Below are 57,671 nucleotides of genomic sequence, written 5' to 3' on the forward strand. Positions count from 1 at the left end.
TCGCAATCGTATCGAGCGGATGTTCAACAGGCTGAAGCAGTTCCGACGTATCGCCACACGCTATGACAAGACAAGAAAATCGTTTCTCGCCTTTCTTAACCTCGCAGCCGTAAAATTGTGGCTACCGTCTTTTGTCAACAAAACCTAACACACAAACTCTGGTTTATTTATTGTATATCAATGGGATATGTAACTTTTTACCGATTGGGTCACACAGGTATATAAATCCCAAATTTTTTATTAAAGAATACGCGGATTCGTAAGCAGTCTTCCGACGAAACCAGTGAAGTCATCGGCGGTGGACTGCTACTCCTCGGTGCCATTGCAGCAGCCCACACCGTAGGTGCCCTCATCGGCAGCATCATTGCCAGCATGCCCTTCCGCTCTGTCTGACTGAAGCCGGCCAGTTCAGGCCGGATTATGTCTGTAAGAACCGCCTCCGGTTTTCCGGGGGCGGTTTTTATATATCTGCCTCTGTTCCCGTTTGCCCTTGACGCCTCACTTCCCCGGAGGTCATGTCTTGGCCACTGTTGCCGAGATATGACGGAGTTCGGTTCCCTATGTCGCTTTCCCGCCGCGTCCTGCTGTCTGCTGTTCTTCCTGCCGCTGCCCTGCCCTTTCTGCCTGCAAGAAGCATGGCTGCCGGTACCGGACAGGGTGTTCCGCTGCGCGCCCTGGGCAATCCCGGCGCAAAAGTGACAGTCGAGGAATGGTTTTCCCTGACCTGCACGCACTGCGCGCGCTTCGCGAATGAGACATTCGGAGAGATCAAGGAAAAGCTGATCGATACAGGCCGTATCCGCTATGTTTTCTGTGATTTCCCGCTTGACCAGATCGCTCTGATGGCCGCCCAGGTCGCACGCAGCCTGCCGGAAGACCGGTACGAGCCGTTCATCTCCTCCCTGCTCGCAACTCAGGATCGCTGGGCTTTCGCGGAAAACGTCAATCATCAGGAGCAGATCCGCCAGCTTGCCGCCCTCGCCGGTATGTCCGCCGATCAGTTCGACCGTGCCGTGAACAACATTGCCCTTCGTGACGCCATCACCAGCACAATGGAAAAGGCGGAGAAGGACTACAACATCACGGGAACCCCGACTTTCCGCTTTAACAACACAGTCTATCGCGACGGAGAACTGACCTTTGCGAGCTTCGAGAAAAAGGTGAACGAAGCCGCCGCAGGCTGACCGGCCGTATTCTTTTTTCCGGTATGACCGCACATTTCGTCAGTCTCCGCATCGCGGGCTTCAAGAGCTTTGCCGATCCGGTCAACGTCGATATTCTTCCGGGCCTGACGGGCATCGTCGGGCCGAACGGCTGTGGCAAGTCGAATGTCGTGGAAGCTCTGCGCTGGGCCATGGGCGAGAGCAACGCCCGCTCCCTGCGCGGCGGAGAAATGGACGACCTGATTTTCGCAGGAACGGTCAGCCGCCCTGCCCGTAATCTGGCAGAGGTCACACTCTCCCTCAGGGAAGCGCGCGGTCTCGGCCCGGGCGCATTTGCCGAAGCCGATGAACTGGAAATCACCCGCCGTGCCGAACGCGGTTCCGGAAGCGATTATCGTCTGAACGGCAGGGCCGTTCGCGGACGTGACGTGCAGACCCTGTTTGCCGATCTGTCCTCCGGCGCACGGTCCTCCGGCATGGTCAGCCAGGGCCGTGTCGCAGCCCTGGTGGGCGCACGCCCCGAAGAGCGCCGTTCGATTCTGGAGGAAGCTGCGGGCATCACCGGTCTGCACGCCAGACGTCATGAGGCCGAACTGCGCCTGCGCGCGACGGAAACCAATCTCACCCGTGCCGAAGACCTGCGGACCCAGCTGGAAGCACGGCTTGAGGAGCTGACGGAACAGTCCGGTCAGGCCGCACAGTATCGGGAACTTTCATCCGGTCTGCGCGAATCGGAAAATCTGCTTCTGGCCCTGCTCCACGCCCGCGCCCGGGCTGCCGTCGCAAAAACCATCGAAATCGCGACACAGGCCCGCTCTCATCTGACTGATGCGGAAGAAAAAGCCGAAACAGCCGTCATCAGCGAATTCGAGGCCACGAAATCCCTCCCGGCCCTGCGTGCCCGTGCGGACGAAGCCCGGACCATGCTCGAACGCCGCCGTATCGCGGCGGAAACCGTTGCTCAGGAAGAAGCGCGCGCGGCTAAAGCAGCAGAGGCTGTCTCCCTGCGCCTCGAACAGAATCGCAGGGATCGTGATGATGCGGCTGCCCGTCTGGAAGACGCCCGCACCGCTCTCACGCGTATAGAGGCCGAGCAGAAGGACGTTGCGGAAAAGCTCACAACACTGCCAGAGCGACAGGCGGAAAATGAGCGGAAACTGGCTGACGCTACCGGGGAACTGAAGACGCTCAATGAAAGTCTGGAGCGGCTTACGACCGAAGCCCGGACTGCCAGACTTCGTCAGGAGCAGGCAGAGGCAGAACTTCAGACCGCACAGAGCCGCCACGCACGGCTGTCCGCCTCCCTGGCGGAGCTGGACGCAGATCTCACTCAGCGACGTGAGGCACTGCCTTCCGAAGAAACATTGCACCAGGCGCGTCAGGACGTCGCACGGCTGCAGCAGACGCTTGAACAGGCCCGCAGCGCCGCCGCGGAAGCAGACCGCCAGCATTCAGAAGCCCGTCTTGCCCTGTCCGTCGCCCGCAGCGATCTGGAAGCTGTATCGGCACGTCATCGTGAATTGCAGACGGCCCTGCAGACCGCCCGCCAGCGCCACGGCACTCTCTCCCGTGACAGAGAAGCCGTGCAGCAGAGATGCGTTCAGGCCGAGCGCGATCTGGTTCCCGAAGATCATCTCAGCAGACTGGAGGAGGCACTGCAGCAGGCCGCTTCCGGCCGCGCCGGTGCAACAGAGGCTGCAGAAGCCGCAGAAGCTGAAAAAGTTGCGGCAACAGCCGAACTCGTCGATCTGCGGGGGCGGCTTCAGGAAGCCGACAGTCTTCGCGCCGCGAAAGAAGACGCCGTAAAGGCGGCCGGATCAGCGCTGGTGCGAGCCGGTCAGGAATCCGCCACACTCGAACGGGATCTCGCCGCCGCACGGAAGGAGGCCGTCCCTGACGAAGACCTCTCTGCGGCCGTAACCGCCCGTAAGGAGCAGGAAGCAGCGACAGAAGCGGCTGTTGCCGCGCTTGAGGCCGCCGAGACTGCACTCGCTGCCCGAATGGCCGAAAGTGAAGCCGCCTCCGCCGCCCGCACGGCGCTGCAGGCGGAAATCGCCCGCGTCACAGCCAGAATCGAAGGGCTTGCTCAGGCCGGAGACGATGAGGACAGCACAGCCCCCGTCTCCGATACGCTGACGATTCCGGACGGCCTGGAAATTCCTCTTGCTGCAGCCCTGGGAGAAGGACTCTCCGGCAGCGACAGCACGACTGATCCTCGGTCCCCACGATCATGGAGAGAAGGCTGCCCTGCCGGATCGCTTCCCGAAGGTGCGATCGCGCTTGCATCACTGATCACACACCCGCCCGTCCTCAACGCCGCCCTGAATGCAGCCGGGCTGGTGGAGGATGATGCAGCCGGTGAGGCTCTCCGGGTGCGCCTGCTGCCCGGGCAGTGTCTTGTCTCACGCGACGGCGCGCTCTGGCGCTGGGATGGCTGGCATATTCTTGCCGGACAGCCAGATCCCACCGCCCTGCGTCTCGCAAGAAAACGTGCACTGCGCGAGGCGGAGGAGCAGCTTGCGGCCTTCCGCACCGAACTGGACACAGCTGCAGAAACCGCAAAAAATTCAGGGCAGAAGGCGGAGCAGGCCGCAGAATCCGTCCGCAGCACACGCACTGCACGAACCGAGGCTGAAAGCACGCTCTCCCGGCTTCGCGTCCGGGAGGCCGATATCTCCCGGCGTCATGCAGCCGCACAGGCACGCCTCGATACCGTTCAGCCGCAATACGCGCGTGCAGCCCTCAGCCTGACAGCCGCACGGGAAGCGCTGAAAGCCGCCGAAACCGCAGCCAAGGCCATCCCTGAGCCTGGTGAGCTGAAAACACGTTTCGAAGCTGCCCAGGCCCGTGAGCACACGGCTGCGACTGCTGCCATCGCTGCGCGTGAGCAGCGTAAGATCGCTGAACAGACGCTCGATAAGGCCCGCCAGGTGCTGCAGGAGGCTCGCTCCCGTCACGACGCGGCACAGACGCGGCTGGCTACGCTTCTCCCCGACCGGGCACGCCTTGATGAGGAAGCCACGCAGACACAGGCCGCCATCGCAGATGCCGAGGCTGCCCTTGTCGCGACGGCGGATCAGGCCTCGGCTGCCCGCACCCTCGAACAGGCAGAACAGCAGGTCAGAACGGCTGCGGAAGCTGTCACCCGGTCTGCACGTGAAGCGGAAAAAACCGGCTCCGACCTCCGGTCTGCAGAAGAGCAGGCCACCCGTCTGCACAACCGGATCATGGAGCTGACAACACAGATCAGCGCGCTGGAATCCCGCCGCGAGTCTGCCGTCACCGATCTCAATGAAGCCCAGACCGCGCTCGAAACCGCACAGGCACGGGCCGCTGCCGCCGTCCTGCCGGATGAGGTGCTGCAGCAGACCGCGCAGATGAGAGCCGACAGCGAGGAACTGGCCCTCACGGTCGATCTCCTGCGTGAGGAACGCGCGGCCCTCAGCGCGGAAAAAACCGCGCTTGAGCAGAGAACCGATGCCCTTCTGGCCTCTCAGGCCGAGTGGCATCCGCGCATGCAGGCCGCTGAACAGGGCTTTACGGATGCAAGCACCCGGCTTGATGCTGTCACCACAGAATACAGCGCCGTTTCCTCCGAGCCCGAAGCCGCCCGCAGGCGCAGGGAAACCGGAATGACCGAGCTGGCTGAGGCAGAGGCGCTGTTCAGCACGGCCGATCAGGAGCGGGACGCAGCCGAAAAAGCCGTCACAGACGCGCAGAACGCCCGGCGCAGCACGGAAGCCGCTCTTGCCGAAGCCCGGGAGGCTCTGGTCCGCGCGGAAGGCCGAAGTGAGCAGGCCCGCGCCATTCTTGATCAGCTTCTTGCCGAAACCCCCGAACCTCCCCGTGTCGCCGTAACGGACCTGTCGGACTCAGCCGAAAGCAGTTTGCGGCGCAAGATCGCCCGGCTGGTCCGGGAGCGCGACGAACTGGGTCCGGTCAATCTCCGTGCCGATTTGGAAGTCACGGAAGCGGAAACCCGGATCGATATGATCCGCCGCGAGCATGCGGAGCTTGAGGAGGCCATTACACGCCTGCGCGGCTCCATCACCTCCCTGAACAAGGAGGGGCGTGAGAGACTCATGGCGGTCTTTACGCAGGTTGATCACCATTTCCAGACACTTTTCTCAAGAATGTTCGGCGGCGGACGGGCACATCTGGGAATGGTCGGCAGCGATGATCCGCTCCAGGCGGGTCTGGAAATCTATGCCCAGCCGCCCGGAAAAAAGCTTGCAACCCTGTCACTTCTGTCGGGCGGAGAGCAGGCGCTGACTGCTTTATCGCTTATTTTCGCTGTTTTTCGTTGCAATCCGGCCCCGGTCTGCGTACTGGACGAGGTGGATGCACCGCTGGACGACGCGAATGTTGGGCGTTTCTGTGCACTCCTCGGGGATATGGCGGCAGAAGCCGGTACCCGTTTTCTTGTGGTGACCCACCATCAGCTCACTATGGCTCATATGAATCGTCTTTACGGAGTAACAATGCAGGAACGTGGCGTAAGCCGGGTCCTGTCGGTTGATCTTGAACGCGCTTCCGAGATGGCCGGACAGATCCGGGGCGCAGGGGAGACTATCTGAGAATGTCCGGTAACGATGAAAAGTCTTCCACGGGCGGCAAACCTCCGCTTCAGCCCGGTTTCTTCCGTCGGCAGGCCGGAAAATGCGCGGTTATCCTCACCATCCTCGGCGTGACCACCGGAGCCGTAATCTGGAAGGATATCCATTCAGATACGGTGCTCAGGCGTATTCATCACGGGCTGCTCCTGTGTATGTCCGGTGATACCCCGCAGAATCCGCATCCCGATATGGTCCGGCTTGAGCTCTCGGCAGCAAAGGACGGCTCTGTCATTGCCGGTCCCGACAACATGCCCCTGCGGGACGCACTGAAGAACGCACGTATGGCACGCTCGCTTGTCATGCTGTCGCTCAACGACGTGCCCCCTGCCTCTGTCACGGATATCATCCGTAAAGAAGGCATGCGTCACCGTGTCATCCTGATGGCAGATGACAGACAGGACGCACGGGATGCAATGAAAGCTGATCAGCGTATCCTGGTCGGAATTCCCGTCAGCTCCAGCAAGGAAGAGGAAGACGCCCGCACTCTGGCCGGGAAACACCCCTACGCCGTGACGCTGCCGGCCAGCGCGCCCGCAAGCCTGTTCGCCAAAGCCCATCGCGATGCCGATGCCGTAATCGCAGATGCCTCCGACCTTCCCCCAGCCTCGCTGGAAACATCAGCGCTGCTGAATCGTCCGGTGGATATCATCGTTACGGATCAGTCGGGGCAGATCAACTCGATGATGACAGAAGAGGCGGCGGACTGAAACGCCGCCTTCCCCTGATCAGTCCTTGTCGGCATAGGGGTTTTTCGTACCCCTCATCTGCAGCCTGATCGGTGTTCCCGGCAGGCTGAATGTTTCCCGCAATCCGTTGACCAGATACCGCCGGTAATCATCCGGCAGGAGCTCGGCGCGCGTTCCGAACAGCACGAAAGTCGGCGGACGGCTCTTGACCTGCGTGACATAACGCAGCTTCAGGCGACGTCCGTTCACCAGCGGCGGCGCATGACGCTCCAGAGCCTCACTGAACCAGCGGTTCAGCTCGCCTGTCGGCACACGCGCGTTCCAGACTTCTGAGGCAAACCGTACCGCAGGCAGCAGCTTGTGCACTCCGGCCCCGGTCCGGGCCGAAAACGCCACTACCGGAATGCCACGCATCTGGGCCAGAGAAATTTCGATACGATCCGCAATTTCCTGCCGCGTCTTCGTCCGGTCCTCAACAGCGTCCCATTTATTGAGCGCCAGGATACAGGCCCGCCCCTCTCTCTCGATCAGCCGCGCAATCTGCAGATCCTGCTCATGCACACCCAGAGTCGCGTCGATAACGAGAATGGCCACCTCAGCCATTTTCAGCGCCTCAATCGACGCGGAAACGGACATTTTCTCCAGATGCTCGGCAATGCGCGCCTTTTTCCTCAGACCCGCCGTATCGACAACCTCAATCTCACCGTGCTCGTCATGCAGACGCACCGCAATGGAATCTCTGGTCAGACCGGGTTCCGGGCCGGTGATCATACGCTCTTCGCCCAGAAGGCAGTTCATCAGCGTCGATTTCCCGGCATTCGGACGACCGACGATCGCAATCCGCAGAGGCCCCGGAGGACGCGGAGGCAGAACAACCTCCTGCCCCTCTTCCATAGCCTCCTCGGATACAAAAAATTCCTCCTCATCCTCCGCAGCCGGGCTCTCCGGCTCGGGCGGCAGACGATCAAGGATCTCGCTCATCAGATCCGACAGACCCTCGCCATGCTCGGCGGAAATCGCAACCGGCGTACCAAGCCCGAGCGAGAAGGCCTCCATGGCCGCAGCAGCACCCTCGCGGCCCTCAGTCTTGTTAGCCACAAGCATGACAGGACGATTCTGACGCCGCAGCCAAGCCGCGAAATGCGCGTCAACCGGTGTGATCCCCGCGCGCGCATCAATGCAGAACAGCACAAGATCCGCAGCCGTCACGGCATGTTCCGAAGATACGCGCATCCTGCCGTACAGCGTGTCAGGCGCGGCCTCTTCCAGACCCGCCGTATCGATCACACGCACCGCACGGCCAAACAGAACCGCCTGCCCTTCCTTGCGATCACGCGTCACGCCAGGCGTGTCAGCAACAATCGCCTGCCTGCGCCCGACAAGGCGGTTGAACAGCGTGGATTTTCCGACATTCGGACGACCGGCAATCACCACGGTCGGCAGATCAGAGGCAGGCAACGGCGCAACCGGACGCATCGGCGTCCGCTTGCGGCTTCCGGACGAACGGCCGGAGCGGGAGGAATGATCAGCCATATGCAGACAGATTCCCGGCATCATCAAGCAGGAGCAGCCGGCCATCCACAACGATCGGCTGCACCGGAACGGGGCTGCTCAGCGGCCCGATGGAAAGAATTTTTCCGGTCGAGGGATCAAGCGTGGCAATCCCGTTCTCAGGAAGGGAACTCACGACAACCAGCTTGCCCCCGGCAAGAACCGGCCCTGTCCACGTCACCGTCCCTTTCTGTGAATCCACATTTTCCCAGGCACGGAGCTGGGTCAGCCAGCGTATCTGCCCGCTGAGCCGGTCAATACAGGCAACCTGCTGGCCAAGCGTGATGATAAAAAGCCACTCATCCACGGCAAGAATGGCGTTCTGCCCGGCAATGGCCCGCTCCCACAGACGACGGCCGGACCGCATATCCACCGCCACCATCACGGAGGACACGCTCATCGCATAGGCCGTGCGGTCCACGATAACCGGCATACTGCGGATACAGGCGAAATCCAGCGCAGAAGCCTGCCCGTTGATGCTGCCCAGCGTATCGCTCCAGACAACCTCTCCGGAATCCGCACGCAGAGCCACCAGATCACCCGAACCGAAGCCCGCCAGAACCACACCGTCCACGACAGCCGCAGCAGGCTGGCCAAACGTCACCGTGTCCGTCGGCATGGACGCAAAGGTCCAGACCTGCTTTCCGGTCGCGGCATCCAGAGCAAAGAAACGCTCGTCGATCGTTCCCAGATAGACACGCCCCTCCGCGATCGTCGGAGCGGAACGCCCGGGAGAGCCGATATCGACCCGCCACTTTTCCTTACCCGTCGCCACATCCGCCGCGATGGCCTGGCCCACACCGTCCACGATGTAGAGCGTATCCCCGTCCACACCCAGACCACCGCCCAGATTGGAGGAGCGCAGCTTGCTCGGCTTCAGCCGCATCTGCCACAGCCGCTGCATCCCGGGCCAGGTCCATGCACGGACCAGGCCCGCTGCATCCATCGTAAAAATCCGGCCGTTACTCACAACCGGAGCCGCCTGAATCACGCCGCGCCCGCTGGACCCCAGAGCCGCCCAAGCCAGAAGATCCGGCTCGGACACACCCGCGCCGACCGAACGGGACCAGAGCTGTTTCTGCTGTCCCGGCCAGGCATAGTTCGCACCGATATGAGACGGCAGACGCCCCGACTGCGGCCAGTTGCTAACTGTCTGCGCCACTGGCACCGTAACCGGAGGCGGGGACTTTCCGGCCTCAACCGTCAGACCCTCACGCGTCGCAAGCACCGGCGTCCGGTGTCCCGCAAGAATGGGTTTCTTCTCGTCATCATCGCACGCATCAAGAAGCGGCAGAACCGCAGCGGTGCTCATCAGACGCAGCACACTGCGCCGTGAGGATGAAATCCGATCCGGTCCGGAAGAGATATATCCGTTATCTGGCATGATCTGTGACATGTCCTGAATTATCCCGCCTTCCCGTCGTTCAGGGTATTGAGCAGTGAACCGGCCCGTCCCCGCACACTCTGAGGCGCATTCATATCGTTCGTAAGACGCGTCAGACGTTTGCGTGCATCCGCGATGTGATTCTCGCGCAGATCAAGGATCGCGAGGCTCTCCGTGGCCAGGGCATCCCAAGGCTTGTCCTTGCCCGTCAGAATCATCAGACGCGACCGCAGCCGGGGAATATCACTCGAATCGATCTGCCACTGACACCAGAACAGCGCAGCTGCATCGCGCAGTCCCTGCTCCGCACTGCTGTCAGACGACACCTTATCCCACAGATCCAGCGCACCCTTCACGTCCCCGTGCCGCGCGGACAGAGACGCCGCCTGCATCCTCGCCATCACTGCAATGCCATGAGGTGCGGACCCGGCCAGGGATTTCAGCGAATTCAGCCCGGCCTGCTCGTCCTGCGTCAGCGGCACGTCCTCAGCTTTTGATCCGACCGCTGTCTCCGTGATCCGGACATCCTTCATATAAACAGCCGAGGCCGCAGCAACCGTCTTATTCTCGCGGGACACATGGTATTCCCACGCCCCTGCACAGCCGAGGACCACAACAAGACCGGCTCCGGCCACCCAGGCCCAGCGCCGTGCGGCACTACGGATCCGCTCAGCCCGGATATCCTCATTCACCTCGTCGAAAAGATCTGTCGCCACTGCGCGCGCCTCTGTTGTCTCCGCCCGCTTGTCTCACCGCTCAGGCAACGGCACAAGCCCGGATATACCCCTTAAAGGACAGGGATTTCCTCGTGAGGGGACCATACAGAGCACACACCCTGCGGGCAAACAGGATCATACCGGAAAACAGCCGGAAAATCCGCCTCAGATCGGCTGATATCCCTGCCAGCACGCCCGGAATGCCTCTCCGGTCCCGCCCCCGGGCACCAGATGGACATAGGAGGGCCCCACCTGATCAAGCAGCAGGCAGCCATCCGCATCCGCCGTGATCTCCCGCAGATTGTCCCGGTGCCGTTTGTAAAGCCCCTGAAGAAACTCCGCCTTGGCCCTGGCCTTTGCCTCCTCAGCCGTCCGGGCAACGAGGAAAACATTCGCATGTTCCTCCCCCAGATTTCCGTCGGCATAGGCTCCGAGATTGACGAACCACAGCTTCATTTCCCCGGCCGGAGGCTGGTCCGAAAGCGTTATTCCGTATCCGTCCGCCTGCTCCAGCACGCCCCAGCCATCGATATGCAGGGACTCACGCGTCCCGAACCAGCGTTCCGCCAGCCGGGGCCAGGCATCTTCCGGACGTTCCGCCACGGCAAACTGAATGTCATGCACCTCAACATTCGCCCCCGGTGCAGACCCGCCAAGACAGAAGACGAACAGCTTCTTCACGAAAGACCATTCTCCTCCCGGATACCGGCCACAATCTCCAGACTCCGCCGCCGCGCCTGATGATCATGAACCGGGGCGGTCAGTATCAGTTCATCAGGACGATAATGCCCGATAAAACTGCGGATAATCTTCGAAACCTCAGCCGGCTCCCCGACTGCCCGGCAGGACAGCGCGGCGTCGATCTGCGCGCACTCGAATTCCGTCCATTTCAGCTCAGCCGGATCGACAGGCGCCGGATAGGGGCGCGGATGACCGCTTCTCAGCGCCGTGAAATACATCTGATGAGAGGTAAACAGCCGCTCGGCCTCCGCCTGCGTGTCCGCTGCAACGACATTCATCGCCAGCATGAGATGCGGCTCCGTGCGATAGCGTGAAGGCCTGAACTCCCGCCGATAAAGCGACACCGCCTCATCCATCATCCGTGGTGCGAAATGAGAGGCAAAGGCAAAAGGCAGGCCCAGAGCCGCCGCAAGCCGCGCCGAATAAAGAGAAGATCCCAGCAGCCACACCGGGACATCACATCCCACACCGGGAATGGCCACCACGGGCTGCCCTGGGCGCACAGGCTCGAAATAGTCCAGAAGCTCCAGAACATCCTGTGGAAAGCGATCCTCATGGACACCCATATGCGTGTCCGCCTGACGCCGCAGCGCCCGCGCCACGGTCTGATCACTGCCAGGCGCCCGCCCCAGACCAAGATCAATCCGCCCCGGATACAGCGTGGCCAGCGTGCCGAACTGCTCGGCAATCACCAGCGGCGCATGGTTGGGGAGCATCACACCGCCCGCACCGACCCTGATGCTCTGCGTCTTCCCGGCAAGATATCCCATCAGAACGCTGGTCGCAGCAGACGCGATTCCCGGCATCGCGTGATGCTCGGCAACCCAGTAGCGCGCAAACCCGAGATGCTCCGCATGCCGGACGAGATCAGCCGAATGATGGAACGCCGCCGCCGCATCGCCATCATCCGTGATGAGCGACAGATCAAGAACAGAAAATGGAATCATGTCCGGAATTTCACAGGATTACAGCCGGATCGTCCACCCCCCTTTTCAACCCGGCCGTAACAGCTCCTGAAAAAGAAAAACCCGCCTTCCGAAGAAGAGCGGGTTTCCCGTAACACGTGCCTGACCGGACGGATCAGCGCTTCTTGCGACCGAATGTCCGGTTCCACAGAGCCTGACCGATTGGCCCGGCAATCAGCGTGGTCAGCGTGCCGAACGTCAGAGCCTGACGCAGCTCGGCACGGCTGCGGTCCAGCCGGATGATCGCATCCAGCTCGCCCGGGCGGATAAAGGAGCGACGACCGAGGAAGGCAAAAAACAGGACCATCAGAATATCAAGACCGAACACGGCCAGCGGAGCCGCAACCGGTCCGAGGCCAAATTCGTAGCGGAACAGAGCCCACACAAGGAAGTGCCCCGTAATCACGGAAAAAAATCCGAACACAGCAGCCACGACAAGGAACGCCACCTGGCGACCGATTCTCGCAGCCCTGAATTTCAGAAGTTCACCCTGAGCCCCGAGCGTGCTCTGCCCTGCTTCAATAATACGCATATGACCCGTTCTTCGTTCTGCTCTGCGACCCTTCGCCCCACCGACTCAGCGCGTCAGACGCCCGGCCACAAAGCCGATAACAGCGGAAAGGGCAATCGACAGAAGCGGTTTCTTCACAACTTTCGTCGAGACATTCTTCGCCTGAGTGTCAGCCACTTCGCGCGCATTGGCAACAGCTTCCGTCGCTTTTGCAGCCGCGTCATCCAGACCGGTGGCAACATGCGTGGAGAGGAATTTCTCGAACTGAGAACGCAGGGCCTCGAAATCATCCTTCGCAGAGGACACTGCGCCTTCAGCCTTGTTCTTCACGTCTTTTTTGATTTTATCTGCCGACATCGAAAGAAATTCCCTTTTCTGCGATATGGAACCGGGACACCCCGGTCCCGGTTCCATTACAAAGCTTAACCTGGAACCCGGCCTGTGGTTCCATGCATCCTATGCATCACTCCCCCGGCTCTTCTGCAATTCCCGCACAGCTCTTCAGCAGCAGCCTGTTCCCCGAGGCAACCGGCCTGACACGGCTGCGTCTGCAGCCCGGACACTGCCTCGCCCTGATCGGGCCGGGAGGACCTGACACCCTGATGCAGGACATTCTCTCCGGCTTCCTCAGCAGCCCCCCGATGCAGGAACAGGCACGGAAAACCATCCTGGTCAGCGCCGCGCTCCCGCTCCTTCCCTCCCTGACGATACGTGAAAACATCGCCCTGCCCCTGCGCGGCACGGCAACGGAACGGCGCAGCCGCGTGAGTCACTCTCTCGCCCTGACCGGACTGGACTCTGCAGCAGACCTGAAACCGGCAGACCTGCCGCCCTCATCCCGGCTTCTGGCCACCTGCGCCCGCGCCCTTGCCTGTTCTCCGGCCATGATCGTGCTCAATACACCCTTTGCCGGAATGGATTTCACGACCCGGCATGATCTCTGCGCACGGCTGGACCGCCTGCGTCAGGCCTGCGGAGTCAGCCTGCTCCTCCTGACGGGAGAACGCGACGAAGCCCTGCTTCTGGGACAGAGAATCGGGATTCTCTCGCATGACACACTGCTGCAGGAAGGCACCGCCGAAGAGCTGTTCAACCGCCCGGACTCCGCCGCTGTCGCAACAGGCTTCGGAGAAGCCAATCTGCTGAGGGGGATCGTCCTCGACACAGAGGACGACATCGCCCGCATCCGCCTTGCCGCCGGTCCTGAAGTCGAAGCCATCGCTACGCCCGGACTGCAGCCCGGACAGCTGGCTGATCTCTGTATCCGCCCGGGCCGCATAACGCCGGTCTTCGTCTCCGGCACAGATGACGACCCGGATGAGGGCAGTCTGCCCGCCGTGCTGACCGGGGCACGGATGCTCCCGGACGTGCTGCGCCTGCGTTTCCGCCTGCCCGACGGCACGGAGGTGATCGCCGATCGCCCCGCCCTTCTCAGCACCCGCGGATTTGATCCCGGACGGCGGGCACGGCTCGCCTGGCAGACCGGAGCAGCCTCGGCCTTCCCGTCAGGGACCGATCAGGGCTAAACTCCTGCCCGCAACCGTAACAGACCGGAGTTCCGCCCGCCGATGATATCCGCTTCCAGATCATATCTTTCCCGCCTTTACGGCAGGAGAGCGCGGATTTTCACAGGCCGGATTCCCACAGGCTCAGCCCTGTCTGCCCTGCTGTTCGGTATCGGACTGGCCTGCTCGTCCTCAGCCGCCGCCACACGCACCGCTCCGCACTCAAAACATCCCTCATCCGTTGTGGTCGCCACGACGGGCGGCGTGATCGGCGCAGCCCAGCAGACCGCCCTGTGGAACGCCTGGCGGAAACAGTCGCACAACCGTCTGCGCGTGGTCACATGGGACAGCAGCCTGCCGGAGCTGGAAAAAAATCTGCATGGCGGGGAAAAATCAGCCTGGTCCCTCGTAATGGCCGAAGGAAGTCTGCTGCAGTTCGGATGTGATCAGGGATGGTTTGCCCCGGAAAGCCCCGATGCAAAGTGCGGCGTCCCCGCCCTGTCATCAGATACGGCGCTGACCTGGGACCGGACGCGCCTTGAAACGGAACCGGACTGGCGCAAATTCTGGGACGTCGCCCAGCACCCCGGCAAACGCGGGCTGAGACGCGATCCTCGCACCACGCTTGAAATCGCCCTTCTGTCCGATGGCGTGGCCCCCGCCGATATCTACCGCGTGCTGGGTACGGAAAGAGGTCTGGACCGCGCTTTCCGCAGACTGTCCCAGATCCGGCCCTATATCGTCTGGTGGAAAACACCCGATGAGGCCACGCGCATTCTCCGCTCAGGTGCCGTCTTCATGGCCGCCGTCCCCGTTACAGACGCGCGTGCCCTGATCGCCTCACGCGGCGGAAAGAAATTCTCTCTCTCATCCGCTCCGACGCTCAGGGAAAAATTCGGCTGGGCCATCCCGGTCAGAACCGACCAGACCGACGATACCACACCACCCGCCCAGGCACTTCTGACCTGGCTTTCAGCGTCGGAACAGACCTCCCGGCTCAGCAGCACACTGCCAGACAGCCCGAACGAAGACTCCCCGACACCCGCCTCCCGGCAGCAGATCATTCCGCTGGACGAGACCTTCTGGGCCACACATCTGAAAACCATCGCCCCCCGCTTCGAGCAGTGGCTCAGCCCCTAATCCCGTGGCATTCCTGCTGACCCCAGCCCTACTGCACACGGTCCTGACAGCGCTGACAACGCTCGCTCTGTCGGCCGCCCTCTCCTGCCGGCCCGGCGCACTGCGCTTTCATACGCTGCTTGCCGCACTGGCCGCGCCCTGCCTGCTTGTCGCAGCAGCTCTGCCCGCCCTGTGCCATGCGCCCTTCCCCATGCTGCATGGAACGTGGCTGCCATGGTTCCTCTCAGCCATCAGAGGACTACTGCTCACACCGCTGATCAGCATGTTCATGCTCAGCGGCGTGACACGCCTCACTCCGGGGCTTCTGACAACAATCCGCTATTTTTCACTCAGCCCGATAACAGCCCTGCGCACGGTCTGGCTGCCGCTTCCGGGGCCGTTCTTCCTGGCAGCAATCCTGGCCGCCTTCCTTCTGTCAGCTGGTATGGCGGTAATGCCCGTCCTCTGAGAAACATTGTTTCTCAGAAGAAAATCATCGCTCCAGCAGACACCGTATTATCCGTCGCACGCCCCGGACGATGCGCCGCAGACTCACTGTGCGCGAATTCCGTCGCAAGCGTCAGCCAGTCATTTACGGAGTAATACAGCGCGCCGACTTCGGATTCATTCCGGCGTACCAGACTCGGTGTATTCTCACCCGGCGCCTGATAAAGATTGCTCTGACCATAGCTTCCCGCCAGACGCAGCTTCTTCATGATCGTATAGGACAGCTGCAGGTAATATCCCTCGGAATTACGCTTGCGTCCGTTATCGGCAATGCCGTCAAACAGAAGACCCGTCGTCCCCAGACCGCTGCCATAATAATAATAGGCAACCGCCTGAAAATCTCTCCAGTCCAGCTTCGCCCCGACCTCTCCGGCCTCGGCCATCCGGCTCGTCTTGCTGTTCTCTCCCAGCCGTGCGGAAGACAAAGGCCCGCTGTTCTGAATGAACAGCCCCGTCCAGATATGGCCCTTGAAGTCACCAGCCTTGAAGTCATAGGTCGCCTTGGCCTGCACCATCGGGCTGTTATGATTGGTGCTCGTCGCAGACAGGCCGCCACCGGCATAATTATACTGATCCAGCGGTTGAAAAATTCCGACAGAACCCTGCAGACCGGCAAATTTCGGAGACGTATAGGAAATCTGCGGAATCCAGTCCGCATAGACATAACCGAAACCAATACGCCCGAATGAGGTATTGCCCGGATCGGTCACCGTTCCCGGACTGCCGACACCCAGCAGGGTCATATCGTTGAGAATCGCATCCGAACCGAACAGCGCAATATCGCGACCGATCTTGAACGTCCCGTATTTCTCATTCCCGGCAGTAAAGTAAACCTGACGGAAATCGATCCCCGGCGTTCCCAGACCGACGGAACTTCCGCCGGTATTGGCATTGAATGCTCCGGGCTTGTTGTTGTTCAGACCCGGATACATGCCAAACACCACCTGCATGTCCACACCCTCCTGGGTCGTGGATATCTTGGTGATCAGCGCCGCAGGAAGCAGGCCGTTACGGACGCCGGAATTATCAAACCCCGAAGAGCCGGAGGAAATACCACCGGCTACCGCAGCACCGCGTCCGGGGCTGTTATAGGAATAAAATCCGTTCACGAACCCGGACAGGTTGATATCGATCGCACCGGCATGGAACGTCAGCCCCTTGCCCGGAACATATTTCGCCACGCGGACAATACTCGCGCTGCGCATCTCCGCCTCGGCAGACCGCATGGAGGCCTCGGCAGACCGTGCCGCAACCTCAGCCCGCACCGCAGAGGCCTCAGCCTCCATATCCACGGTATCCGGTGCCCGGGGAACATACTGATAACGAACGGAATGCCCCCGGCGCGCCGCATCGTCCGCCCGCTCGGCCTCGCGCACATGCTTCACATGCCGGGAATGCAGCATGCTGTATTCACTCTGCGTCAGACTGCCCTTGGCACGCAGAAGATCCAGAAGATCATTGTAATCATCCGCCCGTGCTGCAGGAACTGCAGTCACGCTCATCCCGGCCATAATCAGAAGGGGGGCCGTGCAACGCCCGCGACGCTTCCCGAAAGTCCGGCCTCCGAATTCAGTCACTTGTGTGTTCATCCCTTTACGCACGCAGCGAACCTGATTCGGGCCTCGCATCTGTAACTCTGACATAATCCAATAAAAGTTTGATAAACAATCCGCTCTGAAAACAATTCCGTCATGACGTAAAGTAAGGTCGGACGGGGCTTTTCCGCGGCCGGACAGACGGAGCCGAAAAGACATGAAATTTTTTTCCCCGAGCCTGTTGCCAGATCGGAAAATCCCGCTATAAGTCGCGCCACACGGACGGTTCACGAAACAGTCCGATGCGGGTGTAGCTCAGTTGGTTAGAGCGCCGGCCTGTCACGCCGGAGGTCGCGGGTTCGAGCCCCGTCACTCGCGCCACTCTGATATTATTCAGAAAATCCTGAAAACTGAATCAGAACGCAGACAGCGCCAGAGCAAAGCCCGGCGCATGCGCGGTCCTCCAGACCATAATCACAGATATATCGTCAGACAGACCGGAAATACATGCGGGCACGACCCCGCATCCGTTCAGTCGTAGCGACGCAGAATCCCGGCGAGAAGTCCCTGTATTCTCAGCCGTTCCGCCGGAACGATTCGCGGCTCATACGCCGGATTGGCCGCCTCCAGAGCAATCGTATTACCTCGGCGACGAAGCCTCTTGAGCGTCACCTCGCTCTCATCAATCAGGGCAACAACGATCTGTCCGTTCTCAGCCTGCTCAGCCTTACGGATGACGGCCGTATCCCCGTCCAGTATGCCCGCGCCGATCATGGAATCCCCCGACACCTCAAGCGCGTAGTGCTCTCCCCGCCCGATCAGGGAGAGAGGCACCTCAACCCGGGCCTGAGTGTCGCGCATCGCCTCAATCGGAACACCGGCAGCAATCCGCCCCCACAGAGGCAGACTGACGGACGCAGCCTCGGCAATATAAGCCGGCACGGCGGCCACAGGATCAGAGTGCCAGTCATCCGCCTGCACGCCCGGGCTCTGCCCGTCCGGCAGACGCAGCACCTCAAGCGCACGCGCCCGGTTATGCCGCCGTGAAAGAAATCCCCGCTCCTCAAGGCCGGAAATAAGCCGGTGAATACCGGATTTCGATTTCAGGCCCAGGGCATCCTTCATCTCATCAAAGGACGGAGAAAAACCGGTCCCGCGCAGATGCGTATCGATAAACAGCAGGAGTTCATGCTGTTTTTTTGTAAGCATCGATATATCCCGTCGCGGAAAATGAAACTGAAATCCCCTTTTGTTCTATTTTAGTTCACCCAGTCAAGTCAGACACACCGCCCGTCCGGCCGCAATATCGGACACGGCATACCCTCCGGCAGCAGTTCCGCATGAGGCGGCCGCAGGATCAGGGCGTCACAGTCTGAAAGAGTCGCCATCATCGCCGAATCCTGACGCCCGAACGGAATCGCGGACAGAAGACCATCCTCCCCCCGCACCAGTCGCGCACGCAGATGATCGGCCCGCTCATCATTCGGCTGCAGATCAGCCCCCGCCCGCACCATCTCAGGCTCCGGCATGATCTGCGTGCACCCCGTCATCTTCCGCACGGCCGGGACCAGAAACTGCAGCCCGCACACGAACGCCGCCACAGGATTACCCGGCACCCCCACAACCGGCATCCGTCCCAGCCTGCCGGACATCAGGGGCTTGCCCGGACGCATCGCAACCTTCCAGAAGTCCATGACCATTCCCGCCTCTTTCAGAGCGGTTTTCACAAGATCATAATCCCCCACGCTGGCCCCGCCGATCGTCACAAGAAGGTCCATCCCCTCCAGACCGGCCACCAGACCGCGGATATCCTCCCGGTCATCCCGCGCCACGGGCAGCAGAACAGGATCGGCCCCGGCATCTTTCAGAAGCGCAGCCAGCATCACCCCGGCAGAGCCGATGATCCCTCCTAGCTTTAACGCCTCGCCGGGCATCGATATCTCATCCCCCGTCGCGAGAATCGCCACACGAGGACGCCGCGCCACACGGACCCACGGCACGTTGCCCGCTGCCGCCAGCCCCACGGACCGCGCCTCAAGCCTGACGCCTGCCGGAACGAGAACGTCACCGGCAGAAAAATCCTGCCCTGCGCGCCGGATGAACTGACCTGGCTTCACATCCTTAAGAATGCGGATCCTGTCTCCGGCCCGCTCCGTATTCTCCTGGATAACAACGGCATCGGCCCCCTCGGGCATCAGACTTCCCGTGAAAATCCGGATACATCCGCCGGACTCCACAGGACACGACACGGGATGACCGGCGGGAGACTCCGCACTCAGCCTCAGTTCCGCACCGGCATGCGCCTCCGCAGCGCGCACCGCATAGCCGTCCATGGATGAGACATCTCCCGGCGGATTGCTCAGTCGCGCACAGACGGGCGCAGCCGTAACACGGCCGGACGCCTCCGGAAGACTGACAAGCTCCTCTCCCGTGCCGGTCATGGTGTCGAGAATGCGCGCACGGGCCGCTGAAAGCTCCATCATACCGGTCTGAACTCCTGAATCTGTTCTTTCAGGCCTTTTTTCGTGAGGAAAAACTTGACCTGACACGTCTCTGTACGCAATTTGCGCCCACCAGTCAGTACAGCCGCGCCCTGAAACGTCGCGGCCACGCAGAGATTCCGAGGGTTTCATGGCCAAGACCAACGTTATTCAGATCCGGCTCGTCTCCACCGCCGACACCGGCTATTTCTATGTCACGCGCAAGAACGCCCGTTCACAGACCGGCAAGCTTGAGCTGAAGAAATACGATCCGGTTGCCCGCAAGCACGTCGTGTTCCGCGAAGCCAAGATCAAATAAGTCTGGCTCCGGCCAGACAGGAGCGTCCCGGACGCTCCTCCGGATGCTTCAGATCATCCGATCAGGCAGGGCTCAGACCCTGCCTTTTTTATGTCGCCCCGTCTGCACCGGACCGGTCCGAAAATCCGGAACCACGGCGGCAGCCCGGCGTATCCCTCGCAGCACTGTCACTATCTCCGGCCGCGATAACGCAGCCGGACACGACAGCTCACTTCTCCGGCCCGAACTGCCGCGCCACTTCCTCCCGATATGCCTTCTGCCGTTCGGACAGATCCTCCCGCCCGGCTGCAATATCAATCACGCGATGGACCCGCGCGATCTCGGAAAGATGCGCTTCCGAAGCCAGACTGCCCGTCGCGGAGGTCGCATGACGCCGGTGCACGTTCAGAGGCCGGGCCACATAGGCAATCTGTGAATCCGGCATACTGAGAAGCTCGACATAAAGCCGCCAGTCCCCCGCCACCCGGAATGTTTCCAGATCCTCACAGCGCGCCAGAGCCGCCTGCAGAGCATCACGACGGAACAGAACCGCACTCGCGTTCATGATCAGATTGCGCTCACCCAGACAGGCCGACACAAACTCCGGACCTTCATGCACGCCATCCTTCTCCAGAAGAGCCCCCGCCGTCGTCGCATAGTACGGCTTGTAGCTCTCGAACATCGGCGCGCCGTTACCATCGATCGCACTGCTGTCACAGAACGCCATCACCCCGCGCGGTGCCTCATCCAGCGCCTCGCACAGTCGGGACAGCATGTCCGGCGCGGCAATGTCATCCGCCTCCGCAACCCACAGCCAGTCCCCCCGGGCCTCGCTGACAGCCTTCCGCCACTGCGCGAACACGTTCCCGGACTGCTTCTTCCCGGCCACAATACGGATATCCCGGCCCCATTCCGCAGCCGTGCTGCGGGCCACCTCAAGACTGTCATCAGACGAGGCATCATCCAGCACGATAATCTCAAGAACGGGATAATCCTGCGAAAAAACAGAAGCAAGCCGTGCCACCAGGAACCGCGCATAGTTATAGGACAGCACGACGACGGAAATCCGCCGCCACTGCGGACGCACTGCAGAAAGCAGCTTCTCCGTATAGTCGGCAAACGGAAACTGGGCCGCCAGACGCCTGGCCCGCCGCGCCCGCACACGACTGCCGGCCTCCTGACATTTCCGCGCCGCCGCCTGCGCCTGGCGCGCCATCTGCCCGGCATCCCCCAGCGGAACCAGAGCCTCCTGACGCGAAAGCCCGGTCTGGACCGTCAGCTGCGCCACGAGATCCGCCGCACCACCGCTGCCCGAAAACGCCACACAGGGCAGACCGGACGCCATCGCCTCCATCACGACGGACGGATAGGGATCCTCCCGCGACGTCAGAACGAAGGCATCCGCCGCGGACAGATAATCCGACATATTCCCGATACGGCCCGGCATATGAAACCGCCCGCTCTCCAGAGCCTGCGCGATCTCACTCTCCATCCAGCCGCGCATCTCCGGATCAAGATCACCGGTCCAGACCAGATGCGTGCAGCCGCCATCCTTCCGGGCACCCGCCGTCTGCCGCCAGAGCTGCAGAAAAAGATCAAACCCCTTCCGCATGTCTCCGTATCCAGATCCGATCAGAAGACTGTCATTCTCCCAGACGCCAAGAGCAGCCCGGACCGCCTCACGACCGCGCCCGTTATAACGGATATCGGCATAAAGCCCCTGCGGCAGAATCACCGCATTTTCCGGAACACCGCCCGTCAGCGCACCCGTCCGGACAGCAACCGATTCCGCCGGAAAAATAACCTTCGTGGCCAGAGCGGCAGATTTTATCAGAGCCGGAACAAGCCCGCGACTGGTCAGAATCGCAGGCATTTCATGAACAAGCTGCACAAACTCAATCCCTGCGTCATGCAGCGCCAGGGCCGTATGTGCAGATGCCGCAGAGTTCACAAACGCATATCTGTAATTCTCACCCGCCAGCATCCGCAGCCGCCCGGGCAGATCCGACGCCTCTCCCGGGAAAAGCTCAACCTCACCCTCAGCGCGGAAGGCATCCAGAAGCGCGCCTCCGCCCATTAGCAGGAAGCGCACCTCCATCCCGTGTACCCGCCTGAGAACCCGCCCCAGATGACACAGCAGCATCTGCGCCCCGGCCGGGAACGCATCATGCCCGATCAGCAGAATCCGCGGCCGCGAAACCGTCTCATCAAACCGGCTGACCGCACGGGCGCAGGCATTGAGAAACGCAGACCCGAAATGCTGATCCGGTTCGAGATAGGCCCCTTCCGCCCACTCATTCCAGGCGTTGATGCACACGATCGTCTCGCCGAAGAACGGGTTCGCCTGCGCCTGGCTGATCAGACCCGACAGCCAGCGCTCAAACCCCGCCGGTGTCCCCCCGTGCAGCACCAGACCGCCCCCTGCCGGCGCGCATCATTGTCCCAGGACGGAGCCGCCGTGCGGATCAGCGGAAAATCCGGCGCGGGCATCGCCAGCGCATTATCGACAACCTGATCATAATCGTAGATCTGGCCTGAAAAATCCTCATCCAGGAACGTCACGGAGTTATTGATCGTCTCCACACCGGAGACGACCTTGTGCGGCGGAAACTCAATAGCCCCGTCCATCCCGAATTTCGCCGGATCGCTGTCCCGGAACGCCTGTCCCATCACGAAAACCGGATCCTCGCCGCAGATATCACGGAATTTCCCGCGCCACCGCTCCACCGTCTCCGCACAGTCTGGAACCAGCGCCGGACGATAAAGCATCAGCAGAGGCCGCCCCGAGACACGGATATAACGCGGATCACGGAAATGCCTGGCAAAACAGGCAATCAGCGCATCCTCATCCTCAGACCGGAAATCCTGAGCAATCAGAACGTCATCCTCAGACCCGTCCCAGCGCCGGCTCCAGTTCTCATTGGCCCACATCAGACAGAACGGCATCGCAATGTCCGGCGCGGACAGCAGCATTTCCAGCGGACTCTCCAGCAGACGCCGGCCATTGAACCAGTAAAAATAAAAAACGAAGCCCTCGATCCCCGCCCCTTTCGCCATCTCGGCCTGGCGGCGAAGCAGATCCGCATTATTCAGCGTGTAATGCCCGAGATCCCGGGGAATACGCGGCTGATAATGCCCGACAAACCGCGGAAGCCCGCGCGCGACATTGGTCCACTCCGTAAAACCGGTTCCCCACCAGTCATCATTCTCAGCAATGCTGTGAAACTGCGGCAGGTAATAGGCCAGAACCCGGGCACGCCGCACGGCAGACACAGGCAGAGGACGCCGCTCCTCAAACAGCGGACCCGGAGACGCATTACGCCGCACCTCGCGCGGAATCGTCGGCTGATCAGGCGGGAGAGACGGCTGGACACCGGCCATATCCCGATGCGCGATGTAATGAAGGAGCGGATTGATATCCTGGCGCCCCTCCATATACCGCGTGCGATAGAACGCCGGATCAAACCCCTCGAACGGGCGGCGCCCCTCGCGAAATCCCTGCATCATGTAATGCTCGACCGGATCGACACCGGCCTCCGCCACATCAGGATTGGTGCGTAAATACCAGGCAGAATCGAACTCCGCCATCGGGCGGAATTCCGGATTATGCCGGTTCAGGAGATAGTGCCGCAGCGCGGGCATACCGTCCGGAACGGGATAGGTCCGCCGGTACCACAGAGGATCGAACCACTCCACGGGACGGAGTCCCTCGGCTTCCCCGCGCAATATATAATGCAGCAGGGGATCACCGCAGGGACCGGGAAGCTGGGACATATACCAGACAGGATCGAAGCAGGGATTCGGACGACGTCCCTCCTGCCAGCCATACTGGTGATAATGAGCCAGAACACCCGGACCAAGCGTCGCGAGGTCAGGATTCGACGACACGTAATAGTGAGCGTCAAACAGGCCGGAATGCCCGATAAGGTGCAGAGGGGTCACTTCATGATTCCCTGCAGAAAATAAGGGGTTTTCCGAAAAAAAACCGGGACTCGTTCATGACATTGCATTCGGTGAAATATTTTGCCGGACAACTGAAACGTTAAATAAACGTTAATTCGATTGCCCGTCAATCCGCTCTCTGCAACCACAGGACGAACTTCTTGCCCGGACACAGGAAAATGCCTATGTCCGATCTCCCCCCCGGAGCCGATCCGCAACCGCCCCGAAGCGGCGGACCGACGCCCCGGAAAGGACCGGTCCCGCACAGCCTGTCAGGAATCCCCGCCTGCCATGAACACGTTTACAACCGCACGAACACACAGCTCACAGATCTTCCCCGAAGGTGTGGTGCTCGAGTGCGGGCGACGTCTGGCCCCGGTCGAGATCGCCTACAGAACCTACGGAACCCTGTCCCCCGCACGCGACAACGCCATACTGATCTGCCACGCCCTGACAGGTGATCAGTACGTGGCCGAACCCCACCCCCTCACGGGAAAACCGGGCTGGTGGGACCGCATGGTCGGGCCGGGAAAACCGATCGATACAGATCACTTTTTCGTAATATGCTCGAACGTGCTCGGCGGCTGTATGGGCTCGACGGGCCCGCGCTCCCCGAAATCCGCAGACGCATATCCTGACGGAAAAACCGAGCTCTGGGGCACGGATTTTCCCCCGCTGACCATCCGCGACATGGTGCGCGGACAGGAGCTTCTCATCCGCCATTTCGGCATAGACCGCCTGTTCGCCGTCATCGGCGGATCAATGGGCGGTATGCAGGTGCTGGAATGGGCCGTCACCTTCCCCGACAAGGTGTTCGCGGCCATGCCCATCGCAACCGCACCGCTCCACTCCGCACAGAATATCGCCTTTAACGAGGTCAGCCGCCAGGCCATCGCGGCAGACCCGGATTTCGCGGGCGGACGATACTGGGAACACGATGCCATCCCGGCCCGCGGCTTGGGCGTCGCGCGCATGATGGCCCACATCACCTACCTCTCCGAAGAGGCCCTCACCCGCAAGTTCGGTCGGCGCACGCGCCCGGGACAGGGATGTACCCCGCCCGACGCCGGACAGCCCGCCTCCCTGTTCAGCGAGATCTTCGAGGTCGAATCCTATCTCCGCCATCAGGGATCCAGCTTCGTCCGCCGGTTCGATGCCAACTCCTACCTGACCATCACCCGCGCCATGGACTGGATGGACCTGTCAGCCGAACATGACGGCGATTTCTCCGCCGCCTTCGCCGGAACGAAAATCCGCTTCTGTGTCGTCTGCTTCTCCTCGGACTGGCTGTTCCCCACATCCCAGTCCCGCCTGCTGGTCCGCGCCCTGAACAAGGCCGCCGCAAACGTCTCCTTTGTCGAGATCGACAGCGACAAAGGCCACGACGCCTTCCTGCTGGACGAACCGGATTTCGACCGCACCGTCCGAGGCTTCCTCGCCGGAGCCGCCGAACAGGCGGGCCTGTCCTCCCGTCCGGCATCACCCGATCCGGCACCAGGAGTCTGACCCATGCGCCTTGACCAGCGTCTGATCGCCGGAATGATCGAACCGGGCACCCGCGTCCTCGATATCGGCAGCGGCGACGGCTCCCTGATCGGCCATCTCTACCGCACGCGGAACTGCGATGCCCGCGGGATTGAGATCGACATGAAGGAAGTCACCCGCTCCGTCTCCCACGGCCTGCCGGTCATACACGGAGATGCGGACAACGATCTTACGCATTTCCCGGACGACGCCTTCGACTATGTCGTGCTCCAGCGCACGCTCCAGGCCGTTGAACGCCCGCGCGAGGTGCTCCGGCAGATGCTCCGTATCGGGCGCTACGCCATCGTCTCCTTCCCGAATTTCGGACACTGGCAGATGCGCCTGCGCCTGCTGCTGACCGGCAGGATGCCCGACAACGCGGTATGGAACCGGCCCTGGTACGCCACACCCAACATCCACCCCTGTACGATCCGCGACTTCCTCGCCCTGTGCGAACAGGACGGCTACATCGTGAAAGACTGGATGGCGATCGATGAGGAAGGCGACCGCGCGCCCTGGCGCCGCTCCGTCCGCCTGGCCAATCTCTTCGGAGAGCAGGCCCTGTTCCTCCTCGCCCGCGCCCGGTGACAGGCCTGCTCCGCGTCGCCATAGATGGCGGCGGGACAAAAACCCTGCTCCGCCTGGCCACGCAGGACGGCACCATTCTGGCAGAAACGACCGGAGGCCCGTCCAACATCGCCACTGATGCACAACGCGCCCTGCATTCCATCCGCAGCGCCTTGGACGAAGCCCTGCATAACAGCGGCCTCAGCAGCACCAGACACCCGCCCCTGCTCGCCGGAGCCGGACTGGCCGGAGCCGAAATCCCCGAAGCCCGCGCCCGCTTCCTCGCACTGCCCCATGGCTTCGATCATCTCGTGCTGACCAGCGATGCCCGCACCTCCTGCCTCGGCGCGCATGACGGACAGGACGGCGCGATTCTCGCCGTCGGAACCGGCTCCGTCGGCTTCGCCTGCCTTGGTGACGAAACCCGCCGGACAGGCGGCTGGGGCTTCCCGCACGATGATGCCGGAAGCGGTGCATGGATCGGAAGAAAAGCCACAGCCATCATGCTCAGAGCCGAAGACGGCCGCAGCCCGCCCTCAGCCCTCAGCCGCGCACTGCGCACATGGATTTCACAAAACAGCACCGCTTCCGTCACGGCCTGGCCCGCAGGCCTCACCGCAGAACGCGCGGCAGGCCTGGTCCCGCTGGTCTTCAGAGAAGCGGATCAGGGCTGCCCCGTCGCGGAAAACCTGCTCCGCCACGCCGCCTCCGAAACCGAACTTCTTGGCCGCACCCTGCTGCAGGACAGCTTCGCATCCCTGCCGGTCAGCCTGTGCGGAAGCCTCGGAGAACGGCTGAAATCCCGCTCCTCATGGCTGACGGAATTCTGCGTCCCGGCCAGAGGAAACGCCCTTGACGGTGCCATGTCCCTGACCGCCGGGATCGCCTTTCCAGAAAATTAAATATTTCTGTTTATTTCCTCCATGGCATTGCCATAGACGGAAAGCTGGTGATAACGCCTTATACCGCAATCCGGTTTCAGTCCGGGACATTGAAAAATATCGGTATTTTTGTGTTAATCTGCACCTCCGGATCGTGGCTGCCTTGAAGTCCGTCCCTAACAGGACAATTTTGGTGCTGATCAGCCCTGAACTTACCGGACGCCAGATTCCCCCTCCCGGCGTCACATCAGACTCAACGTGCCAGGAGGCGCATCTTTCGTTATGACGACGTTCTCAGACCTTCATCTCGCAGCCCCGCTTCTGAAGGCCCTCGGAGAAGAAGGCTACACAACACCGACTCCGATCCAGCAGCAGTCGATCCCCCATCTTCTCGAAGGGCGTGACCTGCTGGGCCTGGCACAGACAGGAACAGGCAAGACGGCCGCCTTCGCCCTGCCGATCCTGCACCACCTGGTCTCCCGGCCTGCGGCTCCCTCACCCAAAGGCCCCCGCGCCCTGGTGCTCGCCCCCACCCGCGAACTGGTCTCCCAGATCGCCGCCAGCTTCACGGCCTATGCCCGGCATATGAAATTCAGCCACGCCGTCGTCTTCGGCGGGGTCGGTCAGCACCGCCAGGTGGAAGCCATGCGCCGCGGCGTTGACGTCCTCGTCGCAGCCCCGGGACGACTGCTGGATCTGGTCAGCCAGGGACATATCGATCTCTCGCACGTGGAAATCCTCGTCCTGGACGAGGCAGACCGTATGCTGGACATGGGTTTCGTAAAGGACATCCGCCGCATCGTCTCGATGCTGCCCGAACAGCGCCAGACGCTCCTGTTCTCCGCAACCATGCCTCCGGCCATTGCCGGGCTGGCAGACGCACTGCTGAAAAACCCCGCCCGCGTCGAGATATCCCCCCCGTCCAGCACGGTGGACCGTATCCGCCAGGCCGTCATGTTCGTTTCCGCAACGGACAAGAAAGAAGCCCTGAAAACGCTGGTGAATTCCCCCAAGGTGGTGCGCGCCGTGGTCTTCACGCTCATGAAGCACGAAGCCAACAAGGTCGCGCAGTTCCTGTCCGGACACGGAATCCCGGCCGAAGCCATCCACGGCAACAAGTCACAGAGCGCGCGTGAACGCGCGATGGACGGCTTCCGCTCCGGCAATCTCAAGGTGCTGGTCGCAACCGATATCGCCGCACGCGGCATCGATGTGGACGACGTCACGCACGTCTTCAACTACGACCTGCCGAACGTCCCGGAAAGCTACGTCCACCGGATCGGCCGGACAGCCCGCGCAGGCCGGGAAGGCTATGCCGTCTCCCTGTGCGATCCGGAACAGCGCGCTTGGCTGCGGGATATCGAGAAAACAATCGGCAAGCCCGTGCCTGTCATACGGGAACACCCCTTCCATTCGGATGAGGCCGAAAACTCCCGCCAGCGCCCGCCAGTTCTCGGCGGCGGCGGACGCGGACGTGGCGGCGGCGGTGGTGGCGGACGCCCTCAGGGCGGACGCGGCAACGGACCGCAGGGACGCGGCGGTCGCCAGGGTGGCCAGCAGGGACGCCCGGCAGCACGTCGTCCGGCCTGAAACATCCGGACAGACCGGATCACCCCACCCGGAAGACCGTGACGCGCCTCGTGTCCCGGTCTTCCAGCTCCCGTATGGTGGGAACATCCCGGACAAACAGTGGCGTCATGTTCTCTGCCGGGCAGTAGTTCCGGCCGGGATCCGCCAGCAGAACCGGAATCTCACGGGCGCGGCGCAGAAGCCACGGCATGATATGCGCCGTCATCGGCGCCTCATAACAGACATCCCCGCACAGGATGATGTCCCAGCGTCCCTGGCACTCCGGGTCCGGTAAAGCCGCCATATCCTCACACAAAGCCCGAACCGTCACACCCGACCGCTCCGCATTCACACGGACAGCCTCGACCGCCAGCGGATCGATCTCCGCCGCCTCAACGGACGCTGCTCCGGCCAGAGCACAGGCAATCCCCGCCAGCCCGCAGCCAGCCGCAAAATCAAGAACCCGCAATCCGGCCACGACAGACGGCTCATCCAGAACATATCGCGCCAGAGCCTGAGAGCCCGGCCAGGCAAAGGCCCAGAACGGCGGCTCTGCTCCCGCCTCCTCAAGCCACGCCTCAGATGCCTGCCAGACCGGCGTGATCTCGGTAGCCAGACGCAGAGGGATCTCCGGAACCAGAGACGTGCGGCTCTCTTCCGTCACGAAAAAAATAAAATCCCGCGCCTCCATCAGCGCGCAGCCTTGCCATGCCGCCTGACAGGCCAGACAACCGGGATGAGATGCCCCCCGGCCCGTCGGAACCGGACCTGACCGGAAGCCGCACTCCCCGTCCCCGACAAACCAAGCGCAGCAGCCACGACCTTCATGCGATACTCCTCATTCAGCGTATCCGTATGCGAGTGATAATCACCGACCGCACGAAGAACATCGCCATGTTCCTCACGGATATACGTGCTCAGGACAATCGCGGCAGCCCTGATACTGAAGCACGGATCATGAATGAGACGCTCCGCCGTCTCCGGAACGGAAACATGCGTCGCCGCAGCCAGAGGAAGAACCCATCGCGTGTTGATCTGCATCAGCCCCAGATCAGCCGATCCGTCCGTGTTCCGGCTGACCAGGCCCGGACGTCCGCCTTCCACCTGACTGATGGCCGGAAGCGCCTTTGAAGGCAGATGATACTGCGCCGCGGAGGCGAGCATGCAGGCAAGAATAACAGGCGGCACGAAAGGTTTTCCTCTCCGGGGCAGGAATGTCTCAGCCCCGGCCGGATTATACATGTAAAATCCGGCACTCAGATATACGTATAGTGCATGTAGAATATGTTGCCAGATTTGCCGGTCCGCGACAGATAATAAGCATCCTAACTAAACCCTCTGCCACGGATTCCCGCCCTGAGTGCATCGCCTCCACATATGATCCCGTCCGGCATCCCCGGAACCGGACGCCGGGAGCAGGAGCGGCTGTTCAGCCTCACTCTCGTACGCCTGGCCGCAGCCTGGCGCAGGGAGATCGATCACGATCTCAGCAGCTACGGACTGACCGACGCCTCGTGGAGACCGCTGTTCTATCTCGACAGCCTGCCGCCGCCCGTCCGCCAGACAGACCTAGCCCGCGCCATGTCGGTCGAAGCCCCCTCCCTGGTCCGCCTGCTGGTGCTGCTGGAAAAAAAAGAACTGATCAGCCGGCAGCCGGACCCTGATGACCGGCGCGCACGAATCGTCTCACTCACCGCCAGAGGCCGGAGCATCGCCGCAGCCGTCGTGAAAACGGCAACCGATATCTCCGCACAGCTCCTCGGCAACGTCAGCTCCCGGCAGCTCACCGAAAGCCTCAGCACCTTCGCGTGCATCTGCGAGACCATGCAGGCCCGACGGGCAGACGCGTCACAGGACACGGAAACACCCTGATGACCTCAGCCACGTCCGCCGCCCCCCCGGAACGGCGCTTCCTCCCCCGCCTGAACGAGACCTGCGAAACCATCATCCGGGAACTGACGCCCACGGCGGCCTACGCCATACGCGCCTCCCTCGCCTGCGGCCTTGCCCTGTGGATCGCAGCCTTCTGGCAGCTCCGCTCCCCGCTCTCCGCCGTCACGACGGTTCTGATCGTCGCCAATCCCGTCTCCGGCGCCCTGCTCTCCAAAAGCGTCTGGCGTATCCTCGGAACGATCATCGGCGCGTCCCTGGGCATCATCCTCATGTCCGCCTTCCCGCAGCAGCCCATGCTGTATTTCGCCGCACTCGCGATCGCCATCGGCATCGCCTGCTGCGTCGCGACACTGCTGCGCTTCTTCAAGGCCTACGCCGCCGTACTCTCGGGCTACACCATCATCATGATCTCCGCCGGAGCCTTCGCAGACCCCGACGGCATCTTCATGTCCGCAGTAGACCGCCTCTCCGTCGTCACAACCGGAATCATCAGCACCGCCATCGTGTTCATGATCACGACCGGCGGACGCTCCCACCTGGTCCTGCTGCGCGTCCACACCCTGCTGCGCGACGTGCTCTCCCATTTCGTAACCCTCATCCCCGAAGAGGAAGACAACCGTCCGCGGGAAGATGAGGAAGGACAGGACGGCGCGTTCCGGGGCATGGACACGGAACTCTACACAACCCGCTCCAGACTCCTCGCCCAGACCGAAACCCTGATCCAGGCCGTGGAATTCGCAGCGGCAGACAACGTGGATATCCGGCATCGCGCGGCCTCCCTGCGTGTCGGAATCTCCCGTCTGCTCGGTATGCTCAGCGCACACCACCCCGCCTGGCGCGACATGAACGGCAATGACAGGGACCAGGTCCGGCAGGCCCGGCAACTCTCCGCCAGCGTGATGGAAGACATCTCCTCCATTCCGGCAGACGCACTGCTCAGGGGAGATAACGGCAAAATCTCCTCCCGAATCGCAGAAGCCCAGTGGAAACTGAACCGCCTCGCCGATGAGGCAACAGACAGCGTCTCACTCGCCGCCATAGACAGCGAGCGGGATATCATCATGGAACTCGGAGAAGCCTGGGCCTGTCTCTCCGGAGAAGACCCCGCACGCAACATCCGGCTCCAGCCCTTCCTCGAATGGCCCGCAGCCCTGCGGAACGGCGCACGCGGCACAACCGTCACCCTGCTCGCCTGCCTGATCTGGTACACCTTCCACTGGAGCAACGCGCCCCAGATGATGCTGTTCCTGCTGCCCGGCTCCTGCCTGCTGGCCACCGCGCCCTCAGCAACCAGAGCCTCGGGTATGCTGGCCTCAGGCGTCGCCTTCGCCATCCCCGCCAACCTCGCCTTTCACACATTCGTCCTGCCGCGCATCGACGGATATCCGATGCTCTGCGCCTCGCTGATCCTCTTCCTGCTGCCGGGAATATGGATCCAGTTTCACCCGAAATACTCCCTGCGCGGCTTCGGATACGCCGTCTTCTTCAACGCCATGACATCCGTGGGAAACCCCGTCGTCGCCAACGACCTCTCCCTGCTCAACGGATATCTGGCCTTCCTGATCGCCGCCATTCTCCTCACCCTCGTCTTCAAGGTCGTGCTCCCGGTGGATCAGCGGCTCGACTGCGCCCGGATCATCTCATCCCTCACGAAATCCGTGCAGAATCTCGCACGCGCCTCCTCCGGAACCGTTACGGCCTGGACAGGCTGGGAACATCTGCAGATGCAGAAAGTCCTCCGCCTCACACAGCGCCTCTCCTTCTTCGCCCCGGCCGCACGCATCTTCGAAGTCACGGATGCCGCCTTCGCCGCCGTCTCCCTGGGCCGCGTGATCATGAGGCTCCAGGCCCTCCGCCACACCCTGCCCAAAGACACTCCGGAACTGATTCCGCTCAGCCGCGTCTTCGATTCATTCCGCTTTCTTCACACAGACCCGCTGAAGACAGCAGCAGTCTGCCAGGACGAGGCCCGCGCCGTGCTCGATACGGAAAACATGATTTCAACCCCGGCCCACGCCCGACGCATGGCAGCCTGTATGATTCAGGCCGCACATCTTATCGACGCCGCGCCCGGTTTCTTCCATAAGGGCGGTCCGATGCAGTATCCGGCAGACCACCCCGGATCTGACCACTCTCTCCGGAGTCTCCCGGCGGGCATGACGCGTCAAATCGTTACGGAACCACTCTGAGATGCTGACCGAGTTCAATCTGTTCGGTGTATTCATGGCGCCGATCGTGGTCTATGCACTGGCCGCCGTGCCCCTCACCATGCTGTCGCGCTTTATTCTGTGGCGAACAGGCCTCATGAAATGGTTCTGGCATCTCGCGCTGTTCGAGCTGTCCCTGTACGTCTGTATCCTGTGCCTGCTGGTTCTTTACGTCTGATCTTCTCAACAAAGGGTGCTGAGTCACTGTCATGCCTCTCCTGCGCACGCTGATCCGGGTCCTGCTGACCCTCGCCGTCGTGGCCGTCGCCATCGTTCTGGGCATTACGCTGTGGGACACATACATGATCGCCCCCTGGACCAGAGACGGAAGGGTGCGCGTCTATGTCGTCGATATCGCGCCGGAAGTCTCGGGAACCGTCGTCCAGATCCCGGTGGTTGATAACCAGTTCGTCCACAGGGGCGATCCGCTCTACGTGCTCGACCCGGTCCGCTTCCGCCTCGCCATCCGCGAAGCCCAGGCACGGCTCGACGGCGCGCTGGAAGATCTGAAGCTCAAGCAGAACGACGCCCGCCGCCGCATGGGCCTGGGCGGCATCGTCTCGGCCGAAGAGCAGGAAGTGTTCAACTCCAGCGCCGCCACGCAGATCGCCGCCGTGGACGCCGCACGCGCCGCCCTCGACGTCGCGAAACTGAACCTCCAGCGCTCCGTGCTCTATTCTCCCGTCAACGGCTACGTCACGAACCTCAACCTGCGCGTCGGAGACTACGCCACCGCAGGAACCCCGAGAATGGCCGTGATCGACTCCGATTCCTACTGGGTCTACGGCTATTTCGAGGAAACCAAGATGTGGGGCGTCCATGTCGGGGATGAGGCACGGATCAAGCTGATGGGATACAAGGACATCATCCCCGGACACGTCATCAGTATCGCCCGCGGTATCAACGACACCAACGGAAACCCCGACAAACTCGGCCTGCAGGACGTGAACCCCATCTTCACATGGGTCCGCCTCGCACAGCGTATCCCGGTCCGTATCCATCTCGACCGCGTGCCCGAAAGCATCACCCTCGCCGCAGGCATGACCGCAACCGTCTCGGTCGGCCCCGTCTCCGAAACACGCCGGGGCCGCCTCGCGGGCTGGCTCCAGGACCATCTGTGAGGCCGGGGCAGGAATGAACACCACCGGACACACCACCTCAGAGGACAGGCCGCCGCGAAAGCGCCGGAGCCTGAGGCAGCGCACGGCCCGTATGCTGAGCCTCACCTCAGCCCTGTGCCTCCTCTCCGCCTGCATGGTCGGCCCGAATTTCCAGCCGGACAGAATGAAACTGCCCAAGGAGTTCAGGGAGGCCGCAGAAGGACATCCGGCAACACCGGAAGAAATCGAACGCACGAACAAGGAAATGCTCGAGTGGTGGTCCGGCTTCAGGGACCCGCTCCTGACAGACCTCGTGCAGCAGGCCATCAAGGGCAACTACGACCTGCAGATCGCAGCCCAGCGCATCCTCGGTGCCCGGGCCATGCGCGACAAGGCCGCATCCGCCTGGTATCCGCAGTTCGACGTCAACGCAGGCGGCGGAGACGTCCGGTACTCCATCAACATTGATAACTGGCCGATGCGCCCGGGCACACGGCCCCAGCACCCGGGCGCATCCATGATCACATACGGCGCGACCGCAAGCTGGGAAATCGACGTCTTCGGCCGCATCCGGCGCAGCGTCGAAGCCTCGGAACAGGAAGTCATGGCCAGCATCGAGGGCCGCCGCGCCCTGCTGATGACGCTGCTCAATGAACTCGCCAATGACTACATGCTGCTGCGCGTCACGCAGCTGCAGATCAAGATCGCCACGGACAATATCGCCGTCGCAAAAGACTCACGCGACCTGGCCAACCATCTCTACGCACAGGGCCTCGGAAACACCCTGCAGACAGCCCAGGCCCAGGCCGAGCTGGACAGCCAGATCGCCGCACGCGAACCGCTCAAGACCCGCGTGTCCCAGGTCACGCACGCCATCTCGGTGCTGCTGGGTAAGATGCCGGGGGAACTGGAGGATCAGCTCAAGATCGTCCACCCTCTGCCGACAATACCGGAATTCCCGGCCACCCTGCCCTCGGTCGTCATCGCAAACCGCCCCGATATCCGGCAGGCCGAACGCGAATACGCCGTCTCAATGGCACAGATCGGCGTCGCCGTTGCCAATCTGTACCCCCATTTCGTCGTGCCGCTCACCTTCAATCCGAACGCATCAGCCGTCTATCAGGCCTTCCAGGTCAACGGCATGAGCTGGCAGTTCCTGCTCATGGCAACCATGCCCCTGTTCCACGGCGGAAAACTCACCGCAGAGGTCCGGGCCGCACAGGCAACCGCAGAAGCCGCACGCCTGACCTACCGCAAGACCGTCCTCAACGCCTTCCGCGAAGTCGAGGACGCAATGGCTGCCTGGCATGATGACGAGGAATACGCAGAACAGCTGCACAAGGCCTCGGATGACACGAAACTCGCCAGAGACCGCGCCCGCAAACTCTACGGCGCCGGACTGATCGGCTTCCTCGACGTCCTGACCGCAGAACGCTCCACCCTGGTCGCACAGAACCAGGAAGCTCTTGCACGGCTCGAAAGACTGCGTGATGCTGTCAATCTCTACAGCGCCCTCGGCGCCGGCTGGAAAGGCGTCGCCCTGACAAGCAGCACCCTTCCGGTCTCCCTCGAAACCCAGAACATACTGGCCCGGACTTTCCGCCAGTAAAGTCCGTACCCTGAAGGATGCAGCCGTATATGCCCCCGTGGAAACGCCGCATGATCTCTGTCGCCGTCTGCCTCATCGCGGGTTTCGCACTGGTCGTAACGCCCCTTGCCGCCCTGATGGTCAATCCCGGATATGACGGAAACGGCGTCACGCTGCGCGTCCTGCTGTGGATACCGGTGCTCGGCGGAGCCGCCATGGTCGTCACCGGCTTCCTTCTCCTGGGCCGCCCCCTCCCGATGGACAATACAACCCCAGACAAAGACGCTTTCTGATTTTTCCGATTGAAATCTAAAAGTTATGGTTTTTCTTATCTGAAACTATAGCGGGTTTTCCACAGTTCCGGTAATCTGGAGGGGAAAGGCCTGACTTCACGTCAGTCCTGCCCTGAATGCTCAGGACGAACAGGCTGTAAAAGCCTGATCCGAAAAGGCCATCTCTGGTGAGACGCACCCGGAACAACCAGGATGCCAGCAGCACCCCGCCTCAGGCTATTCAGCCCTACGGGTGCCTCCTGACATGCGCACGACACGACCTGTCGGTCCGCCGCTTCTCCGATAACTGCGCCGACTTCCTCAGGCTCAATCCGCTCCGCCAGGGCATGGAACTCGGCTGCCTCCTCGGCCCGGAGACGGTCCACCGCATCATCAACGCCGTCTCCGTCAGCGTCGCGCTGCAGCGCCCCGCCTTCCTCTTCGGCGTGCCTCTCCCGGACGGACAGGTCTACGATGTATCGGTCCACCTGTCCGGAGACGAAATCGTCACGGAATGGGAACAGGACAGCTCGGGAGACAGCAGCACCGAAGCCCTCGCCCATCTGCGGACCATGACCGACCGCGTGCGTAACGTCGGAGATCTGGCCTCGCTGTGCGATCTGGCCGTCAGACTGCTGAAAAACGTCCTCCGGTACGAACGCGTCATGATGTTCAGGCTGCAGGACGAGGACACAGGAGAGATCATCTCCGAAGCCCGCTCTCCTCCCCTGGAAAGCTTTCTGAACAAGACATTCCGCCTCTCCGATCTCTCCCCCGGCGCAAGCGCCTCGTCCCGGACCTCCCTGATCCGTATCCTGCGCGATTCAGAGCAGGAGATCATCAGAATCAACGGAGACGATCTCCCGCCGCTGTCGCTGCAGGCAAGCCAGCTCGGCTGCGCCCCCGAAGAGTTCACGGACGGCATGCGCCTGCTCGGCGTGCGCGCCTCACTGACCATCTCGCTGGTCGTGGACGGCACGCTCTGGGGCGTGCTCATCTGCCACAGCAGCAAAAGCACGACACCCGCCCTCTCCGAGCGCATCATTACGAAAATATTCGGCGAATTCGTCGCCCTGAGGATCATGGTCATCCTCCGCACCGGCCGCCTGATGGCCACGCACAGGACACACAGCCTCGCAGACCGCTTCCTGCGCGACGCCGCCTCCATGACCGATATGCTGTCCTATCTGCGCGGACATATCCGGGAACTGATGTCCTTCATCCCCTGCGAAGGCATCGCCACCCTCACCCGCGGAGAATGGGCCGCCACCGGCCTCGTCCCGCCCGAAAGCGAATGCTCCTCCCTGCTCAGACTGGCCTATGAGAAAGCCGGATCCCGGATCTGGCACACAAGCCACCTGTCCGGAGATTCCGAAGGAGAGATCTCCTTCCTGCCGGATGTCGCAGGCGTGCTCATCCTGCCCATCTCCCCGCAGCCCGAGGACTATCTCTTCCTCTTCCGCCAGGAAACCGTCCGGACCGAACACAGGATCATCCGCACGGGAGCGAAACCCGGAATCGCCAGCGAGGAAATCCGCGGAGAGAGCGTCAAATGGACTGATGACGAGCTGGAAATCGCCGGTGTCCTCCGCTCCTCACTGATCGAAATCCTCGCGGCCTATCACCAGCAGCAGATGCTCAGCGAGGAAAACGCAGACCTCCGCCAGCGCATGCTGAACGAGGAACTCAATCACCGCGTCAAGAACATCCTCGCCGTCGTGCAGTCCCTGTTCGCCCGCCCGGTCCCCGAAGGACGCACGGCAGAAGCCCAGCTCGAAGCCCTGCGCGGCCGCGTCAGCGCGCTCGCAGGCGCGCATGACCAGCTGGTCCGCGCAGGCAACGGCGGATGGCTCCGCACCCTGCTGGAAAACGAACTCACGCCCTACAATATCACCTCGGACGTGATCACACTCAGGGGACCGGATCTGTGGCTTACCGGCCGCTCCCTGTCCGTCTCCGCCCTCGTGTTCCACGAACTGGCCACGAACGCCGCAAAATACGGCGCGCTTTCCTCACGCGAAGGCAGGCTGGACGTCCGCTGGTTCCACGATCCGGCAACCTCCCGCTGGGTGCTGACATGGAGCGAAACCGGCGGACCGCCCGTAAAACCACCCACCCGCACCGGCTTCGGCTCCATGCTGATCCGCCGCGCCGTTCCCCATGAACTGGACGGAACCGTCGATGTGAACTTCCGCAAGGAAGGCATGTTCTTCCGCTTCGAAATCCCAGAACGCCACGCATGGCTCGCAGGGGAGGAGGAGCAGACGGGTGCCGAACGCATCAGGCCCGACAGCCCCCCGCCGCAGATCCCCTCCGACGCCCTCGCAGGAGCCTCGGTTCTGATCGCGGAGGATCACCTGCTGATCGTCATGGAAGCCGAACAGGCCATCGAAGCCGCCGGCGCCTCGGTCTGCCGCTCCGTAGCCTCCGTCTCCTCCGCCCTGGCCGCACTCAACAGCCTGCGCCCGGACGTCGCGGTCCTTGACGTCAATCTCGGAGACATGTCCTCCATCTCCCTCGCCCGGATCCTCAAAAGCCGTGGCATCCCCTTCCTGTTCACAACAGGATACGCAGACCGGACCGCCATCCCGGACGACTTCAGAGACTGCCGCATTCTCCGCAAGCCCTACTCCATGGCAGCCCTGATCTCCGAACTCGCCGCCCTGCGCACGGAAAATCAGAACCCGGGTAATCTCCCGGAAGATACGGAGCACATGAAAAGCGCGTGACCTGCATGCCCGTCACAAAGCACCGCCTGCTCACCTTCGGCTTCCTTCTGTGCTGCTGCGCCTGCGTCTCCCCGGGAACCCCTCCGGCAGATCCCCCGTCCGAAGCTCCGGCAGCAGGCCCCGTACTCAGCATCTCCCCCCCGCCCGCCGGAAACTCTGCCGCAGCAGCGGACGACATGCGTATCTTCGTGCAGACACGCGCCCTGCAGGGCTCGGAACGCTGGGCCCTCGCACGCCATGATGCAGATCTGACAACCGCACATCTCCTGGACGACTATTCCTGCGCCGCAGGTCTCAGGCTCGACGCCGCAGACCTTCCCCTCGTGACAGACCTCATCACACACGCACTCACCGTCGTCCGGGCGCACGTGTCGGAACAGAAAAAACACTGGAAACGCCTCCGCCCCGCCGCCGTCACCGAACTGCCCGTCTGCACGGATGACCGGGAGAAGCTGAAACTCAGCTACTCATACCCCTCCGGACACGCCTCACGAGGATGGATGACAGCCTTCGTCCTCGCCGATCTCCTGCCGGACCAGGCCGGTCCCGTCATGGAACGCGGACGTATCTTCGCACAAAGCCGGGTCGTCTGCGGCGCACACTGGAATACCGACATCATCGCAGGCAAGAAAACCGCAGCCGCAGTCTTTGCATCCGTCCGCAATACCCCGTGGTACAAAAAGGAAGCGGAAGAGGCCCGGTCAGAACTCGCGACAGCACGGACTCGCCCCACACCCCCCGACCCCGCCGCCTGCACCACCGAACACAACGCCGCCCGCACCTCCTGGTAACAGATCCCCGCGCGGCATGGACGCATCACAGACCGTCTGATATGCCGGATCGCCCGCTGAACACCACACAGCGGCAGCAGCGAGAGACGGGATGACGGACAAGACGGGAATCAACAGCCTCCGGCACGGACCGGATGCCTCAGGACATTTCGGCGGAAAATTCGGCGGACGCTTCGTCGCGGAAACCCTGATGCCGCTCCTCACCGATCTCGAAGCCGCCTGGACACACGCAAAAACAGACCCCGCCTTCCGCCGGGAACTCGATTTCTATCTGCGTGACTATGTCGGCCGCCCCAGCCCGCTCTGGCTCGCCCGCCGCATGACCGAAGAACTCGGCGGCGCGAAAATCTACCTCAAGCGCGAGGAGCTCAACCACACCGGCTCCCACAAGCTCAACAACGTCATAGGGCAGATCCTTCTCGCCCGCCGCATGGGCCGGACCCGGATCGTCGCCGAAACCGGAGCAGGACAGCACGGCGTGGCAACCGCCACGGTCTGCGCCCTGTTCGGCATGAAATGCGTGATCTACATGGGCGCGACCGACGTCTCCCGCCAGGCGCCCAACGTGTTCCGCATGAAACTCCTGGGAGCCGAGGTCATCCCCGTCACAGCCGGGGCCGGCACGCTCAAGGACGCAATGAATGAGGCGATGCGCGACTGGGTCGCCAATATCGCCGATACCTATTTCCTCGTTGGCACGGTCGCAGGCCCCCACCCGTATCCGGAAATGGTCCGCGATTTCCAGAGCGTCATCGGAGATGAGGTCCGCACCCAGATGCAGACGGCGGAAGGCCGCCTGCCCGACATCATCGTCGCTGCCATCGGCGGCGGCTCCAACGCAATGGGTATCTTCCACCCCTTCCTGGACGACGCGTCGGTGCGCCTGATCGGCGTGGAAGCCGCCGGATGCGGTCTCGACAGCGGCAGAACCGCCGCCTCCATCCAGCGCGGGCGCCCCGGCGTGCTACACGGCAACCGGACCTATCTGCTCCAGGACGAAAACGGACAGATCGACGAGGCCCACTCCATCAGCGCAGGCCTGGACTACCCCGGTATCGGCCCCGAACACTCCTGGCTCGCCGATATCGGCCGCGCGGAATATGTCGGAGCAACAGACCAGGAAGCCCTGGACGCCTTCACCTTCTGCACCCGGACCGAAGGCATCATCCCCGCGCTCGAATCCGCACACGCCATTGCCTACGCACGTAAAATCGCACCGGAACTGAGCCCGGACACCCTGCTGGTCGTGAATATCTCCGGCCGCGGAGACAAGGATATCAACACCGTCGCCGAACATCTGGGAGTGAAACTGTGAGCCGCATCGCCCGTCGTTTCCAAGCGCTCCGGGCCGAAGGCCGAGGCGCGCTGATCCCCTATGTCGAAGCCTGCGATCCGGATTTCGAAACCTCGCTCGCCCTGCTGAAAGCCATGCCGGAAGCCGGTGCGGACCTGATCGAGATCGGCATGCCCTTCTCAGATCCTTCCGCAGATGGCCCTGTCATCCAGGCCGCCGCCCTGCGCGGGCTGGCCGCAGGCGCCACACTCGCAAAACTCTTCGATATGGTCAGAGCCTTCCGCACGGATGATCAGGAAACACCCCTGATCCTGATGGGATATCTCAACCCCGTTGAAAGCTACGGCTACGAACGCTTCTGCGCCGACGCATCCGCCGCAGGCGTGGACGGCCTGATCATCGTCGATATGCCGCCCGAGGAATCCGGCCCGCTGGAACGGTTCACAAAACCCGCCGGCCTCGACATGATCCGCCTGATCGCCCCGACCACAACAGACGAACGCCTGAAAACCGTGCTGAACCACGCCTCAGGCTTCGTCTACTACGTCAGCATCACAGGCATCACCGGAACCCGCTCCGCCAGCACGGAAGACCTCCGGGCCGCACTCCCCCGCCTGCGCGCTGCAACAGACCTCCCGGTCGTGATCGGCTTCGGTATCCGCTCCCCCGAACAGGCACGGAACGCCTCACGGATCGCAGACGGCGCCGTCGTCGCCTCCGCCCTCCTCGCCACACTCGCAAAAACACTGGACGCCGATAACAGGAAAACGGACACAACCGTATCCTCAGTCCTGTCGCAGCTCCGTGACCTGGCCACAGCCGTCCGCGCCGCCTGATATGCCCTCAGACAAGACCGAAGGCTGCAGCAGCTGCGTTCCCGAAGACGGCAGCGGAACAAAAACTGTCACACAGCCGGATAAGACCGCCCTGCTCAACCGCCTGAAACGGCTGGAAGGGCAGATCTCCGGTATCAGAAGCATGGTGGAAAAAGACAGATACTGCGTCGATATCCTGACGCAGATATCCGCCGCCCGCGCCGCACTGGACGCCGTCAGCGTCAGACTGCTCTCGGATCACGCAAAAGGCTGCGTCCGCCGCGCCGTCATGCAGGACGGCGGAGCCGCAGAGCTGGACGAACTCCTTGGCGTCATCCGCAAGATGATCCGGTAAAACCGGAGCCGGATAACCGGTCCCGGTTCAGTACCCCCGGAAAAACCTCAGGCCACGGTCCGTCCTTCCGGACCGGCCCAGATCCGCCGCAGAAGAGCCAGAGACTCAACACACGCAGCAGCAGCCTCGCGCCCCTTATTGTGCGGATCCTCGCGAGAACGATCCACCGCCTGATCCTCGGTATAGGTCGTCAGAACACCGAACGCGATCGGCGTGCTCGTCGCCAGAGACGCCTGCATCATGCCGACCGTCGCCCCCAGGCTGATAAACTCGAAATGAGCCGTATCCCCCTTGATCACGCAGCCAAGACAGATCACGCCCTCATACCGCGTGGTCCGCGCCAGACTCTGCGCCAGAAGCGGCAGCTCAAACGCCCCCGGAGCATAATAGATATCCTCCGGCGCAACCGTAATCCCGTGCTCACCCAGCCACTCGATCGCGCCATCGCGCAGACCGCCGGTAATATCCTCGTTGAACCGGCTGACCACAATCGCAAGGCGCGGCATGGGAGACAGATTAAGATCCGGCTGGGAAGTCGTCTGACGTGTGCTCATAAATAGTTCCTGTTACTTCACTGTTGCCGGCTGCACGGAGTCAGCACGCAGAAAATGACCCATCCGAAGCCGCTTGGCCTCAAGATAGGCCCGGTTAAAAGGGTTGGGCGCAATCTCAACACCGATCCGGGACCGCACGGTAAAACCACGCTGCTCCAGAGCCGCCACCTTGTCGGGATTGTTCGTCAGCAGATCCAGCGTCCGCACCCCCAGATCCCGAAGAATGGACGCCGCCGCAGACCAGTCGCGCGTATCCGTCGCAAATCCCAGCCGGTGATTGGCATCAATCGTGTCCAGCCCGCGATCCTGAAGCGCATAGGCCCGGATTTTGTTCCCAAGCCCGATCCCCCGCCCCTCATGACCGCGCAGATAGATCAGAACACCACACTCCGAAGACCGCAGCCGGTCCAGAGCCGCATGAAGCTGCGCCCCGCAGTCGCAGCGCATCGACCCCAGAACATCACCCGTCACACACTCCGAATGCAGCCGCACGACCGGAACACCCTGAGACGGATCTCCCTTCACGACAGCCACATGCTCCGTGCCATCCGTATCGCGGAACGCATGAATCACCAGATCATCACCGCCATAACTGCTCGGAAGCGCCGCCTCCGCCAGCTCCGCCGTGACCGTCTCCTCGCCCGCAGCCACAGCCGCAGGCATCACAACCTCCGCCGTGCCATGCTCACGCACCCACAGCGTCAGCTCCTCAATCGAGAGAATGGGAAGCCGGTGCCGCACCCCGAACCGCTCCAGCTCCGGCCGCCGCGCCATCGTCCCGTCATTGCTCATGATCTCGCAGATCACGGCAGCAGGCGCACATCCGGCCAGACGTGCCAGATCAATCGATCCCTCCGTATGCCCGTCACGGGCCAGAACACCCCCCGGAACAGCCCGCAGCGGGAAGATATGCCCCGGCATCACAAGATCGGACGGCCCGGCATCCGGAGCCACCGCCGCCAGAACCGTCCGCGCCCGGTCATGCGCGGAAATCCCGGTCGTAACCCCCTCGGCCGCCTCGATGGACACGGTAAAGGCCGTGCTGCGCGGCGCCGTGTTCAGAGCCGTCATCATCGAAAGACCAAGCTGATCCACACGCTCGGGCGTCAGCGGAAGACAGACAAGACCACGCCCGTGCGTCACCATGAAATTCATCGCTTCAGGCGTCATGAATTCCGCAGCCATCACGAGATCACCCTCGTTCTCACGGTCCTCATCATCAACCATGATCACCATACGCCCGGCCCGGATCGCCTCAATGGCGGCAGCCAGACGCGGCGGAACCGCAGACGCGGCCCCCTGCTTCATCTGTTCAGACATAGGCTCTCCACATATTTCGCGATGACATCAACCTCGATATTCACCGGATTTCCCGGCGTCAGAGTGCCAAGCGTGGTGTGCTCCCAGGTGTGCGGAATGATCATCAGGGAAATCACGAAGGTCTCCGCTTCCGCCTCACCGCGCAGCGCGTTCAGCGTCAGACTGATCCCGTCAATCGTGACAGATCCCTTCTCAACCATATACCGCCGCAGGGACTGCGGAACAGAAAACAGAAGCTCCCGCGCCGCACCCGCATCCGTGGCCGACACAAACGCCGCCGTCCCGTCCACATGCCCCTGCACAATATGACCCGACAGCCGCGTGGACGGCGTCACCGCCCGCTCGATGTTCACCCGGTCCCCGGCCCGCAGACGGCCAAGCGCCGTCCTGTCCAAAGTCTCCCGGCTGACAAAAAAGCGGATTTCAGTCCCGCTGATCCGCACCGCCGTCAGACACACGCCATTGACGGCAATGCTCTCACCCTGAACCGCATCAGCCGCGCCGGTCTCGACAACAAGCTCACAGGACTCATCCCCGGGCAGAATATCCCGGACAGTCCCCAGATATTCTATGATCCCTGAAAACATACAGCAGCCTCCTCCGAACCGGCCTCAGATACGGAACCGGTCTCAGATACAAAAAGGGACAGGGCAGACACATCATGACGGCTGCGAACCCGCAGCACCTCACTCCCGTCCTCACCGGACACCCGGTCAGACCGGACTGAAACCGTCAGCCAGTCATCCCAGACCTCCGCATCACGCAGCGCCGTCAAAAGCCCCGGACCGGCCTCAACCAGAGCCCAGAGCCGCCCGGTCCGCGCAATCATCTCCGGCAGATCACGCACGTCACGGCAGAAACACAGATCAGAGCGCGCCTCCGCCCGCGCACGCCACGCAGCTGGAACCCGGCGCTCATCACCGCAGACAACCAGCAGACGCCGGACCTCCGCATGATCCGGAACCCGGCGCACATCCAGCCCCGGACAATCCGCCAGAACCGTGCCGGTCCCGGTCACGACGGCATCCGTCGCCCGCCGCAGCTCATGCGCCAGCGTCAGAGCCCGCTCCGACGTGAACGTTGTCTGCCCGGCCGGCGGGATCATCGATCCCGAAACATCCAGAGCCTGCTTGACACTGATCCAGGCCCGCCCGTGCACGGCACGCCAGACAAACGGCGCGATCAGAGCCCGGCACGCCGCAAAAAGCTCCGGCGCGCCCCCATGCTCCAGCCGGCAGACCTCCCTGCCCGCCTCGCGCAGCCGCGCAGCCCCCCCGCCCGCAACACGCGGATCAGGATCAGCACAGCCGATCCACACGGTCCGCACCGGAGAAGCGAGAAGAGCCTCGGAACACGGCGGCGTCCGACCCGTATGATTGCACGGCTCCAGCGTCACCACCGCCGTCACGACCCGGGACATCATACCCAGAGCCTGCGCCTGCGCCAGAGCCCGCGCCTCGGCATGCATCGTCCCCGCCCGATGATGCGCGGCAACCGTAAGGATCACCCCGTCCTCATCAAGCAGCGCACAGCCGACAGGCGGATTGGGCGCGGTCGCACCGACAAAACGGCGCGCCTCATCAAGCGCCGCATAAAACGCCGCCCGAACCGGTCCCGTTATCTCTGTACAGGTGGAAATCATCCGCCCGCCTCGCATCCATAACAACACGCGTAAGCAGGGCACGCAGTACGGCTGTGCAGACACGACTTCCCCGCAATAAGAGGGACTCCCGCCACCGCCTGCCGTTCTCTTTCATCCGGACTATACCGTCGGCTCCGGAATCACACCGGATCTGCTGACCCCGCCGAAACGGGCGCTCGCGGGCTTACGGATCATCTCCGATTACCGCCGGTGGGGAATCACACCCCGCCCTGAGAACGCATCCCGGTCGAAATGACCGGGAACTTCCTTTTATAAAAGGGGATGCCATCCCCCGAAGTCAAGAGCCCCGATCCGGAGCTCCCTCAGACAGGCCCGTTCTCAGCTCCGGGGAACGGAACCGAGGAACCTCTCCACCGTCTGCCCGATCACGATATCAGGACGCACGTTTTTCACATAATCCCTGTCAATTTCAGACTGTGTAAAAAGATGGAACTCCCGGAAATAGGTCGAGAACCAGTATCCGAGAGACGCCTGAGACATATAGTCATTCATGAAAGAATTGCCGAACGCGACAACCCGCTCAGGGAACGGAGCCTTCTCATTGCGGAAAACCGACCGGCCGCCGGTAAACCGCCCCGGCTCAGGCAGAATCTGATCCACGATCTGACGATGATCGAAAAATGACGGATGCGCCGTCCGGCTGCACACCTCATAGATGTCATGCCCGAACATCCGTTTTCCGACATCTCCGTCCGTGATGTACTCAATATTGAACAGAGCCGGAACCATATAATATTCGGAAATCTTCCGGCAGCATTCCTTAAAGACAGCATGCCCCCCGGCCGGCCTGAAATGCGTGTCGATCTTGCGGAACGCATTCGCAAAACCGATCTCCTCAATCGCCTTCACGCCGGAAACATAATGCCCGGACAGATCACTCCGGGCGATCCGGCGCTCAAGCGCATGCAGAAGCGGAGAAAGAACGGAACCGCGCCCGTCATACTCCTCACGCAGCACGGACAGCTTGTCCGGAATCACGACCTGAATGAACCGCGCATCAACACCGCGGCAGAACTCAAGCCGGTCCTCACAAAGAGCCGCCCACTCATCAGCCTTCTGATGAATGGCAGAATCGCCGTAATCCTGATCATACATCTCAAGAACACGGTTGGACCCGCGCGTCAGGAACAGATGACCATCCCTGCCGACCTCACACTGAAGATCAGCCGAAAACGTGCCCGTACGGACATAAAACGGAGAGATGCTCTTACGGATATCAGCCTGAGGATTCACCTCGGCCCCACCGTTATTGAGAGAAGAAAACGCAGACAGTTCCGCGTAATAGATATCCTGCCCGATGTTCTTCTTCTCATTGAAGATATACATCTCGATCTCTTCACGAGACATCCCCCGGAAATCCTGGAGAATGGAAGAAAATACGCCCATCTTGACCGTATTGATCGTCGTGTCGGGAATATGGACATCAAAACGACCCGAATTTCCGGTATAGAATATTTTTATTACACCGGAAATGACATCATAAAGCGTGAAATGCTCCTGAGTCGTCAGTGTAAAGGCACAGTCGCCAAACCCGGCAGAGGAAAGATCAGGCCGCGGAAGAACGTTCTCCCCATAGCCGATAATCTGTCCGTTCTTCTCAACCTCGATAATCCCCGTACTGCCACCGTCATAAACCCAGCCTGAAATATGATCCGGACCCTTAAAGGAATCGATCGAACTCTTAATCACCGCAGTCTCCCCGCCTGAATCACGGACACATCCGCGCCCCTTTATTCGTGTCCCCTTATGATACAATCCCCCCGTAATTCCAATCATCCGCAGGGCAGGCACACCCCCTATGCCCGCAGCACCACCCGCCCTATAAGCGCACATGCTCAGAAGCTTTCTCACCGTCGGCGGCTGGACCATGCTCAGCCGGATCCTCGGACTGGTCCGCGATCAGATCCTGGCCGCCCTGATGGGCGCCGGGCCGATGCAGGACGCCTATCAGGTCGCCGTCCGCCTGCCCAACATGTTCAGAAACCTGTTCGGAGAAGGCGCCCTCAACTCCGCCTTCGTGCCGCTCTTCACCTCAACACTCACGACGGAAGGAGAGGAACAGGCCAGGTCATTCGCCCGGGAGGCCCTGACGCTGCTCTCCCTCTGGCTGGTCCTGCTCTGCATCCTGGGCGAGATTTTCATGCCGCAGATCCTGAGCTTTATCGCCCCGGGTTTCTCTGCAAACGGCGGACGCCTCGATCTCGGCGTGACACTCAGCCGCATCACCTTCCCCTACCTAGTCCTGATCTGCGCCGCCGCCCTCGTCTCAGGCGTCCTCAACGGCCTGCACCGCTTCAGCATCGCCGCCGCCGCATACATCATGTTCAACGTCGTCGGCATCTTCTTCATCCTCTGCCTCACCCCCTTCATGGCCTCCGCAGCCCACGCCGCCGCCTGGGGCGTCACCGCCTCCGGCGTCGTCCAGCTCGGCCTGCTGCTTTTTGCCGCAAAACGCGCCGGATTCAGCCTCCTGCCCGTCCTGCCCCGCCTCACCCCCAGGGTGAAACTGCTCATGAAACGCCTCGGCCCGGGCCTGATCGGTAGCGGCGCGACACAGATCAACCTCACCATCAACACCATGATCGCAACGCTCCTGCCCTCCGGAAGCGTCTCGCTGATGTATTTCGCAGACAGACTGAACCAGCTTCCGCTCGGCGTCCTCGGCGCAGCCGCCGGAACCACGCTGCTCCCGGTCCTGACAAGACACGTCGCGGAAGGCGACGAAACTGCCCTGCACGCCGCACAGAACCGCGCCATCGACTACGTGATGATGCTCACCCTGCCCGCAACCGGCGGCCTCATCATGCTGGCCGCACCGATGATGATGACGCTGTTCGCACACGGCTCATTCACGACACATGATGCGAAACTGTCCTCACAGTGCCTGCAGGCCTTCGCACTCGGCCTGCCCGCCTTCGTCATGGTCAAGGTCCTCTCGCCCGCCTTTTTCTCACGCGGAGACACCGTAACCCCGGTCCGGATCGGCTTCCTCACGATGGGCGTCAATATCGCCCTGAACCTGGTCCTGATGCACCCGCTCGCCCATGTCGGACCCCCGCTGGCCTCCAGCCTCTCAGCAACAGGCAACGCCGTCATCCTCGGCATCCTCCTGAAAAGACGCGAAGCCCTGCGGATCGATCCCGTCACCCGGGCACGCCTCCTCGTGATGCTGATCTCCTCAGCCGTGATGATGCTGGTCCTCGCAGGACTGACCCGCCTGCTCCCGGATTTCAGCTCCCTGCACGTCATCGGGCGCATCCTCCTGCTCGGCACCGAAATCGGGATCGGAGGCGGCGTCTATCTCGGCCTGATGCACAACGCCGGAATCCTCGACACCTCACGCATCACCGCAAGGATCACACGCCGCCTCAGCCGGAAATAAACGTCTCCGGACAGACCCGGAGACGGCAGGAATGATGGAGCGGACCATGCCCCCGCCCCACATCCAGATAATCCGACGCCGCCAGAGCCTCTGAAAGATAGGCCTTGGCCAGACGGACACTGTCCGTAACGCCATAGCGCGGCAAAAACGCCGCAATGGCCGCAGACAGCGTGCAGCCCGTCCCGTGATCATTCCCGCTCTCGATGCGCGGCGCCGTCAGTTCCAAAATCCCCTCCGGTCCGCACAGAACATCCGTACTGACATCACTGCCCCCCAGATGCCCGCCCTTAAGCAGAACCCGGCGCGCACCCGTCTCCAGAAGCGCCAGAGCCTCCTGCCGCATGACCCCGGCAGACCACGCCGGACGCCGGCCAAGCAGAACCTCAGCCTCAGGCAGATTGGGCGTCACCACATCACAGCGCGGCAGCAAAAGCGCCTTCACAGCCTCCACCGCATCCGGCGCCATCAGCGCATCCCCGCTCTTGGCCACCATCACCGGATCAAAAACCACATTCCCCGGCCGGTACCGGTCCAGACAGGACGCAATCGCCTCCACAATCCCCGCAGTCGCAACCATGCCGATCTTGACGGCATCCACACGGACATCCTCAAAAACCGCATCAAGCTGATCCCTGACAAAATCCGGCTCAAGAACCACAGACCCGCGCACGCCACACGTATTCTGCGCAACAACACAGGTGATAACCGACATCCCGTAAACGCCAAGCGCCGAAAAAACCTTCAGATCCGCCTGAATACCGGCACCCCCGCTCGGATCGGTTCCGGCAATACTCAGAATGTTCGGAATCATGCCGCCCGCTCCGCCGCATCAAGCCATACACGGACCTGCGTCTCCGGATCCTCCTGCAGCACGAAATCGGAAACGGCCGCCACACAATCCGCCCCTGCTGCCATACAGGCCGGAACACGCGCCGCAGTAATCCCGCCGATTGCAACAAGCGGCCTCTCACCGATCAGCCCCTTCCACTCCGCAAGCCGCTCCGTCCCCTGCGCCCCCCAGATCATCTTCTTAAGCGTCGTCGGCCAGACCGGCCCGAGCGCAACATAATCGGGCTCCAGAGAAAGCGCCCGGTCAAGCTCCTCATGACTGTGCGTGCTCACGCCAAGCCGCAGACCGGCACGGCGAATGGCCGCAATATCCGCCGTATCCAGATCCTCCTGACCAAGATGCACCCAGTCCAGAGCCTCATCCGCCGCAATCTGCCAGTAATCATTCAGAACAAGACTGACACCATGCCGCCGCGCCAGTTCCTTCGCCTGCCGCACCTCACGCAGCAGATCCTCCGCCCCAAGATCCTTGATCCGCAGCTGAATGAACCGCGCTCCCGCCCGCCCGAGACGATCGATCCACACAGCCCGGTCAACAACCGGGCAGATTTTCTGAGGAAGTTTCATCATACCAGACACGCCTTCCCCAGAACCGGCGTGGAAGGAGACGCCATGTCACGCTCCTCCATCGGAACCGCATCCCGCGCCAGACGCCCCGCATCAACCGCAAGCCGGAAAGCCCGCGCCATCGTCACGGGATTTCCCGCCTTCGCAACCGCCGTATTGATCAGAACCGCGTCATATCCCATCTCCATCGCCCGCGCGGCATGGGACGGAACACCAATACCCGCATCAATCACCAGCGGCACATCCGGAAAATGCGCCCGCATCATCCGCAGACCAAACGGATTATTCAGGCCCTTTCCCGATCCTATCGGCGCGCCCCAGGGCATAAGCACCTCACACCCGACAGACAGAAGACGCTCCGCCACGACAAGATCCTCCGTCGTATAGGGAAACACCCTGAACCCCTCCTCACACAGGATCCGCGCCGCCTCCGTCAGGCCGAAAACATCAGGCTGAAGCGTGTCGGAATCCCCGATAACCTCAAGCTTAATCCAGTCAGTTTCAAAAACCTCACGCGCCATATGCGCCGTCGTCACAGCCTCCCTCACCGTATGACACCCCGCCGTATTCGGCAGGACAGGTACGCCAAGATCCCTGGTCAGAGACCAGAACCCCTCCCCTGCCCGGCCGCCGGCAGACTCCCGGCGCAGGGAAACCGTCACGACATCCGCACGCGCCGCACGGACAGCCTCCGCCAGACTCTCCGGAGACGGATACTGCGCCGTGCCCAGCATAAGCCCCCCCGCCAGCTCCGTTCCGTAAAACCGCATACTCAGCCTCCCTGCATCGGAGACAGGATTTCCACCCTCATCCCCTCCCCCAGACACTGGTCCCCCCTGAGCCCCGCCGGAACGAACAGACCATCCACAGCCGTGGCAATCCGCCCGGTGGTATAGCCAAGCTCCTCCAGAAGCCCGCTGAGCGTGTAAGAGGAAATCTCACACTCATCGCCATTGACCGTAATTTTCATGATCTCTCTCCACATACCAGATCCGCAGCCCTCCGCGCGCAGTCCGGCGCAAGCAGAAACCCGTGGCGATACATGCCATTGACGTAAACAACCCCGTCCCGCTCCGTCACACGCGGCACGTTATCGGACCAGGACGGACGCAGACACGTGCCCGTCTCGATAATTTCCGCCTCCGAAAAGGCAGGATGCAAAGTCCAGACCGCCCCCAGAAGCTCGCTCATCGAACGCAGCGTGATCCCGCCCTCATGCTCGCTCTCGATCATCGTCGCTCCCGCCATGAACACATGGTCCGCACGCGGCACGATATAGACGGGAATACGCGGATGCAGCAGCCGCACCGGACGCTGCAGGGACACATCCGGACAGCGCAGCACAAGCATCTCCCCCCGCACACCGCGCAGGGATGTCAGGACACCGCGCGCCGCCAGACCCCGCGCATCCACGATCCGCCCGAACACCCCCGGAGGCACATCCGGACAGTCACACACGATCCGCGCCCCGCCGCGCTCCAGAAAAGACACCAGCGCCGCAAGAGACCGCCGGGGATCAAGATGCGCCTCCTCCCCGAAAAACAGCCCCTTCGCAAAACGCCCGGCCAGATCAGGCTCAAGCTCCGCAATCGCCTGCGCGCCCACCTCCTCAAACCCGGACGTCCGGCTGCCGAAAGACGCCAGCTCACGCACGTCTCGCGGCGGCGCGACAACCAGCGTCCCGCGCCGGATCACGCCGGGAACGAACCGCTCCCACCAGTCGATCGCCCCCGCAGAACGCAGCACGACCTCCTGAGGTGCGGACTCCGCCTCACACCAGGGCGCAAGCATGCCCCCGGCATTTCTGGACGCCCCGCTCCCGGGCCGGGAGGCGGCTTCCGCAACCGTCACCTCCACCCCCCGGCTGACCAGTTCCGCAGCAACACTCAGACCCGCCACACCGCTGCCGCGAACCAGAACGGACAGACTCACTCCTGAGCATCCACCGGCATGTAAAGCGCGCCGCCCTCCTGGAATTTCTGCGCCATGGCCGCCATCCCCTCCTTCTGAACTTCCGAACGGATATCGTGCGAAATCTTCATGGAGCAGAATTTCGGACCGCACATCGAACAGAAATGCGCAACCTTGTGCGCCTCCTTCGGCATGGTCTCATCATGGAAAGACCGCGCCGTGTCCGGATCAAGCGACAGATTGAACTGATCCTCCCAGCGGAACTCGAACCGCGCCCGCGAAAGCGCATCATCACGGATCTTCGCCGCCGGATGCCCCTTGGCCAGATCCGCCGCATGAGCCGCAATCTTATAGGTAATCACACCAGTTTTCACATCATTGCGATCCGGAAGACCAAGATGCTCCTTCGGCGTGACATAACAGAGCATCGCCGTGCCGAACCATCCGATCATGGCCGCACCGATGCCGCTGGTGATATGATCATATCCCGGCGCAATATCCGTCGTCAGCGGACCAAGCGTATAGAACGGAGCCTCGCCGCATTCCCGCAGCTGCTTGTCCATATTCTCCTTAATCCTGTGCATCGGCACATGACCAGGACCCTCGATCATCACCTGGCAGTCCTTCTTCCAGGCAACCTGCGTCAGCTCGCCCAGCGTCTCCAGCTCCCCGAACTGCGCCGCATCGTTCGCATCCGCGATCGACCCCGGCCGCAGACCATCACCCAGAGAGAACGACACGTCATAAGCCCTGCATATATCACAGATTTCCTCAAAATGTTCGTAGAGGAAATTCTCCTTGTGATGATGCAGACACCAGCTCGCCATGATCGAACCGCCCCGCGACACGATGCCGGTCACACGATCTGCCGTCAGAGGCACATAACGCAGACGCACACCCGCATGAATCGTGAAATAATCTACACCCTGCTCGGCCTGCTCGATCAGCGTGTCACGGAAAACCTCCCAGGACAGATCCTCGGCAATCCCGCCCACCTTCTCAAGCGCCTGATAGATCGGAACCGTCCCGATCGGCACGGGAGAATTCCGGATGATCCAGTCGCGGATGTTGTGAATGTTCCGCCCCGTGGACAGATCCATCACCGTATCCGCACCCCAGCGGATCGCCCAGACCATCTTGTCCACCTCCTCCGCCATGGAGGACGTCACAGCCGAATTGCCGATATTCGCATTAATCTTCACAAGAAAATTGCGACCGATGATCATCGGCTCACATTCCGGATGATTGATATTGACCGGAATGATGGCCCGCCCGCGCGCAATCTCCTCACGCACGAATTCCGGCGTCACATAATCCGGAATCGCCGCCCCGAAACTCTCGCCATCCCGCACGGCCTCCGATCGCAGACGCTCCCGTCCGAGATTCTCCCTAATGGCAACAAACTCCATCTCCGGCGTGATGATCCCCGCCCGCGCATAGGCAAGCTGCGTCACCGCCCGCCCGGCCACCGCCTGCCGCGGCTGCACCCGCACGGGAAATTCCGGCGTCAGACCAGCCCCCGTCGCAAAACCATTATCCTCAGGACGGACGGCACGCGCCTCGCAGTATTCCGTATCCCCCCTCGCCGCGACCCACTCCTCACGCAGCCGCGAAAGACCCGCATCAATGCTGATCCGCGCCGAAGGATCGGTATAGGGCCCGGAAGAATCGTAAACCACCACAGGCGGCTCACCCGCCGAAGGATGCAGCGCGATCTCGCGCATCGGAACGCGGATATCCGGATAGACCGTACCCGGCCGGAAAATTCTGGAAGAAGCGGGCAGCGGCCCGGTGGTGATCTTCTGCGTGATAATCTCTGCCGGAGACAGAGTATCCCCGGGAATATGACCGGTTTTCATGACATGAGACTCCTTCGCTCTGCGCATCGGAGACCCAGTTCTGAGCAGGAGGAGGAATGGACGCCTGATAAGGAAATGACATCAGACAGATCGCCCGACGCAGCGTCCGCACCGTCCCTACGCCAGTGTGAACTGGATCAGGTTCAACGGGTTGACCGCGCTGCCCTAAGGCCGGCGGAATCTCAGCTCCCTGACGGAACACCCCTGGTGACACTTCACGATGACACGCTCTCAGGCGCTCCTGTCAACAGATTTTGCATCACGGCCCCGGACGCGGGAGAATTACCTGTTTTTTCACGCGCCCCGAACGCCCGGAGAGACTACTCTCAGACCCCTGCTCACCGAGACGTCCGGCATGCCGGGAAATCCGCCCCGACAGCAGAACAGCATTTGACCACCAACCCGCAAACAACCATCATATTCCCATGATTCTTCTGATCGACAATTACGACAGCTTCACCTTCAACCTCGTGCATTATCTGAGCGAACTCGGGGCCGAATGCGATGTCCGGCGCAACGATGCACTGACGGCAGAGGAAGCACTCGCGACAGACCCCGAGGCCATCGTGCTGTCACCGGGACCATGCACCCCCGATGAGGCCGGAATCTGCTGCGACCTGATCCGCATGGCCGCCCCGCGCGGGGTTCCCGTGCTCGGCGTCTGCCTCGGCCACCAGGCCATCGGCCAGGTCTTCGGCGCGCAGGTGATCCGCGCGCCCTCACCCGTCCACGGCAAGATCAACCCCGTCCTGCACGACGGAAAAGGCCTCTTCGCCAGCCTGCCAAGCCCCTTCCAGGCCACGCGCTACCACAGCCTGGTGCTCGACCCCGCCTCCATACCGGACTGCCTCGAACGCACCGCCCGGACGGAAGATAATATCATCATGGGGGTGGAGCATAAGGAGTTTCCGCTGTACGGAGTGCAGTTCCATCCGGAAAGCATTGCCTCGGAATACGGGCACAGAATTCTGGATAACTTTCTGACTCTCGCCCGCCGCCGGAATGCCTCGCGGCCTGCCTCGAAAATGGACGCGATGTGACGGTTCCGGCCCCTTCTGCTCTGACCTTCCAGGACATTCTCAACCTCGCCGCCCGCGGACATACCCTCGACGCCGCCACGGCAGAAGCAGCCTTCGGACTGATCATCGACGGAAAAGCCGACGATATCCGGATCGCAGGCCTGCTGATGGCCCTGCGCGCTCGCGGAGAAACCCCCGACGAACTCCTGGGCGCCGTCCGCGCGGTCCGCAGCCGGATGCTCCCGGTGGACAACGCCCCCGAAGGGACGATCGATGTCTGCGGAACCGGCGGAGACGGCCACGGCACGCTCAACATCTCCACATCGGTCGCCTTCGTCCTCGCAGCCCTCGGAATCCCCGTGGCCAAACACGGCAACCGCGCCGTCTCCTCCCGCTCGGGAGCCTCCGACGTGCTCGAAGCCCTCGGCGTCCCGCTCTCGACCGATGCGGCCTCGTCCCTGAAAAACGCGCATATCGCCTTCCTGGCCGCCCCCGCGCATCACCCGGCCATGCGCCACGCCGCAAACGCCCGGAAAACCCTGGGCGTCCGAACCCTGTTCAATCTCATCGGCCCCCTGTGCAACCCGGCACGCGTCACACGCCAGATGACCGGCGTGGCCGATCCCGCCCTGCTGGACCCGATCATCACCGTACTGCACGCCCTCGGCTCCGAATGCGTCTGGGCCGCCTGCGGCCTGCCTCACACGGACGTCACAGGCCCGACCACGGGAATCGACGAGATCACGCTTGCAGGTCCCACAGAAATCCGCACACTTGAGCACGGAAGAATGGCCTCCTTCGAACTGACGCCCGATATGGCCGGAATGAAGGCCGCACCGCTGTCCGCCATCGCGGGCGGCGGACCAGAGGAAAACGCCGCCGAACTCGAAGCCCTGCTCAGAGGATCGCACGGACCCTACCGCGATACGGTCCTCCTCAACGCCGCCTGTGCCCTGCACGTCGCCGGAGCCGCAGACGTGCTGAGAAACGGACAGCCGGACCCCGCAGCCCTGCGCCAAGCCGCAGCCCGCGCGGGAACCGTGCTCGATAACGGACAGGCACTGAACGTGCTGAACGCCCTGCGCACAGGCGCGGCGTCAGCCCGGACGCCGGAATAAGCCCGGGCATGGACCTTTCCCTGCCTCTCCGGCTAAGACACCAGAACCCAGGATTCATTACGGGGGACATATGACTGATACGCCGACGGAAGAAAGCGACACCGGCACCGAGGCCGGAAGCTGCCCGGACAGCGGCACACCCTGCACTCCGGACATCCTGCAGCGCATCGTTGCCCGGAGCAGGCTTGAGGTGGAACATCGCTCCACCCTGATGCCTCTGAAGGAGATTTCCGCCCGCGCCCAGGAGGTGGAATTCACCCCGCGCGGCTTCGGACGCGCCCTGAAGGAAAAAACGGCCGAACACTCCATCGGACTGATCGCCGAAGTGAAGAAAGCCTCCCCCTCAGCCGGACTGCTGAGAGATCCCTACGATCCGGTGGGAATCGCTCAGTCCTATGAAAAGGCAGGCGCATGCTGCCTGTCCGTCCTGACGGAAGGCTCCTGCTTCCGCGGCAGCCTCGAGGATCTGAAAGCCATCCGGGAAGCCACAACCCTACCGGTCCTGCGGAAAGACTTCCTGTTCGATCCCTGGCAGGTCTACGAAAGCCGCCTCTGGGGCGCAGACTGCATCCTGCTGATCATGTCCATTCTGGAAGACGAGCTCGCCTCGGAACTGGTCGATCACGCCCGCGGACTGGATATGGACATCCTGGTCGAGGTCCACTCGGAAGAGGAACTCAGCCGCGCCCTCGCTCTGAACGCCTCCCTGATGGGCATCAACAACCGCGATCTCAAAACCCTGCAGACCGATCTGCAGACCACAATCAGCCTCGCCCCCCTCGTTCCGCCCGACAAGATGATCGTCTCGGAAAGCGGAATCAAAACACCCCAGGACGTCGCACGGCTTCAGCAGGCCGGCGCCAGCGGATTTCTGGTCGGAGAATCGATGCTGCGCGAGGAAAATCCGGGAGAGGCGGCACGGCGGCTACTCGCCGGCTGAAGCCCTGTCCGGCCGCTTCATGAACAAAAAAAACAGAACACGCACTGAGAGTTGAGGGCATAAAGGGTGATTTTCATCCGGCGCCACGTATCAGTGATATACATATAGTGTAATAATCAGAGGGACGAGCCGGGGGTTACACCCATGGCGACAGATCTGCCGGAACAGTGTGAAGGAAGACGCGGATGAGTGGAGACAACAGCGCAGCGGCAGGGCGGAACGACCCGTCACTGACCACCGATGAGCTGAAAAACGCCTACCAGGAAATGGTGCTCATCCGGCGTTTTGAAGAAAAAGCAGGGCAGCTTTATGGCATGGGCCTGATCGGCGGCTTCTGCCATCTCTATATCGGACAGGAAGCCGTGGTCGTCGGCGTGCAGATGGCACTCAAGGAAGGCGACAAGATCATCACCTCCTACCGTGACCACGGACAGATGCTCGCCGCGGGCATGTCCGCACGCGGCGTGATGGCCGAGCTGACAGGCCGCGAGACGGGATATTCCCGCGGCAAGGGCGGTTCCATGCACATGTTCTCCCGTGAGAAGAACTTCTACGGCGGACACGGCATCGTCGGCGCACAGGTCTCCATCGGCACCGGCCTCGCCTTCGCCAACAAATACCGCGGCTCGGACGAAGTCTCGATCGCCTATTTCGGAGAAGGCGCCTCCAACCAGGGACAGGTCTACGAAAGCTTCAACCTCGCCGCCCTGCACAAACTCCCCTGTATCTACGTGATCGAAAATAACCGCTACGGCATGGGCACCAGCGTGGAACGCTCCTCCGCCTCCCGCGCGTTGTGGAAAAACGGAGAGCCCTGGGGCATCCCGGGCGAGCAGGTGGACGGCATGGACGTGAACGCCGTGAACGCCGCCGCACGCAAGGCCGTCGAATGGTGCCGCGCAGGCAAAGGCCCCTACCTGCTGGAAATGTCCACATACCGCTACCGCGGACACTCCATGTCCGACCCGGCAAAATACCGCAGCCGCGATGAGGTGGACGAAATCCGCCAGCATCACGATCCGATCGATCACGTCCGCAGCGAACTGATCGCCGTCGGCGTGGACGAGGCCGAACTGAAAAAGATCGATGAAGAGGTGAAAAAGGTGGTCAACGACGCGGCCGAATTCGCGAAAACCAGCCCGGAGCCCGATCCTGCGGAACTCTATACAGACGTTCTGACGGAGG

Annotated in this window: 51 protein-coding genes, 1 tRNA gene, 2 pseudogenes and 2 riboswitches (1 of these 56 running past the window's edge); of the genes and pseudogenes, 29 read left to right on the forward strand and 25 right to left on the reverse strand. The window is 62.1% G+C overall.

Going from position 1 to position 57,671, the window contains the following annotated elements; translation table 11 throughout:
* The 4 genes and pseudogenes from LOC54_RS00695 to LOC54_RS00710 form a co-directional block, all read left to right on the forward strand.
* Positions 1–148, forward strand: a pseudogene (locus LOC54_RS00695) (IS5/IS1182 family transposase); the annotation flags it as partial.
* Positions 149–560: 412 nt separating this feature from the next.
* On the forward strand, positions 561–1,184 hold the full coding sequence (locus tag LOC54_RS00700; RefSeq protein ID WP_279311900.1) for a thioredoxin domain-containing protein: 624 nt from the start codon (positions 561–563) through the stop codon (positions 1,182–1,184).
* Between the two features lie 23 nt (positions 1,185–1,207).
* Positions 1,208–5,740 carry an AAA family ATPase gene (locus tag LOC54_RS00705; protein WP_279311901.1) on the forward strand — a complete coding sequence of 1,511 codons (4,533 nt, stop codon included), beginning with the start codon at positions 1,208–1,210 and terminating at the stop codon, positions 5,738–5,740.
* Between the two features lie 2 nt (positions 5,741–5,742).
* Positions 5,743–6,486, forward strand: a complete 744-nt coding sequence (locus LOC54_RS00710; protein WP_279311902.1) for a hypothetical protein — start codon at positions 5,743–5,745, stop codon at positions 6,484–6,486.
* Positions 6,487–6,504: 18 nt separating this feature from the next.
* Here the strand turns inward: LOC54_RS00710 and der are convergent, their stop codons facing one another.
* From der to LOC54_RS00745, 7 genes are all read right to left on the reverse strand, one after another.
* Positions 6,505–7,941 (reverse strand): ribosome biogenesis GTPase Der, encoded by a 1,437-nt coding sequence (gene der, locus LOC54_RS00715; RefSeq protein WP_279311955.1) that lies wholly within the window; start codon positions 7,939–7,941, stop codon positions 6,505–6,507.
* A gap of 49 nt (positions 7,942–7,990) precedes the next feature.
* On the reverse strand, positions 7,991–9,412 hold the full coding sequence (locus LOC54_RS00720; protein ID WP_279311903.1) for a PQQ-like beta-propeller repeat protein: 1,422 nt from the start codon (positions 9,410–9,412) through the stop codon (positions 7,991–7,993).
* Between the two features lie 8 nt (positions 9,413–9,420).
* Entirely contained in the window at positions 9,421–10,116 is a 696-nt protein-coding gene (locus LOC54_RS00725) for a hypothetical protein (RefSeq protein WP_279311904.1), read from the reverse strand.
* A 165-nt stretch (positions 10,117–10,281) separates the two neighbouring features.
* A complete protein-coding gene (locus tag LOC54_RS00730) occupies positions 10,282–10,797 on the reverse strand; it encodes a DUF1543 domain-containing protein (RefSeq protein ID WP_279311905.1) in 516 nt (171 codons plus the stop codon).
* Positions 10,794–11,804 (reverse strand): LLM class flavin-dependent oxidoreductase, encoded by a 1,011-nt coding sequence (locus tag LOC54_RS00735; protein ID WP_279311906.1) that lies wholly within the window; start codon positions 11,802–11,804, stop codon positions 10,794–10,796. The genes LOC54_RS00730 and LOC54_RS00735 overlap by 4 nt, the downstream gene beginning before the upstream one ends.
* A 133-nt stretch (positions 11,805–11,937) precedes the next feature.
* On the reverse strand, positions 11,938–12,354 hold the full coding sequence (locus LOC54_RS00740) for a hypothetical protein (RefSeq protein WP_279311907.1): 417 nt from the start codon (positions 12,352–12,354) through the stop codon (positions 11,938–11,940).
* A gap of 45 nt (positions 12,355–12,399) precedes the next feature.
* Positions 12,400–12,690, reverse strand: a complete 291-nt coding sequence (locus LOC54_RS00745; RefSeq protein ID WP_279311908.1) for a hypothetical protein — start codon at positions 12,688–12,690, stop codon at positions 12,400–12,402.
* A gap of 92 nt (positions 12,691–12,782) precedes the next feature.
* Between LOC54_RS00745 and LOC54_RS00750 the strand changes: the two genes are divergently transcribed.
* Genes LOC54_RS00750 through LOC54_RS00760 form a run of 3 tightly spaced genes read left to right on the forward strand, consistent with a single transcriptional unit; the run spans position 12,783 to position 15,426 of the window.
* Positions 12,783–13,859, forward strand: coding sequence for a TOBE domain-containing protein (locus LOC54_RS00750; RefSeq protein WP_279311909.1), 1,077 nt, complete (start codon positions 12,783–12,785; stop codon positions 13,857–13,859).
* A 42-nt stretch (positions 13,860–13,901) separates the two neighbouring features.
* Complete coding sequence (locus tag LOC54_RS00755) at positions 13,902–14,978, forward strand: extracellular solute-binding protein (protein ID WP_279311910.1); 1,077 nt, start codon at positions 13,902–13,904, stop codon at positions 14,976–14,978.
* A 4-nt stretch (positions 14,979–14,982) separates the two neighbouring features.
* Positions 14,983–15,426 (forward strand): hypothetical protein, encoded by a 444-nt coding sequence (locus LOC54_RS00760; protein ID WP_279311911.1) that lies wholly within the window; start codon positions 14,983–14,985, stop codon positions 15,424–15,426.
* 13 nt (positions 15,427–15,439) lie between these two features.
* On the opposite strand, the gene LOC54_RS00765 is transcribed toward LOC54_RS00760, so the two are convergent.
* Positions 15,440–16,975 (reverse strand): porin, encoded by a 1,536-nt coding sequence (locus tag LOC54_RS00765; protein WP_279311956.1) that lies wholly within the window; start codon positions 16,973–16,975, stop codon positions 15,440–15,442.
* 328 nt (positions 16,976–17,303) lie between these two features.
* Here LOC54_RS00765 and LOC54_RS00770 point away from each other — a divergent pair.
* Positions 17,304–17,380 (forward strand) — tRNA-Asp (locus LOC54_RS00770).
* A gap of 150 nt (positions 17,381–17,530) precedes the next feature.
* Here the strand turns inward: LOC54_RS00770 and lexA are convergent.
* Both lexA and glp read right to left on the reverse strand, forming a co-directional pair.
* Positions 17,531–18,208: a transcriptional repressor LexA gene (gene lexA / locus LOC54_RS00775; protein ID WP_279311912.1), complete on the reverse strand. Its 678-nt coding sequence runs from the start codon at positions 18,206–18,208 to the stop codon at positions 17,531–17,533.
* A 68-nt stretch (positions 18,209–18,276) separates the two neighbouring features.
* Positions 18,277–19,482: a gephyrin-like molybdotransferase Glp gene (glp, locus tag LOC54_RS00780; RefSeq protein WP_279311913.1), complete on the reverse strand. Its 1,206-nt coding sequence runs from the start codon at positions 19,480–19,482 to the stop codon at positions 18,277–18,279.
* Positions 19,483–19,630: 148 nt separating this feature from the next.
* On the opposite strand from glp, the gene rpmG reads away from it, so the two are divergent.
* On the forward strand, positions 19,631–19,798 hold the full coding sequence (rpmG, locus tag LOC54_RS00785) for a 50S ribosomal protein L33 (protein ID WP_279311914.1): 168 nt from the start codon (positions 19,631–19,633) through the stop codon (positions 19,796–19,798).
* Between the two features lie 208 nt (positions 19,799–20,006).
* Here the strand turns inward: rpmG and LOC54_RS00790 are convergent, their stop codons facing one another.
* Positions 20,007–21,920: a glycosyltransferase gene (locus LOC54_RS00790; RefSeq protein WP_347709376.1), complete on the reverse strand. Its 1,914-nt coding sequence runs from the start codon at positions 21,918–21,920 to the stop codon at positions 20,007–20,009.
* 150 nt (positions 21,921–22,070) lie between these two features.
* A pseudogene (locus LOC54_RS00795) lies at positions 22,071–23,551 on the reverse strand (glycoside hydrolase family 99-like domain-containing protein); the annotation flags it as partial.
* Between the two features lie 459 nt (positions 23,552–24,010).
* On the opposite strand from LOC54_RS00795, the gene LOC54_RS00800 reads away from it, so the two are divergent.
* The 4 genes from LOC54_RS00800 (at position 24,011) to LOC54_RS00815 (ending at position 28,281) form a co-directional block, all read left to right on the forward strand.
* Positions 24,011–25,225 (forward strand): homoserine O-acetyltransferase, encoded by a 1,215-nt coding sequence (locus LOC54_RS00800; RefSeq protein WP_279311915.1) that lies wholly within the window; start codon positions 24,011–24,013, stop codon positions 25,223–25,225.
* 3 nt (positions 25,226–25,228) lie between these two features.
* Positions 25,229–25,831: a methionine biosynthesis protein MetW gene (gene metW, locus LOC54_RS00805; RefSeq protein WP_279311916.1), complete on the forward strand. Its 603-nt coding sequence runs from the start codon at positions 25,229–25,231 to the stop codon at positions 25,829–25,831.
* Positions 25,828–26,712, forward strand: coding sequence for a BadF/BadG/BcrA/BcrD ATPase family protein (locus LOC54_RS00810; RefSeq protein WP_279311917.1), 885 nt, complete (start codon positions 25,828–25,830; stop codon positions 26,710–26,712). Before metW ends, LOC54_RS00810 begins: the two co-directional genes overlap by 4 nt.
* 261 nt (positions 26,713–26,973) lie before the next feature.
* The gene (locus LOC54_RS00815; protein WP_279311918.1) at positions 26,974–28,281 is read left to right on the forward strand and encodes a DEAD/DEAH box helicase; all 1,308 of its coding nucleotides are present in this window, start codon (positions 26,974–26,976) and stop codon (positions 28,279–28,281) included.
* Positions 28,282–28,300: 19 nt separating this feature from the next.
* On the opposite strand, the gene LOC54_RS00820 is transcribed toward LOC54_RS00815, so the two are convergent.
* Together LOC54_RS00820 and LOC54_RS00825 are read right to left on the reverse strand one after the other, a co-directional pair.
* Positions 28,301–28,951: a methyltransferase gene (locus LOC54_RS00820; RefSeq protein WP_279311919.1), complete on the reverse strand. Its 651-nt coding sequence runs from the start codon at positions 28,949–28,951 to the stop codon at positions 28,301–28,303.
* Positions 28,951–29,448, reverse strand: a complete 498-nt coding sequence (locus LOC54_RS00825; RefSeq protein WP_347709375.1) for a lytic transglycosylase domain-containing protein — start codon at positions 29,446–29,448, stop codon at positions 28,951–28,953. Before LOC54_RS00825 ends, LOC54_RS00820 begins: the two co-directional genes overlap by 1 nt.
* Before the next feature lie 189 nt (positions 29,449–29,637).
* Here LOC54_RS00825 and LOC54_RS00830 point away from each other — a divergent pair, with 189 nt between their 5' ends.
* The 11 genes from LOC54_RS00830 to LOC54_RS00880 all read left to right on the forward strand — a co-directional run bounded on the left by LOC54_RS00830 (position 29,638) and on the right by LOC54_RS00880 (position 41,304).
* Positions 29,638–30,132, forward strand: a complete 495-nt coding sequence (locus LOC54_RS00830) for a MarR family winged helix-turn-helix transcriptional regulator (RefSeq protein WP_279311920.1) — start codon at positions 29,638–29,640, stop codon at positions 30,130–30,132.
* The gene (locus tag LOC54_RS00835) at positions 30,132–32,342 is read left to right on the forward strand and encodes an FUSC family protein (RefSeq protein WP_279311921.1); all 2,211 of its coding nucleotides are present in this window, start codon (positions 30,132–30,134) and stop codon (positions 32,340–32,342) included. The genes LOC54_RS00830 and LOC54_RS00835 overlap by 1 nt, the downstream gene beginning before the upstream one ends.
* 1 nt (position 32,343) lies before the next feature.
* Positions 32,344–32,538: a DUF1656 domain-containing protein gene (locus tag LOC54_RS00840; RefSeq protein WP_279311922.1), complete on the forward strand. Its 195-nt coding sequence runs from the start codon at positions 32,344–32,346 to the stop codon at positions 32,536–32,538.
* Between the two features lie 31 nt (positions 32,539–32,569).
* A complete protein-coding gene (locus LOC54_RS00845) occupies positions 32,570–33,481 on the forward strand; it encodes an HlyD family secretion protein (protein WP_279311923.1) in 912 nt (303 codons plus the stop codon).
* A gap of 91 nt (positions 33,482–33,572) precedes the next feature.
* Entirely contained in the window at positions 33,573–35,069 is a 1,497-nt protein-coding gene (locus LOC54_RS00850; protein ID WP_279311958.1) for an efflux transporter outer membrane subunit, read from the forward strand.
* Positions 35,070–35,098: 29 nt separating this feature from the next.
* Positions 35,099–35,341, forward strand: a complete 243-nt coding sequence (locus tag LOC54_RS00855) for a hypothetical protein (RefSeq protein ID WP_279311924.1) — start codon at positions 35,099–35,101, stop codon at positions 35,339–35,341.
* 167 nt (positions 35,342–35,508) lie between these two features.
* Positions 35,509–38,049, forward strand: a complete 2,541-nt coding sequence (locus LOC54_RS00860; protein WP_279311925.1) for an HWE histidine kinase domain-containing protein — start codon at positions 35,509–35,511, stop codon at positions 38,047–38,049.
* Between the two features lie 5 nt (positions 38,050–38,054).
* Positions 38,055–38,840, forward strand: coding sequence for a phosphatase PAP2 family protein (locus tag LOC54_RS00865; protein ID WP_279311959.1), 786 nt, complete (start codon positions 38,055–38,057; stop codon positions 38,838–38,840).
* Positions 38,841–38,931: 91 nt separating this feature from the next.
* Positions 38,932–40,155: a tryptophan synthase subunit beta gene (gene trpB / locus LOC54_RS00870; protein WP_279311926.1), complete on the forward strand. Its 1,224-nt coding sequence runs from the start codon at positions 38,932–38,934 to the stop codon at positions 40,153–40,155.
* Positions 40,152–40,970, forward strand: coding sequence for a tryptophan synthase subunit alpha (gene trpA / locus LOC54_RS00875; protein ID WP_279311927.1), 819 nt, complete (start codon positions 40,152–40,154; stop codon positions 40,968–40,970). The genes trpB and trpA overlap by 4 nt, the downstream gene beginning before the upstream one ends.
* Position 40,971: 1 nt before the next feature.
* The gene (locus LOC54_RS00880) at positions 40,972–41,304 is read left to right on the forward strand and encodes a metal-sensitive transcriptional regulator (protein WP_279311928.1); all 333 of its coding nucleotides are present in this window, start codon (positions 40,972–40,974) and stop codon (positions 41,302–41,304) included.
* Positions 41,305–41,351: 47 nt separating this feature from the next.
* On the opposite strand, the gene ribH is transcribed toward LOC54_RS00880, so the two are convergent.
* The 5 genes from ribH to LOC54_RS00905 form a co-directional block, all read right to left on the reverse strand.
* Complete coding sequence (gene ribH, locus LOC54_RS00885; RefSeq protein ID WP_279311929.1) at positions 41,352–41,858, reverse strand: 6,7-dimethyl-8-ribityllumazine synthase; 507 nt, start codon at positions 41,856–41,858, stop codon at positions 41,352–41,354.
* A 12-nt stretch (positions 41,859–41,870) separates the two neighbouring features.
* A complete protein-coding gene (gene ribB / locus LOC54_RS00890; protein ID WP_279311930.1) occupies positions 41,871–43,178 on the reverse strand; it encodes a 3,4-dihydroxy-2-butanone-4-phosphate synthase in 1,308 nt (435 codons plus the stop codon).
* Complete coding sequence (locus tag LOC54_RS00895) at positions 43,163–43,765, reverse strand: riboflavin synthase (protein ID WP_279311931.1); 603 nt, start codon at positions 43,763–43,765, stop codon at positions 43,163–43,165. The genes ribB and LOC54_RS00895 overlap by 16 nt, the downstream gene beginning before the upstream one ends.
* A complete protein-coding gene (gene ribD, locus LOC54_RS00900; protein ID WP_279311932.1) occupies positions 43,747–44,820 on the reverse strand; it encodes a bifunctional diaminohydroxyphosphoribosylaminopyrimidine deaminase/5-amino-6-(5-phosphoribosylamino)uracil reductase RibD in 1,074 nt (357 codons plus the stop codon). The genes LOC54_RS00895 and ribD overlap by 19 nt, the downstream gene beginning before the upstream one ends.
* Positions 44,821–44,919: 99 nt before the next feature.
* A riboswitch (FMN riboswitch) is annotated at positions 44,920–45,062 on the reverse strand.
* 97 nt (positions 45,063–45,159) lie between these two features.
* Positions 45,160–46,530 (reverse strand): hypothetical protein, encoded by a 1,371-nt coding sequence (locus tag LOC54_RS00905; protein WP_279311933.1) that lies wholly within the window; start codon positions 46,528–46,530, stop codon positions 45,160–45,162.
* 142 nt (positions 46,531–46,672) lie between these two features.
* Between LOC54_RS00905 and murJ the strand changes: the two genes are divergently transcribed.
* Complete coding sequence (murJ, locus tag LOC54_RS00910; RefSeq protein WP_279311934.1) at positions 46,673–48,223, forward strand: murein biosynthesis integral membrane protein MurJ; 1,551 nt, start codon at positions 46,673–46,675, stop codon at positions 48,221–48,223.
* On the opposite strand, the gene thiD is transcribed toward murJ, so the two are convergent.
* Genes thiD through thiC form a run of 6 tightly spaced genes read right to left on the reverse strand, consistent with a single transcriptional unit; the run spans position 48,210 to position 53,409 of the window.
* Entirely contained in the window at positions 48,210–49,034 is an 825-nt protein-coding gene (thiD, locus tag LOC54_RS00915; protein WP_279311935.1) for a bifunctional hydroxymethylpyrimidine kinase/phosphomethylpyrimidine kinase, read from the reverse strand. The two genes, murJ and thiD, sit on opposite strands and share 14 nt — an antisense overlap.
* Positions 49,031–49,642, reverse strand: coding sequence for a thiamine phosphate synthase (locus LOC54_RS00920; RefSeq protein WP_279311936.1), 612 nt, complete (start codon positions 49,640–49,642; stop codon positions 49,031–49,033). Before LOC54_RS00920 ends, thiD begins: the two co-directional genes overlap by 4 nt.
* Complete coding sequence (locus tag LOC54_RS00925; protein WP_279311937.1) at positions 49,639–50,409, reverse strand: thiazole synthase; 771 nt, start codon at positions 50,407–50,409, stop codon at positions 49,639–49,641. Before LOC54_RS00925 ends, LOC54_RS00920 begins: the two co-directional genes overlap by 4 nt.
* 2 nt (positions 50,410–50,411) lie before the next feature.
* Positions 50,412–50,609 carry a sulfur carrier protein ThiS gene (gene thiS, locus LOC54_RS00930; RefSeq protein ID WP_279311938.1) on the reverse strand — a complete coding sequence of 66 codons (198 nt, stop codon included), beginning with the start codon at positions 50,607–50,609 and terminating at the stop codon, positions 50,412–50,414.
* Entirely contained in the window at positions 50,606–51,571 is a 966-nt protein-coding gene (locus tag LOC54_RS00935) for an FAD-dependent oxidoreductase (RefSeq protein ID WP_279311939.1), read from the reverse strand. The genes thiS and LOC54_RS00935 overlap by 4 nt, the downstream gene beginning before the upstream one ends.
* Positions 51,568–53,409 (reverse strand): phosphomethylpyrimidine synthase ThiC, encoded by a 1,842-nt coding sequence (thiC, locus tag LOC54_RS00940; protein ID WP_279311940.1) that lies wholly within the window; start codon positions 53,407–53,409, stop codon positions 51,568–51,570. Before thiC ends, LOC54_RS00935 begins: the two co-directional genes overlap by 4 nt.
* A gap of 96 nt (positions 53,410–53,505) precedes the next feature.
* A riboswitch (TPP riboswitch) is annotated at positions 53,506–53,625 on the reverse strand.
* A gap of 209 nt (positions 53,626–53,834) precedes the next feature.
* Between thiC and LOC54_RS00945 the strand changes: the two genes are divergently transcribed.
* The 4 genes from LOC54_RS00945 to pdhA form a co-directional block, all read left to right on the forward strand.
* Positions 53,835–54,449, forward strand: coding sequence for an aminodeoxychorismate/anthranilate synthase component II (locus LOC54_RS00945; protein WP_279311941.1), 615 nt, complete (start codon positions 53,835–53,837; stop codon positions 54,447–54,449).
* Positions 54,446–55,546 (forward strand): anthranilate phosphoribosyltransferase, encoded by a 1,101-nt coding sequence (trpD, locus tag LOC54_RS00950; RefSeq protein WP_279311942.1) that lies wholly within the window; start codon positions 54,446–54,448, stop codon positions 55,544–55,546. Before LOC54_RS00945 ends, trpD begins: the two co-directional genes overlap by 4 nt.
* A gap of 70 nt (positions 55,547–55,616) precedes the next feature.
* Positions 55,617–56,486: an indole-3-glycerol phosphate synthase TrpC gene (trpC, locus tag LOC54_RS00955; RefSeq protein ID WP_279311943.1), complete on the forward strand. Its 870-nt coding sequence runs from the start codon at positions 55,617–55,619 to the stop codon at positions 56,484–56,486.
* A gap of 185 nt (positions 56,487–56,671) precedes the next feature.
* Positions 56,672–57,671: the 5' portion of a pyruvate dehydrogenase (acetyl-transferring) E1 component subunit alpha gene (gene pdhA / locus LOC54_RS00960; RefSeq protein ID WP_279311944.1), read on the forward strand. It continues 5 nt past the right edge of the window; 1,000 of the gene's 1,005 nt are visible here — the first part of the coding sequence; the start codon lies at positions 56,672–56,674; its stop codon lies off the right edge, out of view.

The sequence above is a fragment of the Acetobacter sp. AN02 genome (genome assembly GCF_029759835.1).
Classification (GTDB): domain Bacteria; phylum Pseudomonadota; class Alphaproteobacteria; order Acetobacterales; family Acetobacteraceae; genus Acetobacter.

Bases quoted from the DNA above. Each gene is read 5' to 3' on its own strand.
- LOC54_RS00700 (WP_279311900.1), top strand. From the start codon at position 561: ATGTCGCTTTCCCGCCGCGTCCTGCTGTCTGCTGTTCTTCCTGCCGCT.
- LOC54_RS00705 (WP_279311901.1), top strand. From the start codon at position 1,208: ATGACCGCACATTTCGTCAGTCTCCGCATCGCGGGCTTCAAGAGCTTT.
- LOC54_RS00710 (WP_279311902.1), top strand. From the start codon at position 5,743: ATGTCCGGTAACGATGAAAAGTCTTCCACGGGCGGCAAACCTCCGCTT.
- der (WP_279311955.1), bottom strand. From the start codon at position 7,941: ATGCGTCCGGTTGCGCCGTTGCCTGCCTCTGATCTGCCGACCGTGGTG.
- LOC54_RS00720 (WP_279311903.1), bottom strand. From the start codon at position 9,412: ATGTCACAGATCATGCCAGATAACGGATATATCTCTTCCGGACCGGAT.
- LOC54_RS00735 (WP_279311906.1), bottom strand. From the start codon at position 11,804: ATGATTCCATTTTCTGTTCTTGATCTGTCGCTCATCACGGATGATGGC.
- LOC54_RS00740 (WP_279311907.1), bottom strand. From the start codon at position 12,354: ATGCGTATTATTGAAGCAGGGCAGAGCACGCTCGGGGCTCAGGGTGAA.
- LOC54_RS00745 (WP_279311908.1), bottom strand. From the start codon at position 12,690: ATGTCGGCAGATAAAATCAAAAAAGACGTGAAGAACAAGGCTGAAGGC.
- LOC54_RS00750 (WP_279311909.1), top strand. From the start codon at position 12,783: ATGCATCCTATGCATCACTCCCCCGGCTCTTCTGCAATTCCCGCACAG.
- LOC54_RS00755 (WP_279311910.1), top strand. From the start codon at position 13,902: ATGATATCCGCTTCCAGATCATATCTTTCCCGCCTTTACGGCAGGAGA.
- LOC54_RS00765 (WP_279311956.1), bottom strand. From the start codon at position 16,975: ATGGCCGGGATGAGCGTGACTGCAGTTCCTGCAGCACGGGCGGATGAT.
- lexA (WP_279311912.1), bottom strand. From the start codon at position 18,208: ATGCTTACAAAAAAACAGCATGAACTCCTGCTGTTTATCGATACGCAT.
- glp (WP_279311913.1), bottom strand. From the start codon at position 19,482: ATGATGGAGCTTTCAGCGGCCCGTGCGCGCATTCTCGACACCATGACC.
- rpmG (WP_279311914.1), top strand. From the start codon at position 19,631: ATGGCCAAGACCAACGTTATTCAGATCCGGCTCGTCTCCACCGCCGAC.
- LOC54_RS00790 (WP_347709376.1), bottom strand. From the start codon at position 21,920: ATGCTGCTGTGTCATCTGGGGCGGGTTCTCAGGCGGGTACACGGGATG.
- LOC54_RS00800 (WP_279311915.1), top strand. From the start codon at position 24,011: ATGAACACGTTTACAACCGCACGAACACACAGCTCACAGATCTTCCCC.
- metW (WP_279311916.1), top strand. From the start codon at position 25,229: ATGCGCCTTGACCAGCGTCTGATCGCCGGAATGATCGAACCGGGCACC.
- LOC54_RS00815 (WP_279311918.1), top strand. From the start codon at position 26,974: ATGACGACGTTCTCAGACCTTCATCTCGCAGCCCCGCTTCTGAAGGCC.
- LOC54_RS00820 (WP_279311919.1), bottom strand. From the start codon at position 28,951: ATGGAGGCGCGGGATTTTATTTTTTTCGTGACGGAAGAGAGCCGCACG.
- LOC54_RS00830 (WP_279311920.1), top strand. From the start codon at position 29,638: ATGATCCCGTCCGGCATCCCCGGAACCGGACGCCGGGAGCAGGAGCGG.
- LOC54_RS00835 (WP_279311921.1), top strand. From the start codon at position 30,132: ATGACCTCAGCCACGTCCGCCGCCCCCCCGGAACGGCGCTTCCTCCCC.
- LOC54_RS00840 (WP_279311922.1), top strand. From the start codon at position 32,344: ATGCTGACCGAGTTCAATCTGTTCGGTGTATTCATGGCGCCGATCGTG.
- LOC54_RS00845 (WP_279311923.1), top strand. From the start codon at position 32,570: ATGCCTCTCCTGCGCACGCTGATCCGGGTCCTGCTGACCCTCGCCGTC.
- LOC54_RS00850 (WP_279311958.1), top strand. From the start codon at position 33,573: ATGCTGAGCCTCACCTCAGCCCTGTGCCTCCTCTCCGCCTGCATGGTC.
- LOC54_RS00855 (WP_279311924.1), top strand. From the start codon at position 35,099: ATGCCCCCGTGGAAACGCCGCATGATCTCTGTCGCCGTCTGCCTCATC.
- LOC54_RS00865 (WP_279311959.1), top strand. From the start codon at position 38,055: ATGCCCGTCACAAAGCACCGCCTGCTCACCTTCGGCTTCCTTCTGTGC.
- trpB (WP_279311926.1), top strand. From the start codon at position 38,932: ATGACGGACAAGACGGGAATCAACAGCCTCCGGCACGGACCGGATGCC.
- LOC54_RS00880 (WP_279311928.1), top strand. From the start codon at position 40,972: ATGCCCTCAGACAAGACCGAAGGCTGCAGCAGCTGCGTTCCCGAAGAC.
- ribH (WP_279311929.1), bottom strand. From the start codon at position 41,858: ATGAGCACACGTCAGACGACTTCCCAGCCGGATCTTAATCTGTCTCCC.
- ribB (WP_279311930.1), bottom strand. From the start codon at position 43,178: ATGTCTGAACAGATGAAGCAGGGGGCCGCGTCTGCGGTTCCGCCGCGT.
- LOC54_RS00895 (WP_279311931.1), bottom strand. From the start codon at position 43,765: ATGTTTTCAGGGATCATAGAATATCTGGGGACTGTCCGGGATATTCTG.
- ribD (WP_279311932.1), bottom strand. From the start codon at position 44,820: ATGATTTCCACCTGTACAGAGATAACGGGACCGGTTCGGGCGGCGTTT.
- murJ (WP_279311934.1), top strand. From the start codon at position 46,673: ATGCTCAGAAGCTTTCTCACCGTCGGCGGCTGGACCATGCTCAGCCGG.
- thiD (WP_279311935.1), bottom strand. From the start codon at position 49,034: ATGATTCCGAACATTCTGAGTATTGCCGGAACCGATCCGAGCGGGGGT.
- LOC54_RS00920 (WP_279311936.1), bottom strand. From the start codon at position 49,642: ATGATGAAACTTCCTCAGAAAATCTGCCCGGTTGTTGACCGGGCTGTG.
- LOC54_RS00925 (WP_279311937.1), bottom strand. From the start codon at position 50,409: ATGCGGTTTTACGGAACGGAGCTGGCGGGGGGGCTTATGCTGGGCACG.
- thiS (WP_279311938.1), bottom strand. From the start codon at position 50,609: ATGAAAATTACGGTCAATGGCGATGAGTGTGAGATTTCCTCTTACACG.
- thiC (WP_279311940.1), bottom strand. From the start codon at position 53,409: ATGAAAACCGGTCATATTCCCGGGGATACTCTGTCTCCGGCAGAGATT.
- LOC54_RS00945 (WP_279311941.1), top strand. From the start codon at position 53,835: ATGATTCTTCTGATCGACAATTACGACAGCTTCACCTTCAACCTCGTG.
- trpC (WP_279311943.1), top strand. From the start codon at position 55,617: ATGACTGATACGCCGACGGAAGAAAGCGACACCGGCACCGAGGCCGGA.